Below are 57,671 nucleotides of genomic sequence, written 5' to 3'. Positions count from 1 at the left end.
TGTGGGAAATCTACATTAAGTGAAGTGATTTTAAAACTGACACCTCTCAATGGCGGAAAAATAAAATACCGAGGAGAAGATATTACAAAACTAGACTCTAAAAGTTTACGAGCGTTGCGGAAAGAAATCCAATTGATTTTTCAAGATCCATTTGCTTCTTTAAACCCTAGAATTTCTGTAGGAAATGCAATTATGGAACCCATGAAAGTTCACAATATTTATCCGACAAAAAAAGAAAGGGAACAAAAAGCTTTAGAACTTTTAAAAGAAGTTGGACTTGAAGAAGAGCATTTTTACCGTTATCCGCATGAGTTTAGTGGCGGGCAACGCCAACGTATTGGCATTGCAAGGACAATTGCAGTAAACCCCAAACTCATTATTTGTGACGAATCGGTTTCTGCCTTGGATATTTCTGTACAAGCTCAAGTGCTCAATTTACTCAACCGACTTAAAGTAAACTATGGTTTCACCTATATTTTTATTTCGCATGATTTGGCTGTCGTAAAATATATGGCAGATCAACTTCTGGTTATGCACCAAGGTGAAATTGTAGAACGAGGTGACGCTGACAAAATGTACGACAATCCAGAAAAAGCATATACACAAAAACTTATCGAAGCAATCCCGAAAGGAATATAATTTATGAAAGAAAAAATCACGCTAGAAAAAGTAATCTCAAACGCACCAGATCTAATTCTTTATGCCGCACCTATTTTAATTGCTTTAGCTTTAGCAGAATTTTACTTTAGTTGGAAAAACAAAAAAGAGCTTTACGAAAAGAAAGATTTTCTAGCATCGCTAACCATTGGATTAGTCTATATACTGCAAAGTTTATTTACAAAATCCTTAATGTTTGGATTGGTTTTATGGGCGTATAATTCAATTTCTTGGAGTATTCCTGTAAATTGGCTCACTTCTATTGCCTGTTTCTTTGTCTTGGATTTTTGCCGTTATTGGGCGCATCGTTTGGGTCACGAAACCAATCTGTTTTGGGCTACCCATGTGACACATCACAATTCAGAAAAATATAACCTCTCGACATCTTTTCGGCTTTCATGGACACAACAAATTAAGGTGGTTTTCTTTATCCCGGTAAGTTTGATGGGGTTTCACCCATTGGTTTTTTTAATATGCCACCAAATTGCAGTTTTATACCAGTTTTGGATACATACTGAATTGATAAGAACTTTACCCAAATGGATACGCTTCTTTTTTGTAACGCCTTCCCACCATCGTGTGCACCATGGAAAAAATGCACATTACCTTGATAAAAATTATGGTTCTACTTTTATAATTTGGGATCGCATTTTCGGCACTTTTCAGAAAGAAGATGAACAAGCCATTTACGGAATCATAGAACAGCCCAAACATTACAACCCTATAAAACTGGTTTTTCACGTATGGGCAGACATCTTTCGCAACATGAAAGAAGCCGACAATGTAAAAGAGGCTGTCGCTATTTTATTTGCTTCGCCTGATAACTTGGAAAAAAGTAAGAAGGAAATAGAATAGAATGATTTCCTTTACGCTTTAAGCAAATGGATTATAAAACCATTTCTGGAATATCGCCTTCAACAATTAATTCGCCTTCGGTCGCTTGCTGAATTTCTTCTACGCTTACGCCTGGAGCTCTTTCCAGTAATTTAAATTTGCCATCAACCACCTCAAGTACTGCCAAATTAGTAACGATTTTAGTGACGCATGCTACCCCAGTTAGCGGTAAACTGCATTTTTTAAGCAATTTTGACTCGCCTGCCTTATTAGTGTGCATCATGGCCACAATGATATTTTCCGCAGAAGCTACCAAATCCATTGCTCCGCCCATTCCTTTGACCATTTTTCCTGGGATCTTCCAGTTGGCAATATCTCCATTCTGAGCTACTTCCATCGCACCAAGAATGGTCAAATCGACATGTTGCCCTCTAATCATCCCAAAGCTGGTTGCTGAGTCAAAAAAACTAGCTCCTTTCATTGCGGTAATGGTTTGTTTTCCCGCGTTGATCAAATCGGCGTCTTCTTCACCTTCAAAAGGGAAAGGTCCCATTCCGAGAATTCCGTTTTCGCTCTGAAATTCTACTTGTATATCGTCACGTACAAAATTGGCCACCAAAGTAGGAATTCCAATCCCAAGATTGACATAATATCCGTCTTTTACTTCTTTGGCGATACGTTGTGCTATTCCGTTTTTATCTAAAGCCATAGTTTATTTTTTTGGTCGAACTGTTCTCTGCTCTATTCTTTTTTCATAATCTTTTCCCTGGAAGATGCGCTGCACAAAAATTCCGGGTATATGCACTTGATTGGGGTCTAATTCTCCTGCTGGAACCAACTCTTCAACTTCAGCTACAGTAATTTTTGCTGATCCGCACATACAAGGATTAAAATTACGTGCCGTTCCTTTAAAAATAAGGTTTCCTGCCTCGTCACCTTTCCAGGCTTTTACGAAAGAAAAATCAGCTTTAAAAGCTTTTTCCAATACATACATTTTACCATCAAATTCTCGTGTTTCTTTACCTTCGGCTACTTCGGTACCAAAACCAGCTGGCGTATAAATCGCTGGGTAGCCTTGTTGTGCCGCTTGGCATTTTGCCGCTAAAGTTCCTTGAGGTGTTAGTTCTACTTCCAGCTCACCGCTAAGCATTTGTCTTTCGAATTCTGCATTTTCACCCACATAAGACGAAATCATTTTTTTGATTTGTTTCTTATGCAATAATAGTCCCAATCCGAAATCATCGACACCGGCATTGTTAGAAATACAAGTAATATCTTTGATATTTTTCTTGACCAGTTCCGAAATGGCATTTTCGGGAATTCCGCAAAGTCCAAATCCGCCAAGCATAAAAGTCATTCCGTCTTCAACACCTTGCAGAGCTTCTGCTACATCATTTACTTTTTTATTAATCATTTTTAGTTGATTTTATAATTCTATTTCTTCTGAAATTTGACTGTCTTCTCCGCCTTCGCCTTCGGTAGCTTCATACTCCTCACAATTTACAATGATGCTGAGTTCTTCTGGTCTTTCAAAATTTTCTTTTGAAACATCTAAGTCACCATCGGCATAGACTTTTTTCATGTAAGTTCCCCAAATAGGCAAAGCCATCGTGGCTCCTTGACCGTAAGTGATCCCTGGAAAATGAACCGACCTATCTTCTGCACCAACCCAAACTCCAGTGGTCAAATTAGGTACAATTCCCATAAACCAACCGTCACTTTGATTTTGAGTGGTTCCGGTTTTTCCGGCAATTGCATTGGTAAAACCGTAAGGATGGCCCGTAACTAAATTTTTATAGTATCCTGGTGACCAAGTGGTTTTTAGACGTTGTCCTGAACCACTTTGAGTAACCCCTTCCATTAAACTAATGGTAACATAGGCTGTCTCCTCACTAATTACATCTTTGCTCTCTGGAACATTTTGATACAACAACGTTCCGTTTTTGTCTTCAATACGGGTAACAATCACTGGTTTTACATATACTCCTTTATTGGCAAAGGTACTGTATGCAGAAACCATGTCGTATACACTAATATCTACTGAACCCAAAGCAATGGCAGCAACAGGGTCTATATTTTCGGTGTCAACATGCAATTTTTCTAGTAAGTCTATTACCGGCTTTGGGCCTGTTTTATCAATTAATCTTGAAGTTACTGTATTGTATGAATTGGCCAAGGCGTGTTTTAAAGTCACCATTCCGCCGTATTGACCTCCAGAATTTTTAGGAGTCCAGTCATTGGTCACCCCATGTTTACCTGCAGGAATCGTATGCGGTGTATTTGATAATTTATAGCAAGGTGATAAATGCAACTGATCAATCGCGGTAGCATAAACAAAAGGCTTAAATGTCGAACCAACTTGACGTTTGGCCTGTTGTACATGTTCGTATTTAAAGTATTTAAAGTCAATTCCTCCAACCCAAGCTTTTATCTCACCTGTTTGTGGTACCATAGACATCATTCCAGTATTTAAAAAAGACTTGTAATAATAGATAGAATCTCTTGGTGTCATGATTGTATCTTTATAACGTTCTTTGTTTTCCCAAGTAAAAACAGACATCTCGGTTTTTTTATCAAAAGAAGCTAAAATCTTTTCTTCATCAATTCCTTTAGCCTTCATTTTTCGATACCTATCACTATTTTTAATAGCTCGGTTGATGATTCTATCGATCTCCTCTTGTGATATTTTTCTAAAAGGAGCCGTTTTATTTTTCTTATTTTGTTTATCAAAAGCGGCTTGCAGGTTTTTCATATGTGCTTCTACCGCTTCCTCAGCATATTGTTGCATTTTAGAATCGATAGTGGTGTAAACTTTTAAACCGTCACGGTAAATGTTATACTCTTCTCCGTCTTCTTTCGGGTTTTCTTTTGCCCAATCTTTTAAAAATCCTTGCAAATAAGCTCTAAAATAAGTGGCAATGCCCGATTGATGACTCTCAGGATGGTAATCTATCTTTAAGGGCAAGGCTTGAAGTGAATCTTTTTCTGCTTCAGTGATAAAATCTGCCTTTTCCATTTGCGTTAAGACAAGGTTTCTTCTGTTGGTAACTCCTTCTGGGTTTCTTCTAGGGTTATACAAAGATGAGTTCTTAAACATTCCAGCTAAAACAGCGGCTTCTTCTATTTTTAGTTCTTTTGGTTCTTTACCGAAATAAATTCTAGACGCCGATCTTACCCCTACCGCATTGTTATTAAAATCATAGATGTTGAAATACATCACCAGTATTTCATTCTTTGTGTATTGGCGTTCTAATCGTGTGGCAATGACCCATTCTTTCATTTTTTGAATCACCCTTTGTAGAATGTTTTTTGAACCCTCGCCATGAAATAATTGTTTTGCAAGTTGTTGAGAAAGTGTACTTGCGCCACCTTTTGTGCCCATAAAAGCAACGGCACGAATGGTTCCACGGGCATCTACTCCTGAATGCTTATAATACCTCACATCTTCTACCGCTACTAAAGCATCAACCAAATGTTGTGGTAAATCTTCAAATCTTACAGGAGTTCTATTTTCGTTGTAATATTTTCCTAAGGTCTCTCCGTCTGAAGAAATCACTTCTGTAGCGAGATTGGTTTCTGGGTTTTCCAACTCTTCAAAGGTTGGCATTTCGCCAAATGCGCCCCAACCAGCCAGCAAAAACATGAAGACGATAAGTAACAATCCGATTCCGAAAATCTTCCAAAACCAAAGAATATACTTCCTATTTGAAGTTTCTGATGTGTTTTTTTTGTTTTGTGTTTTAGCCATATTGTTATGGATTTACTTTTTCTATTCTAAAACCTATTTCTTGTATTCCGTTAAGGGTATTTAGCCCGTCTATAGCTCCGTTTTCGCGAACAGCTTGCTTAAGTTCTAGCACATAATCGCCCTCTTCTGTAAATTGAACGTTTTCTTTATACCACAGTTTATTCTCTATTACACCACCAAATTCTTTTCCTATAAAACTTCCGTCTGAATTTGCCATCTCATATTCTAAGGTATCGGTCACCACTTTTCCGTTGGGAAAATTGATGCTCGAAATAAGGTATATATTACTAAACTCATAATCGGTCGTATTTCTTATATTCAGAAAGAGATTATATTTAGAGATACTGTCAACTTCGTTAATTTTAAAACTAACAATCGAGTCTTTATGCCACTGTTTGTTGGGCATCACCTTATACTGATCTTGTACTTGGTTGTTGCTACAACTGCAAAATATAAGTCCCAAAATAGAAAAAATGAAGAGTTTTTGTTTCATTTCTTTCAAAAAATTAATTGTTTTTGGTTGGCTTTTGTGATTTTGACTGTGGTTTGTTATTTCTATGTTTTTTATTTCTACGCTTATTTTTTCTGCGCTTTTTACTTTTCGGTTGGTCAAATCGGGTTAAGCTATCTTGACCGACAACATCACTAAAATTGTTTTTATTGCTGGTGTTGATATCCTCAAAAACAAATTCTTCCAAACTCGCTACGGTATTGTTTTTTTCGGATTCTTTAATGATGTCTTTTACCTGCTCGGTGGTAAGCTGGTGCCAATTCATCCATTCGCCTTCATAAGCATACCACATCAACCCTTTAAAAATATCTATTTTCTGACAAACGGCTGTTCCTTTTTTGGTTTTTAGCTTTACATCTTGCTTCGGAAAATCTTTTAAGGCGTCTAAATAGGAATCTAACTCATAATTGAGACAACACTTGAGTTTACCACATTGTCCCGCTAGTTTTTGAGGATTGAGCGACAATTGCTGATACCTTGCTGCCGATGTAGAAACCGATCTAAAATCGGTAAGCCAAGTCGAGCAGCACAATTCTCTACCACAAGAACCAATTCCGCCTAAGCGAGCTGCCTCTTGCCTAAAACCAACTTGTTTCATCTCGATACGTACCTTAAACTCTTGTGCATATTCTTTGATGAGTTGTCTAAAATCTACTCGTTCTTCTGCGGTGTAATAAAAAGTAGCTTTCGAGCCATCGCCTTGATATTCGATATCACTTATTTTCATTTGCAATTGAAGTCTAATCGCAATTTGTCTGGCTCTTACTTTTACTTTTTCTTCTTTGTCTCTTACTTCTTGCCAAACGTCTATATCTCGTTGTGAAGCTTTGCGGTAAATTTTGTAGATCTCGTTAGATTTTTCACTAATTTTTTTCTTCTTTAGCTGAACTCTAACCAGTTCTCCTGTAAGGGTTATCACACCAACATCGTGACCAGGTGAAGCCTCGACAGCAACAATGTCTCCTATACTAAGTGATAAATTTTCTGTATTTCTGTAATAGTGTTTTCTTCCGTTTTTAAAACGGACTTCTACTATTTTATATTCTTCTTGCTCCTGCGGAAGCTCCATATTAGAGAGCCAATTAAAAACTGTAAGTTTATTACAACTATCTGTTCCGCAAGTGCCGTTATTTTTACATCCTTTCGGCTGACCGTCTTTGCCGGTCGAGCAACTTGCACACGCCATAATTTTATATATTGAAATATGTCAGTTTACTTTTAAAACTGCATATTGATGATAATTATTTTATTTTAGGGTAAATATACCAATATTTTAAACGCTACTTATAAAATTTCACTTAAAGTGGATTTTTTCGCAGAGCAAATCATGAGAATTATTGCTTTGAAGTGAGATTTATCAATCTGAAGTTATTTTAGGTTCTCATCCTGATTTGTAAATTATAAAAAATAGAATTCTACATAAAGCTTTGGCTGTCACCATGCACGTACGTAATGATGAAAAAGAAAAATTACATTAGTGACCAAAACTGCCACAATAAGAGTAAACTTGCAAGACAGATGAGAATTGAAACTATAATTTTATTTGAAGAATTTAAGCTTTTAACAAATAAAATTATTGAAACCAAAAGCAATAATATGTTCATCCATGCATTTGCTAAAAAAGCTGGAATAACGTCTGCGTAAGCATTTTTTGCAACAGTAAATGAATCACTGCTGTTAAAAGTTTTAATCCAAAAAAGCATGAGAGCTAACGGAATTGTAAATAGGATAATTCCTGAAATAAGCTTGTAATTTATTTTACTTAGACTCATCCTATTTAATTGTAAATCAATGTGTTGTTAAACATAAAAAAGAAAACCTCAATCACAAAAAAGTTATTGAGGCTTGTTTTTGCTTTCGCGAAAGCTTATGAACTAACTACACTCACGCCTTTTTTATAAGTGAGCACTTCCGACCTTCCTTTTTTAAAGATTTTGTTGCTGTTGTGTTTGCCTTTACGCAATGCTTTTTGTTCTTCGTAAGGTAAAGCATTCACTTCTTTACACTCATCAGAACAGCAATTATCCATTTTTTGAGCACATTTTTCACATTGTATAAACAGCAAATGGCAAGCTTCGTTCTCACAATTTACATGGGTATCACAAGCTTCGCCACATTGGTGACATTGTGCAATCACATCTTCAGAGATTCGTTCTGAACGGCGATGGTCAAACACAAAGTTTTTACCTATAAATCTATTTTCTATACCTTGGTTTTTTACTTGTCTGGCATATTCTATAATTCCGCCCTCAAGCTGATATACATTTTTAAAACCTTTGTGCTTGTAGTAAGCACTGGCTTTTTCACAACGAATTCCACCCGTACAATACATGACCAGGTTTTTATCTTCTTTATGTTCTTTTAAGTCTTGTTCAATAATATCTAGAGAATCTCTAAACGTATCTACATCTGGTGTCACCGCTCCTTTAAAATGACCTATTTCGCTTTCGTAATGGTTACGCATATCAACGATTACGGTATTTGGGTCTTCCGACAATTCATTAAAACGTTGTGCGTCTACGTGAACCCCTATATTTCTAACATCAAAAGTTTCGTCATTCAAACCATCGGCAACGATTTTTTCCCTTACTTTTACTTTTAACTTTAAGAAAGATTTGGTGTCGTGCTCGATAGCAATATTTAGGCGAACGCCTTCCAAGAAATAAATTCCGTCAAGGAAGCTTTTGAAGGTTTCGAAGTTTTTTGCTGGAATAGAAAGTTGTGCATTGATGCCTTCATGAGCAACATAAATACGCCCTAAAACACCCATTTCGTCCCAATGAACAAACAAATGATTTCTAAAAAGTTCTGGATTGCCAATCTTGGCGTACTGGTAAAAAGAGAGCGTAAGGCGATCTTCGCCAGCTTTTTCTAATAATTCTGCTCTCTCTTGTGCACTTAGTTTATTGTACAGTTGCATGCTATACTAATTTATTAAGTTATACAAAAGTTTGACCGCAAAGGTAATAAAAAAAATACTCCTAGTAAGTAGAAGTATTTTTTGGGCTAATTCGTTATTGATTAAATTTTTATCATTCCTAAAAATTTTTTAATAACGCTAACCACCATCAACCCCACAAATACTCACACAAGCTTGTGTGGTATATGTGTTGCTGACATCAAAAATCATATTTCTTTTGAGATATTTCATTCAAAATATGTTCACTTTGCTTTCTTAGTAGATGCAAAAAATAAAAAAGGTTGCGTCGAAGATTGAAATAGATAAAAACATATTGTATTTTTACCACTCTTCATATAAATATAGAAAGCTAGAAATAATGAGCAAAAACAACGAAAAAGAAGCCAAATTAAAAGCCTTAAAACTTACTTTAGATAAATTAGATAAAACTTACGGAAAAGGTGCAGTGATGAAAATGAGCGATCAAGCGACGCAAGATGTCGATGCCATTTCTACAGGCTCGCTTGGGTTAGATTTAGCTTTAGGTGTTGGCGGTTATCCGAGAGGTCGTGTCATTGAAATTTACGGGCCAGAATCTTCAGGTAAAACTACTTTAACCCTTCACGCTATTGCAGAAGCACAAAAAGAGGGTGGCATTGCAGCTTTTATTGATGCAGAACACGCTTTTGATCGTTTTTATGCTGAAAAACTAGGTGTTGACATTGAGAACCTTATCATTTCTCAACCCGATCATGGTGAACAAGCTTTAGAAATTGCCGATAATTTAATTCGTTCGGGTGCAATCGATATTATTGTAATTGACTCGGTTGCTGCATTAACCCCAAAAAGTGAAATTGAAGGTGAAATGGGAGACTCTAAAATGGGACTTCACGCACGTTTGATGTCACAAGCATTACGAAAACTTACCGCTTCTATAAGCAAGACCAACTGTACGGTTATTTTCATCAATCAATTGAGGGAGAAAATTGGTGTCATGTTCGGAAACCCAGAAACAACTACTGGAGGAAATGCTTTAAAGTTTTATGCTTCCGTAAGACTAGACATTCGTAGAGCAACACAAATAAAAGATAGCAATAGCGATGTGGTAGGTAATAAAACACGTGTAAAAGTGGTTAAAAATAAAGTGGCACCACCTTTCAAAACTGCAGAATTTGATATTATGTACGGTGAAGGAATTTCTAAAATTGGTGAAATCATAGATATTGGGGTTGCTTACGAAATCGTAAAAAAGAGCGGTTCTTGGTTTAGTTACGAAGATACCAAATTAGGACAAGGTCGGGATGCCGTAAAAACCTTACTACTTGATAATCCGGAACTGATGGAAGAAATCGAAACTAAAATTGTAGAGGCTATCAAAATTTCAAAAAGCTAAAAGTAAATTTACTTTGATTTTTAAGACCTCGTTTTTACAAAACGAGGTTTTTTATACGCAACCTTTTTGTGTTTTTTGTATCTTCTAAAGAAAAGGCTCAAATTATGAAAAAGGCATGGTTAATTGGATTTATTGCGGCAATGTTCTTTAGCTGTTCATTAGATGATGGTATAGATAATGAGTTTACCTATGAAATCGTTCCTACTGTGACCGTTGATATACCTGATACCTTATACCTCCATCAAAATGCTGAAATTTTGGTAACTTATCAAAGAAGTTCTACTTGTCAAGCTTTTGTCGGATTTGATTACAATAAAGATGAAAACAACCTCTATTTTGCAGTAATTAATAGTCGTGTGATAAGAGATGACTGTGAAAATATTGAAGAAATTAAAGAAGAAAGTTTTGACTTCACTCCAACACGTAGTGATTTTTACATCTTTAATTTTTACACTGGTACAAATGAAAATAATGAAAATCAATACATTACAAAACAGGTGCCTGTGATGATTGAATAAACCAAAAAAAACACTTGAGTCTTAAAAAGTTAATAGAAAAATGTAAAAAAAATGATCTTGTATCACAAGAGAAACTTTATCATTTATACAGCCAAAAACTGTTTTCTATTGCTTTAAAATATGCTCGTAATTATGAAGAAGCAGAAGACAACCTACAAGACGCATTTATTACAATATATAAAAAAATAAATCAGTACAAGCATAAAGGTTCTTTTGAAGGTTGGATGAAACGGATTGTCATTAACACATCGCTTCAAAAATATAGAAAGCAACATGTTTTTGAAATCATAAACGAAGAAATTGTAGAAGAAGAAAATATTGTGATAAATGAAAGTGATGTTAGTTTACAGTTTCTCTTAAAAATCATACAGCAATTGCCCGACAGGTATCGTATGGTTTTTACCCTCTATGTATTAGACGGTTTTTCACATCTAGAGATTTCAGAAATGATGAAAATCTCTATAGGAACTTCAAAGTCTAACTTAGCTAGAGCTAGAAAAATATTAAAACAGAGAATAGAAGAAAATCAAGAGCATAATAGTTCGCAATCGGTATAGAAAATGAAAGAAGAAAAGAACATAGACCGTTTATTTCAGGAGAAGTTTAAAGATTTTGAAATGACACCTTCTGGAAAAGTATGGAAAAACATCGAAGCAGAATTAAATCAAAAGAAAAAACGTCGTGTGATTCCTTTTTGGTATAAAATTGCTGGAGTTGCAGCACTCATCGCCTTATTGTTTATAGCGGGTAATATCCTTTTTAGTTCTAAAGAAGCCCAAGTGGTGAACCAAGAAAACGGCAAAAAGCTTATTGAAGAAAGGCAAAACAAAACAAATTCTGAAGTAAAAACTACTCAAAATTCGGTTTTGGAAGAGGAGCAAAACAATATCGTTTTTGAAGAAAACACCTCAGAAAAAGTTTCAACTTCAAATGAGCGTTCAACTATAGTTTCCGAAAAAGCGAATGCAAAAAATTCCGCTTTAAGCGAAAAAAATACCACAAACCAAAAATCTATAAAGAGCTTTACCCAAAGTGAAGATGTAAACCATAAGCTTGCTAACAATCAAAACAAAGAACAAATTTTCTCTGAAACCAAAAAAGAGAGAATAGCAAACCGCAATCTTAAAGAACCAATCGAAGGCAAAAATGAAATCACAGAAAATATTACTGCTGTTTCTTCAGAAAATAACGCCGAAAACGAGCTTGAAGAAGAAATTGTAGAAAGTGAAAATGCCTTAGCGCTTGTTGAAAAACAGAAAAACGAAGAGAAAGAAAACGACGAAAAAGACAAAAAAACAACCGAAAACACTTCAAAATTTGAAGTAAAACCTATGATCTCTTCTATTTATTATGGTAATTTGAGTAGTTCTGGAAATACCTTAGATCCCAATTTTAGTAACAATGCAGGTGATGGAAAAATGTCAATGTCTTATGGGGTGAATTTTGCCTATGTGATTTCAGAGAAACTTAAAGTTCGTACTGGGGTAAATAAAATTAACCTCCGTTACGAAACACACGATATTGCTTTTAGCTCCTCCGTAAATCCTGTTGCTTTGCGTAATGTAACGCCTATTAACACTTCTGAAAATCTTGATTTTATGGTTACTTCTTCATCTCAATTAGATAATAGACCTTTAAATCCTACTCAAAATGGGGTGTTGCAACAACAAATTGGTTTTATTGAAGTTCCTGTGGAATTACAATACAGTTTACTCGATAAAAAGTTTGGCATTAACGTAATTGGTGGGGCGAGTTCGTTATTTTTAAACAATAATCACGTGGCCATAGAATCTACCAACGGAACTACCGAAGTTGGCGAAGCCAACAACCTTAACAACGTAAGCTTTAGCACCAATATAGGTCTTGGTTTTGATTATGATCTTTCTAAGAAAATCAATCTTAATCTGGAACCTATTTTTAAATATCAGCTCAACACTTTTTCTGAAAGTACCAACGGTTTTAAACCCTACAATTTTGGGGTTTATACCGGATTAAATTTTAAGTTTTAGTTTGATTGTGGTTATTTGCAATGATGACCAAGTGAGCTGTCTCTTTTTTTGAAGAGGCAGTTTTTTTATGCCTTCGTTTGAAGCTCTTTGTACATTAAATCAAAACATGCTTGTTTTAGCGATTGCCTATCATTATGAGTTAGGTTTTTGGTTTCCTTTACAGGGAAAATAGTCGCTCGCATTTTTCCTGGATTTCCTTTAAAAAATTCATATGGAAAGCGTTTTTTATTGTCATAAAAAACCATGGGTACTACTGGAATTTGGTGTTCGATTGCCAAACGAAAAGCTCCGTCTTTAAACTGATCCAGCACCAAATTCATGTCTTCAGGGATTCCACCTTCAGGGAAAATACAAATACTCACACCTTGATTAAGCCTTCTTTGAGCGCGTTCAAAAACTTCATTTCTACTTTTTACACTACTTCTATCTACTAAAATGCAAGTGCGTTTATAGAAAAAACCAAAAATAGGAATCTTTACCAACTCTTTTTTACCCACAAACACAAACGGATTTCTCACCAAATGCAACATCAGCATAATATCGAGCATAGAGGTATGATTGGCAATAAACATATAACTTTTATGGTAATCTAGTTTTTCCAGTTTTTTGGCAACTACATAAAAGCCCATTCCGTAAATAATGATTCTTGCCCAAAAACGAGCCACAACAAAAAACTGTGGGTAAAACTTTTCACGCGAAGTGAGTACCAACAAGATTGGAAACATTACAATAATAGGAACTCCCATTACGATGTAAAACCAAATGCGCCAAAAAAATCTTGCCGTGTTTTTCAGAAATTTCATTAACCAAATTTAGCGAATGCCCATGCGAAATTGAATAAAAAATTTACCTTTACCAAAAATTTATTTATTCATGGCAAGAATACTCACAGGAATCCAAAGTACAGGAACTCCACATTTAGGAAATCTTTTGGGCGCAATTATTCCGGCGATAGAATTGGCAAACGACACTAAAAACGATTCGTTTTTGTTTATTGCCAATCTGCATACGCTTACCCAAATAAAAGACGCTTCTATTTTAAGAGAAAACACTTATTCTGTGGCGGCAACTTGGCTTGCTTTTGGGCTTGATATCAACCAATCTGTGTTTTACAGACAAAGTGATATCCCACAAGTAACAGAGCTTTCTTGGTATTTAAGCTGCTTTTTTCCTTATCAACGTCTTACCTTGGCGCACTCGTTTAAAGACAAAGCAGATCGTCTTGCGGATGTCAATTCTGGGTTGTTTACCTACCCAATGTTGATGGCTGCTGATATTTTGTTGTATGATGCAGAAATTATTCCTGTAGGGAAAGATCAATTACAACATATCGAGATGACCCGTGATGTCGCCAATCGTTTTCACGCTCAAATGGGCGAAACTTTTGTGGTTCCCGAAGCGAGAGTCCAGGAAGACACCAAATACATTCCGGGAACCGATGGCGAAAAAATGAGTAAATCCCGTGGCAATATTATTAACCTTTTCGAAACCGACAAAAAATTACGTAAGCAAGTGATGCGTATCGAAACCGATAGCACACCAATGGAAGAACCTAAAAATCCAGATACCTGCAACGTGTTTAACTTATATAAAGTAGTCGCTTCCGCGGAACAAATTGCAGAAATGAGAGCCAATTACAAAGGCGGGAATTATGGTTATGGTCATGCCAAACAAGCACTTTATGACGTGCTTATCGAAAAATATGGCACACAACGTGAAAAGTACCATTATTATATGAATAACCTTGCCGAAATAGATGCTGCGCTTGAAGTAGGTGCCCAAAAAGCCCAACAAGTCGCGGATAAGGTTTTGGAAAAGGTAAGGAAGAAATTAGGGTATTAACTCTTAAGATTGATATTATGCTTCAAAAGAAAGTTCAATTAACAATTATAACAGTTATAGCAATTATTCTTTTAAGCAACCTTTTTCCTTTAAGGTTATTTATAGAAGGAGTTATTATTCCTTATCCCTATGAAACTGAAAATTCTGAATTTGAGTATGTTGCTTGTCCAAGCAAGGGCTTAAGTATTGAATTTATGGAAAATAAATTCCTAAAATTCCTTGAAGAAAATCCGCAAACTAAAGACACTATTATTTACAGAAAATTTAAAAGAAATCCTCTTAAATTTTGGAATTGGAAGTTTTACCTAACAAGCAATCTTTATGATTACCCTTTAAAAAAATAGTCTTAAAAATTAAATCTAATGAGATTCCAAATCAAGTTTGGAATGAAGTATTATTTCACAACCCTAAACATTTTTCCTTGCATCGGGTTAACCAAACCTTTGAGTTCTAAATTCAATAAAACGGGTAGCATTTGATAGGTCGGAATTTGACAAGCGAGAGCCAATTCATCAAGGCTTGCCGTTTCCAAAGGCTTCAAAATGCTGTAAATATGTTCTTCTTCTTGGGTAAGTTCAACAAAAAGCTCGGGTTGTTTAGCAGGTTGTTCTTTAGCATCCCAATTGAGAATATAAACCAAATCTTCAACATTTTCGAGCAATCTCGCTTGATTGGTTTTGATAAGGTGGTTACAGCCCTTACTATATTTATCGTCAATTCTTCCAGGAAATGCAAAAACCTCCCGATTATACGAATTGGCAATATTGGCAGTGACCAACGAACCTCCTTTTTCTGCACTTTCTATCACAATGGTTGCTTCGCTCAAACCTGCAATGACTCGGTTTCGTTTCAGAAAATTTTTTCGATCAAAGTTACAGTCGCTCCAAAAGTCAGTAAAAAATCCGCCTTGAGCTAAAATGTCTTTTTCATACTTGCGATGCACTTTCGGATAAATGGTATCAAAACCATGAGCCAAACAGGCAATGGTTTGTAAGTTGTGTTTTACCGCAGCTTTGTGAGCACAAATATCGATGCCGTATGCAAAACCTGAAACGATAATTGGGTTGTAAGGCACTAAGCTTTCGATAAGGTTTTCGCAATTTTCGATACCGCTTTTGGTAGCATTTCTTGTCCCTACAATACTAATAATAGGTTGATTTTCGATAGAAATGTTTCCTTTAGAAAACAGTAAAATCGGTGCGTCTATACATTGTTTTAAAAAATACGGATAGGTTTTGTCTTCAAAATAATGCAGTTGAATGTTGTTCTTTTCAATAAAATCATACTCTTTTTCCGCGGCAGCTAAATAATTTTCTAAATGAAGTGCCTTTGCCTTTAAGGTTCCAAAACCTTCGAGTTGGGTAATTTCTTTGGCCGAAGTGTCAAAAATAGCTTTTGCCGAGCCAAAGTGACGTAACAACTTTTTGGCAGAAATATCACCAATATTTGGCACCGATTGCAGCGCAAGTAAACACAAAATTTCGTTGTCGGTCATCATCAAAAGGCTTTGCTTTAAAAATAAGAAAAGAAAATTTAATATTTTTTAAAATCGAGTTGAGTTTAGCCACAAAAAATAACTAAATTTGTATGTCTATGAACATTGAAAGCTACATAAAAGAACTATTATATCGTTACGAGTGTGTTGTTATTCCTGAGTTTGGAGGTTTTATTTCACAACGTGTTCCGGCAGAAATCAACCACTCGACCAACGAGTTTTATCCCCCAAAAAAGAATATTCTTTTTAATCATCACCTTACTTCCAATGATGGGGTTTTGATAAGTTATATCGCTAAAGCGGAAAAAATTTCATACGCAGAAGCACAAGAAAAAGTAAGCACTTTTGCTTATCAACTTTCAGAAAGTATTAAAAAACACCAAGAAGTTTCGTTAGAAAATTTTGGGAAGTTTTACGAGCAAAACGACAAAGTATTGTTTTTACCACAAACCCAAGAAAACTATTTGACCGATTCTTTTGGTTTGTCAACATTTGGTGTAGTTTCTATCGCTCGTGAAGCGGAAAAAACAGTAAAGGCGGAACCCACAGAAGCATCTGATTTAGAAGAAAAAACACCTGTTATTGCTTTACCACAAAATGAAGAAAAAGCTAAAAAGTCAACTTCAAAACCTTATCTAAAATATGCTGCGGTTGGTTTACTTGCTCTCGGAATTGCCGGTTTTGTAGGTACAAGAAAATATTTAGAAGACATTCAATCACACAACCTTGTTGAGCAGCAAAAAGCCAATAAATTGGTCGAACAAGAAATCCAAGAAGCGACCTTTGTGATTCAAAACCCTTTGCCAAAAGTAGTTTTCGAAATCGAAAAACAAGTTGGTAAATACCACGTGGTTGCTGGTGCTTTTCGCGAAAAAGAAAACGCAGTAAAAAAAGTGAACCAGCTTAAAGATCAAGGTTTTAGTCCAAGAGAAATAGGTGTCAACAATTATGGTTTACACCAAGTGATTTACCAAAGTTTTGAAACCCGTGCTGAAGCTATAAGAAAACTTTATGAGATCAAAAAAACCTCAAATCCAGAGGCTTGGCTTTTAGTAAAAGAACTTTAAAACTTCGTTAACAAACGAAATCTTATCTTTGCCAAAAAAATAAGATGGAACCAAAATTTCCAAAAGACTCTAAAACGATACTTACCGATTTGGTTTTGCCGAGTGAAACCAATCCTTTAAATAATTTATTTGGTGGCGAATTACTTGCCAGAATGGACAGAGCAGCGAGTATTGCTGCACGTCGTCACAGCAGAAGAATTGTCGTTACTGCTTCTGTCAATCACGTAGCCTTCAAGAAATCGATTCCTTTGGGAAGCGTTGTTACGGTAGAAGCAAATCTATCTCGCGCATTTAACTCATCTATGGAAGTAATTATAGACGTTTGGGTAGAAGATCGCGAAAGCGGAATGCGCAGCAAAGCCAACGATGCCATTTATACGTTTGTTGCTGTAGACGAAAGAGGAATGCCTGTTCCTGTGCCAGAATTGATTCCTGAAACTGAGCAAGAAAAAGAAAGGTATAATGCGGCTTTACGCCGAAAACAACTCAGTTTGGTGTTAGCGGGTAAAATGAAACCGACAGAGGCGACCGAGCTAAAAGCACTTTTCACTTAATTGCCTGCTTTCAAAAGCAAAAATTTCTAAAGAAAAACTTAAGGAAACCTTTCTTAATCATAAAGAAACGTCAAAGTTACTTTTTAACTTCCTTAAACGCCCTTTTATTTCTAATTTAATGGGTTAGAAATCAATATTTTGATTTTCCCTGTTCAATAAAAGATAAAAAAAGATAAAAATCACTTTAGGAAGATGCTTACTATTTCAAGGTTTTCAAAAAAAGCTATTGAAAAGATTCTTTCCTCGCTTGAGGAAAAATCTGAAGTAAACGCCATGCTTCCCGGCAATGGTTGGATGCATGTTCAAGATAACCTCCCTTACCTCATTGTTTACAGACAAGTTAACAAAGATACCGGCATTCAAAAAATAATCAACAGCGGAGGTGCGTACCTCATTATTGGAAGCGAAAATTTTAAAGGATACCAAAAACTTATAAAAGCACTTTCACACAGCCGTGCCGCAAAATTTGGATCGTTCATGCTTTTTGAAATGTACTTGGGAGAAGCCAATAGTAGAACGTTCTATATCAAAGGTCCCGCAGATAAAATTACTTCCACCCTAGAAACTCTTAAGGAAGAACTCATAAAATCTAAAGGTTTGTCGCAAGGTATCAACCTTTCTGCGGAAATACAAGATGTAAACGAAAGACAAGCAGTGGGTGCTGGCCCACTTATTTCCATAGAGGATGCCAAAAAGACTGGAGCATTATGGGTAGGTTTGGAAATTCCTCCCGTTTTTAGGGATAAAAACAAGCATCTCTATCCTATTTTCTTTAGACAATTTAGAGATTACCTCATCAATGCTGCGCAGAAGGCGGTTTTCGATTTTATAAGAGTTCAAACCAAAGACCCTATATTAACTTATCACGCACTTGGGCGAAAGAGTTTAAAGCAAAAAGTCTTTGAAATTGACAACCAACTCGCAAAAATCGAAAAATCCTTTCAGTTTTTATGGTTAGTTGCTCCAGTAAACATCCAACACATCAAACAAACGTTTTTTGAAAGCAATTACGAGAAAGTAATCGATTACCATTATCGCCTACTTCCAATAGATCCAGATATTTTAAAAAGAAAACTTTACAACCTGAAAATAGAAGACATCAACGACCCTACAATGTCCTATATTTTTCACGAAAAACGCGAGGAATTAGATCATCAGATAAGTATGCTTAACGAACGCGGGACCAAGAACTTTTTCTACAATAGCATCCGTCTATACAAAGGAGTTGATAGCGATTTGTGCGAACAGGCAAATTTAATTTTACAAGAAGTTTCCGAACCTGCAGAGCCCTCAAGAGAAGAAATTTGTGACGCGAATCATTTTAGCAGTTTGGCTCATCAAGAATTTGACTTTTTTCGGCAGCAAGATCAAAATTTTACTTCCAAAGTGCATTTAAGAGACGATGTAAATATCATGATGGTTTCCCAAGGGGAATTATACATTCCTGCAGATTATAAAATGAGTATCACTGAAGCCCATGCACTTATCCAACATGAGATAGGAACCCATGTGCTTACCTACTATAATGGTATAAAACAGCCTTTACAGCAATTAAGTGTAGGCTTAGCCGATTATGATACCTTACAAGAAGGTTTAGCCGTAATGTCTGAATATTTAATAGGCGGACTCTCACCACATCGATTACGGACCTTGGCAGGACGTGTAATTGCTGGAAAAGCTCTCATCGATGGGGGAAACTTTCAGGAAATTTTTAGGTTATTGGTTCAGGAAAAAGGCTTTCCTCCAGAAACGGCTTTTAATATCACTTCCCGGATTTTTCAAGGCGGTGGTTTTATAAAAGATATCATCTACTTAAAAGGCTTGGTATTACTCCGAAAACACTTGCAAGAAGGTGGTGAGTATGAACCACTATTGGCAGGAAAGTTTAGCTTAAAGCACTTGGAGGTAATACGCGAACTAACTGACAGACAAGTATTACAGGTTCCAAAATTACGCCCCAGTTATTTAACCAACCCAAAAGCAAAAGAAAGATTACAATTAATCAGAGATGGTTTGCCCATCTCAAAAATGATAAACACATGAGAATATGTTTTGTATTAAATAATGTGCGAGAGGAAAACTACAACACTTCGGTAGTTTTGATGCATACCGCCCATAAAAGAGGGCATACCGTTTTTATGATGGATGTAGGTGATTTTAATTTCACGCACGACGAACCACTTAGTATTCATGCCATACAAACCCCAAAATCCATTAAGACCAAATCTGCCAAAAAATTTATTGAGGACGTAAAAAAAGCCAATCTCAAAAAGAAAAAGATTTCTGCCAAAAACATAGACGTTCTTTTCATTAGAAATAATCCTACCGAAGAAATAGAACGCCAATGGGCAGAACATGCGGGAGTTGCTTTTGGTAAAATGATGCAACAAGAGGGTGTGCTGGTGCTTAACGATGCCTATGCACTTTCCCACGCTTTTATAGATAAACTGTATTTTGAAGAGCTTCCGTCAAGCATAAAACCAGACTCTATCATTACCCGAAAGAAAGAAGATATTTTGGATTTCTTTAAAAAACAAAATAAAAAGATGGTACTTAAACCTTTGGAAGGTTCTGGAGGTAAAGATGTATACCTCATCGATGAAAACGAAAAAAACCTCAACCAAATTATTGAAACCTTACTCAATCAAGGCTATGTAATCGCCCAAGAATTTTTGCCAGACGTCAAAGATGGTGACGTACGGATTATCTTGATGAATGGGCAAGTGATAGAACGTGACGGCAAATACTCGATGATAAGAAGAAAAATGGGGAAAGGCGAATTCCGAAGCAATTTCAAGCAAGGTGCCACGGCAAAAGCTGTCGAAATGAACAAGGATTTTCAAAAAATCATCGAGGTAGTAGCACCCAAACTCATCAATGACGGTTTATTTTTTGTAGGATTGGACGTCGTAAAAGATAAACTCATAGAAATAAATGTATTAAGTCCAGGTGGTTTAGATTATTTTAATGAAATTGATTATCCCGATTTTGGCGATGAGGTCATTGATGCCATCGAAAGAAAAATAGCTTACAAAGAAATGCATGGTAACCACCTTTCCAACAAGTTTTTGGCAACCATGGCATAAACCCATAAAAATATGATGCAAGAGAAAATTTCAAGAATTATAGGGGAATATAGTACAGGAGAAAAAGGCCCTATGCTTTTTGTAACGGCGGGAATCCACGGCAACGAACCCAGTGGAGTTCTCGCTTTGCAAGAGGTCTTTAAGCAACTACATAAAACAAAGCCCGCTATAAAAGGAACTATTTTAGGCGTGGCAGGAAATAAGGAAGCCTTGCATAGAAACCAACGTTATATCGATGAAGACCTCAACCGCACTTGGACAGAAGAAAACCTGGAAAAAGCAAATATAGAAAGCCACGAAGAACAAGAAATGTATGAAATCATCGAGGTGTTGGAAAAATATAACAAACAAGGTTTCAAAAAACGGTATTTTATCGATTGCCATACCACTTCTTCAGATAGTTTGCCATATATGTCGGTGCAGGATGTAAACGACAACAACGATTTTGCACACCAGTTTCCCACTTATATTGTCAAGGGTTTTAGTGATATTATTACTGGGGATATCGATCATTACCTAAGCCGAACAGGAATGACCGGGTTTGTTTTCGAAGCGGGTCAACACACCAGTAAAGCTTCCGCGCAAAACCACGAGGGTATGATCTGGCTTGCCCTTCACAAAGTTTGTGGCCTTGACCTGCACACCATAGAAACTTTTCCTGATTGCGTAGAAGCTTTCGCTGAAAAAAATGCCCCAGAACAAAAAACATTCGAAATCGAATACCGACATGGTTTAACAAACAATGATGCTTTTAAAATGCAACCCGGCTTTCAGAACTTTCAGGAAATAAAAAAAGGAGAACTACTCGCTATGCAGAACGGTGAAGAAGTTCGGAGCCGATGGAACGCCCGAATTTTTATGCCTTTATACCAAGCACAAGGCAACGACGGTTTTTTTGTGATAAAAGAAGTTAAATATTAGCTATTTGCTTTTGGTTTCCGAAATTTGTGGTTTAAAAGTTTTAGCTCTTGGCAGTCATTCCAAAAGTATCGTTTAAAGAAATCAATCAACTCGCTATTCCGGCGATCATTGCAGGAATTGCCGAACCTTTGATTTCTCTTACCGATATAGCTATTATCGGAAATGTGACCGAAAATCCTGTAGAAGCGCTTGCAGCCGCAGGAATTGCAGGTTCTTTTCTTTCGGCACTTATCTGGATTTTAGCACAAACCAAAACGGCCATTTCTTCGATGGTTTCCCAGCATTTGGGAGCCAACAGAATTCACGCCGTTAAAACTTTAATTCCTCAAGCTTTTGCGTTTAACCTTTTGTTGAGCTTACTCATTTTTGGAATTACTACTTTTTTCGCGCAAGCCATTTTCACAGCTTACAATGCCAACGGATTGATTCTTACCTATACCAAAGATTATTATTTTATAAGGGCTATGGGTTTACCTTTTACCTTGCTTACCTTCTCGATGTTTGGTGTTTTTAGAGGTTTGCAAAATACGCTTTGGGCCATGCAATGCAGTTTGATTGGTGCCGTGGTAAACGTGGTTTTAGATTTTGCTTTGGTTTACGGAATCGAAGGCTTTATCGAACCGCTACATTTAAAAGGAGCTGCGATTGCGAGTGTGATGGCACAGTTGGTCATGTTAAGCATCGCCACTTATTTTTACATCAAACGGACACCTTTCGGGTTTAAAATCCGTAAGAAAATCAATCCAAAGCTAAAGCCGATGTTGTTGATGGCCGCCAATTTTTTCTTACGCACAGCAGCACTCAATTTTGCCATATATTTGGCGAATGCTTACGCCACCGATTATGGTAAAAACTATATCGCCGCACAAAGTATTCTGATGAATATTTGGTTGTTTTTTTCTTTCTTTATTGATGGTTATGCCAATGCTGGAAACGCGATCAGCGGAAAGTTGCTCGGACAAAAAGCCTATCAAAAATTGTGGTTATTGAGTAAAGACATTTCGAAATATGCGATCATCATTGCTTTTATTTTGATGGCGATTTGTTTTACCTTTTACGAGCAAATAGGGTTGATTTTCAACAAAGAAACTCAAGTGCTCGCTGTTTTTTCTTCAGTGTTCTGGATAGTTTTGCTGATGCAACCCATCAACGCCATTGCTTTTATGTTTGATGGAATTTTTAAAGGTTTAGGCGAAGCCAAATATTTACGAAATGTATTGATGGTTGCTACGTTTTTGGGGTTTTGGCCTACGCTTTTACTGTTTGATAAATTAGGGTTACAACTGCATGCTATTTGGATTGCCTTTACCGTTTGGATGTTGATAAGGAGCTTGGCGTTAGTGATTAAATTCCGGCGGAAATATTTGAATAAATAAACTTATTTTCTTCTAAAATAAGCCTCCATGTAATTTTGAGTCGTTAAATATTCATTCTTCATCTTCTCTAAATATTCGATCACACGTTCTTGATTTTCATAATCGGCAGACAAACAATCTTGCATATTATCATCACTTACCATCAATAGGATATACCAAGTGCCTTCACGAGAGCTGTAAAACCTGCTCAAATCGGTATCAACCTCACTATTGTGCGTTGCGGTATCTATTAAAATAGGAATTAGATTTAGCTTTTTGGTTAATTGGTCGGTTTCATAAAAAGAAAGATAGTATTTTTTACCTTCAATAATCACTGGAACATTGGTTTCTACCTCATCGTGACCTAAATCGTATTTGGTATTGACATAATTATAAAACTCATTCGCATCTTTGGGGTCTTCAAATACAAATCCGTTAAAAATAGGTAAGCCTTTTTTAAACTTCTTGGCTTTGATAATTTCGTAATTTTCTATTTTCGGAGTTTTTTTTAGCGGAATACAACTAACCAACAAGAAGACAAAAAATAAGTATGCATATTTGGTCATAAAATCATTTATTTGGTTTTTCAACGTCAATTATTATTCCACTTTAAGTGAAATTATAAAAAACAATAATAGTTTGAAAATAGGTTAAACACTTGCTAAAATACTCTCTTTTCTTCCTAAAATTTGTTAGTTTTATAAAAACCTAAAACTTATGTTGTTACAAACCCACATCCCAAATCCAGAAGAAACAGGAACAGAACAACAGTTTGGCTGGTATACCTTGGGTGAATTTCTGATGACCAATTGGTTTTATGTCACCGCAGTAATTTTGATTGGTGCCATTGTCTTGATGTATTCAAAATACAAAAAACAGGAACGCCAAAAGAGAATTGACGAACAGAATGCTAACGAGTCTTCAACCAACCGGTAATGCTCAAACGTTGGTCGTTTGTTACTTCTTTTACTTCGTGTTCTAAAACCTGACTTTCAAAAATCACGACTCTTTTAGGCATCGGGTAAATCACTTCTTCAGAACCATCGGGTTTATAAATAACCAATTCGCCTCCGTTGGTTTTTAGCCAATTTTCGTCGTTGAGGTAACAGACAAAAGAAAGTTTTCTACGCTTGTCGTTCTGGAACGTGTCGAGGTGACGTTTGTAAAACGTGCCTTCTGGATAAACCGCATAATGGAACTCTTTATGCAAAATTCCCATAAAACAAGTTTTGTTCAGGTAATCGACCAAGGCATTGATTTTATTAAAAAAAGTTTGTTCGGCAAGATTGGCTTCCGTTTCGTTGATCCACAAAATAAAATCACCCCGAATGGTTTTGGCAACGACTTCATTGGTTCTGCTTCCTATTGCAGATTTTTTAAACCGATCTTCTTCATATTTCTCCAACAAACATTCGCGCATTATTTTAACCTCGATATCCAGAAAAAAATCATCAACAATACTGTAGCCTTGGGTGGCAATATCGGTGATAATGTTTTCAAACTGTTCATTTTCCTGATAATGTAACTGCTCAAATAATTCTTGCTCTGCCATATTTTAAAGATAATGAAGTAAAAATAACTTTTATATCAATGCTTTTCATTTTAATTTCGCTTAAAGCGGAATTTTTTAAGCCATAAAAAAACTTACCTTTGTTAAAATAATTATCAATGGAAGAATTCTTACAATTTCTTAGCGGCTACGGACTTTATATGATTCTCGGAATTGTATTGGTTGTCGTTGTATTGTATCAAAAACTAAAAAAATAATGGCCACGATTAGAATTACCAAACAGTTTAATTTTGAAACGGGTCACGCGCTCTACGGTTACGACGGGAAGTGTAAAAATGTGCATGGTCATAGTTATAAATTGGATGTAACGGTTATTGGCCAACCCATCGAAGACCAAAAAAATGTAAAATACGGGATGGTAATCGATTTTTCTGACTTAAAGAAAATTGTAAAGGAAGAGATTGTCGATAGGTTTGATCACGCAACCGTGCTCAATAAAAACACACCACATTTGGAGTTGGCTCACGAATTGCAAAAACGTGACCACAACATTATTTTGGTAGATTACCAACCGACCAGCGAAATGATGATTATCGATTTTGCCCATAAAATTAAGGCACGTTTGCCCGAAAATATTCAGTTGCACAGTTTAAAGCTACAAGAGACCGAAACCAGTTACGCCCAATGGTTTGCAACCGATAATCTTTAAAACTTACCTGTCAGTTTGAGTGATTTCGCTTTAGCGAAATTGTATCGAGAACTGATTTTGTTACTCAAAATCTTATGCTCGATACATTCTGATAAATCAGAACACTCGAATAGACAGATTTTGAAACATAACTTTACTATCTTTGGTTTTAGAATAGAAATCTTAAAAATGCACATCAACATTCCCGAAGGAAAAAAAATATACTTCTCAAGCGACAATCATTTGGGTGCTCCAACCTATGAAGAAAGTCGCCCTCGGGAAACAAAATTTATCCAATGGTTAGACGAAATCAAAAAAGACGCCGCTGCTATTTTTCTGTTGGGTGATTTGTTCGATTTTTGGTTTGAATACAAACACGTGGTACCAAAGGGTTTTGTACGAACTTTAGGTAAACTTGCCGAAATTTCAGACAGCGGAATCCCGATTTACTTTTTTGTAGGAAACCACGATTTATGGATGAAAGACTACTTTAAAGAAGAACTTAACATCACGGTTTACCACGAACCACAAGTGTTTCAATTAGCCAAAAAACAGTTTTTTATCGGTCACGGTGATGGTTTGGGCCCGGGCGACAAAGGCTACAAACGCATGAAAAAAGTATTTACCAATCCTTTTTCCAAATGGTTGTTCCGTTGGTTGCATCCCGATTTAGGTGTGGCTTTGGCAAAACACCTTTCGGTAAAAAATAAACTCATTTCGGGCGACGACGATGCTAAGTTTTTAGGCGAAGAAAACGAATGGTTGGTACAATATTCCAAAAGGAAATTGGCAGAAAAGCATTACGACTACTTTATTTTTGGGCACCGCCATTTACCGTTGGAAATCGAACTCGAAAACAAGGCTAAATACATCAATCTGGGTGATTGGATTTCTTACTATACCTATGCGGTTTTTGATGGAGAAAACTTGGAGTTGAAGGAGTTTTAGAATATTAAAAACGTCATTCTGAACTTGTTTCAGAATCACATATAATCAGAATGAGAACCTGAAACAAGTTCAGGTTGACGATAAAAAAGAAATATCTTTCTTATCGAATATCCCTTAACCTTAACTGTAAACTTACATTGCCGTTCCATTCGTTTTCGTCTAACGAATAAGCAATCGCAAACTTTTGCTGATTTTCTATCAAGCTTAGTTTTTCTCCCAAACCAAAACCAATGGCATCAAAAACGTTTTGATTGTTTTCTTGTTGGAGTTGGCATTTTAGGTGAGTTTCTTCCGTACCTACTTTTCTGGCAAATCCTGTGTCTTTTAGATTTTCGGTCATAAAAACGGGGTGCATATTTCCCGGTCCAAAAGGAGCAAACTGTTTTAAAATCCGGTAAAACTTAGGCGTGATTTCATCAAAATCAAGCTCAGCATCAATGGTGATCTCTGGTATCTTTTGGTGTTCGAGAATAGTGTTTTTTACCACTTCTTCGAACTTTTCCCGAAAAGGCACATAGTTTTCGCTTAAAATCGTCAAACCCGCAGCGTATTTATGTCCACCAAACTGCTCGATATATTCGCTACAAGCTTCTAAAGCTTCATAAACGTCAAAACCTTTGACCGATCTTGCCGATGCCGCCATTTTCTCCCCACTTTTGGTAAACACCAAAGTCGGTTTGTAATAGGTCTCTATCAACCTTGAAGCTACAATACCTATCACACCTTTATGCCAATTTTCTTGGTAAACCACCGTCGAAAAATTTTCTTCTTCTTTGTTTTCTGTAATCTGGACCAAAGCTTCTTGCGTGATATTGGCGTCTAAATCTCTGCGGTCTTGGTTGTAGGTTTCTATCTCCTGAGCGTAGATTTTTGCTTGTTCAAGATTCGTTTCGGTCAATAATTCTACGGCGTGCAAACCGTGTTTGATTCTTCCCGCGGCATTGATTCGTGGTGCGATTTTAAAAACTACATCGGTAATCGTAAATTCTTTTTGTTTAAAATTTTCCAATAAAGCTTGCAAGCCTGTTCGTGGCTTTTCATTAATCATCTTTAAGCCATAATGAGCTAAAATTCTGTTTTCACCTGTTATCGGAACAATGTCGGCCGCAATTGCTGTAGCCACCAAATCCAGATAAGGATATAATTCGGTAATCGATTTTTCTTGGGTCTGATGAAGGGCTTGTATGAGTTTAAACCCGACGCCACAACCACATAATTCTTTGTATGGATATTTACAGTCTTCCCGTTTAGGGTCTAAAACCGCAACCGCATCTGGAATTTCTTTTCCCGGTCGATGGTGATCACATATAATAAAATCAATCCCTTTTTCTTTCGCGTAAGCTACTTTATCAATGGCTTTAATCCCACAATCAAGGGCTATAACCAAACTAATGTTGTTGTCATGCGCATAATCAATTCCCTGATAAGAAACACCGTAACCTTCTTCATACCGATCAGGAATATAAGTGGTCACATTTGGCGTGATCGTAAGCAGGTAAGCATACATCAAAGCGACACTTGTGGTGCCATCGACATCGTAATCGCCATAGACCAAAATGTATTCTTCATTTTTGATGGCTTGCAAAATACGATCGACAGCAGATTGCATATCTCGCATCAAAAAGGGATTATGCAAATCGGTAATCTGTGGTCTGAAAAAGTTTTTGGCTTCTTCATAGGTTGTGATGTCACGTTGTATCAACAACTTTGCAATCGTTGACGAAACACCTAGTTCTTTTGCTAAAGCTTCGATTTGTTTTTCTTCCGGTTGTGGTTTGATGCTCCAACGCATAGGTTTTCTTACAAAGATAATTTTTTATTACTTTTTTGTAACATACTTTTTTTTGAGCAGTCTATTATAATGAGAGTAAACCTCTTACAAATTTATTAATCAAAAAAAAACGTCATGAAAAAAACAATTTTAACCGTATGTTTAGTATTCGTTGCTACACTTACATTCGCAAACAATTATGAAAATTTAGAAGACCACAACCCTAAAACGGAGGATCTAATTCTTAAAAATGTAGATTTGAGTTCTTTTTGTAAAGCCGTGATCAAGGGTGATGTTGAAATGGTAAAACAATTGTTACAGCTTGGAGAAGATGTAAATCAGAAATCGATGGGAAAAACACCTGCTATGTATGCTGCTCGATACAATAAAGCGGAAATTTTAGAAATACTTATTAAAGAAGGTGCAGATTTGTCACTTAAATCTGATAAAGAAAGATTTACGGCAAAAAAGTTTGCAGAACTTTCTAATGCAAAAGAAGCTTTAGCAATTATTGTACAGCACAAGAAAAAGTAAAATTTTTAATCTTCTTAGGGCAAGCGGTTTGTTTCTGGTAAAATAAACCGCTTATTTTTTTCCTTCAACCACCACAACTATTTCACCTTTTGGGGGAGTCTTTTCAAAATGGTGGGTTACCTCTTCAAGGCTTCCGCGGATGGTCTCTTCGTGCATTTTACTAATTTCACGACTTACCGAGGCTTTTCTGTCATTTCCAAAATATTCGCCAAAATCCTTTAATGTTTTTAGAATTTTATGTGGTGACTCGTAAAAAACCATGGTTCTAGCTTCTTCTGCCAAAATTTTCAAGCGGGTTTGTCTGCCTTTTTTGACAGGTAAAAAACCTTCAAATACAAATTTATCGTTAGGTAAACCACTGTTGACCAAGGCAGGAACAAAGGCTGTGGCTCCAGGAAGACAGTCGACTTCTATATGGTTTTCGATACAATTTCTGGTCAACAAAAACCCAGGATCTGAAATCGCTGGTGTTCCCGCATCGGAAATCAAAGCAGCACTTTCGCCATTTTGCAAACGCTTCACAATCATTTCGACTGTTTTGTGTTCGTTGTGCATATGATGACTGTGCATTGATGTCTCAATTTCAAAGTGTTTGAGCAGTTTACCGCTCGTTCGCGTGTCTTCGGCTAAAATAAAATCCACTTCCTTCAACACTTTTATGGCGCGAAAAGTCATATCTTCAAGATTGCCAATTGGCGTAGGAACCACATATAATTTTCCCATCAATCAAACTTATTTTCGATAACTTCCAAAAATCGATTTTCGTATTCTTCCTTGTTATACCATCCATTATAATCTGGCTTTACATTAGTTTCGATAAAGCTTTTTGCTTCCTCAGTACTTGCAATGGTGTTGAGTTGCGAAATCACCCGATTGTAATCTTCGGTATTACCGTCGAACAGATGTTTGATAAATGCCAACCGATCGTTCAACCCAATCTGAATGCCTTTTTTCAACCGATCGTTTAAAGAGGATTTCCCAGAAAACTTCTCGTTGTGTTTTACTTGTTTGTCGTTTTCACTGTTGTTTTCCTCTTTTTGTGTTTCCTTCTTTTCCGTTTTAGAGGAGTTCTCTTCTTGTTTCTTACTTTCTTTCGTCTCTACCTTTGGCGTTTCTTTTTTAGCCGAAGCTTTTTCTTCAAACTGAGGTAAATCGTCGTAGTGAATTCCCCCTATTCCTAAAAAATCTTCTTGGGCCTTTTTATCCTCTTTCGGAATAATTTCATCAAACACCTCATCTACCTGTTGGCTTTCTGGGGGCATTTGCGCCACAATATCTTTTATTTTTTCGGTATTTGGTTCCGTGATTTCTTCAGTACTGTGCTGCGTTCCATCTGGTCTTGCATCATCACTTTTTGGATTTGAAGACAAAGATTCTTCTACAGCAGCTTTGCCAATGGTTGGTTGCGCACCGCCAAAATGTTTTTCGGCATAAGAAAGCACCGACATTTTTTCGTACAACACCCCGCAAACATTTTTGAGTTCGTGGATATCTGTCTTATTTTTGAGTTGTAAAATCTTGTGTGCCAAACTCATAAGTTCAGCCTCTAATTCCTTTTTCATAACTTTACTATTTTACCTAATTACAACGCTATAATTTTATTAATTTTACCTAAATTCGGGTTTTTCCTGTTTAGTTCTGAAAATTACAAAATGTTTCTCGAAAATACAGTAAATCATAAAGAGCAATTTGGTTGGATTGAGGTAATTTGCGGAAGTATGTTTTCCGGAAAGACCGAAGAGCTTATCCGTAGACTCAAAAGAGCTCAATTTGCACGACAAAAAGTAGAGATTTTTAAACCGTCTATCGATACGCGCTATAACGAAGAAATGGTTATTTCGCACGATGCAAACGAAATAAGATCTACTCCTGTTCCCGCGGCAGCAAACATCAGATTATTGGCCGACGATTGTGATGTGGTTGGTATTGATGAAGCCCAGTTTTTTGATGACGAAATTGTTTCGGTTTGCAACGATTTAGCCAACAAAGGCATTCGAGTGATTGTCGCAGGATTGGATATGGATTTTAAAGGAAATCCTTTTGGACCGATGCCCAATTTGATGGCAACTGCCGAATATGTAACCAAAGTGCATGCGGTTTGCACCCGAACAGGAAATCTCGCACAATACAGTTACCGTAAAGCAGCTAGCGACGAATTAGTCTTGTTGGGCGAAACCGAAGAATACGAACCATTGAGCAGGGCCGCTTATTACAAAGTAATGTTGCGTGATAAGGTAAATAAAATGAATGTAAAAGACGCCGAAGAAGTCTCTAAAAAGTCTGACTCATGACACGGGAAACGGTTTTAGAAATAGACTTAAAAGCTTTAGAGCACAACTTCAATTACTTGAAATCTAAGCTTCACCCACAAGTCAAATTTATGCCGGTAGTCAAAGCTTTTGCCTACGGAAGTGATTCGGTGGCAGTTTCTAAAAAGCTGGAAGAACTAGGAGCAGATTATTTGGCGGTCGCTTACACCAAAGAAGGTATTCGTTTGAGAGAAAACGGCATCACAAAACCTATTTTGGTATTGCATCCGCAATCCACCAATTTCGAAGAAATTGCCAAATACAACTTGACCCCAAGTTTATACAGCGAATTTGTTATACGGGCTTTTCTAGAAGATGCCCAAAGGTTAAACTTAAAAAATTACCCGATACATTTAAAATTCAACACTGGGTTAAACCGATTGGGATTGACACTAACAGAAATCGATTTGGTTGCTGATTTATTACAAAATCAAACCTATCTAAAAATAGAAGGTGCTTTTTCTCACCTCGCCGCCAGCGAAGATGTAGAAGAAAAACCTTTTACACAGCACCAAATCGAGCATTTTCAAAAAGTAAAAAAATCACTAGAAGCGAAATTCCAAAATCACAAAATACTTTTTCACCTCTGCAATACCAGCGGAATTTTGAATTATCCCGAAGCTCATTTTGATCTCGTACGTTCGGGAATTGGGCTTTATGGCTTTGGAAATTCCGTAAAAGAAGACCAAAACCTCATTCCAATATCGACCTTAAAAACCATTATTTCTCAGATTCACCACCTTAAAAAAGGAGAAAGTTTAGGTTATAACCGTCAATTTACAGCTCAAAAAGACACCAAAACAGCCACTTTACCCATTGGTCACGCAGACGGCATCAATAGAATTTATGGCAAAGGAAAATGTAGTGTTTTGATTAATGGGAAAGAAGCCTTGATTGTGGGAAATGTATGTATGGATATGATCATGGTAGATATCACCGGTATCGATTGCCAAGAAGGTGACGAAGTAATCCTATTCGGAAAGAACCGCAGTGCCGAAAATTTTGCTAAATCTGCCGGAACAATTTCCTATGAACTGGTAACTTCGGTATCTCAACGCGTAAACAGAAAAATTATTAATTCCTAAAAAAGTTTTTACTACTTTAGTAACTTACTAATCAATAATTTTATAGAAATGGGATTTTTTAGTGATTTTAAAAAGTTTTTGCTTAAAGGTGATATTGTGGCTTTAGCAACAGCTGTTGTAATTGGCGCAGCCTTCAAAACTATTGTCGATTCAGTTGTAAAAGATGTTATTACACCTATTATCGGAATGTTGACAGGAGGCGTAGATTTTACCAAAAAGTTTATTGCACTAGATGGTAACTCTTATGAAAGCCTTGCTGCAGCACAAGAAGCCAAAGCTGCGGTAATTACGTATGGTAACCTTATTCAGGCAATCATCAACTTTATTATTGTTGGTTTGTTTATCTATTTATTCTTAAAGGCTTACGAAAAGTCGAAGAAAAAAGAAGAGCCAGCTCCAGAAGCTCCAAAAGGGCCAACGCAAGAAGAATTGCTTATCCAAATTAGAGATGAGCTGAAAAAGCAAAACTCATAAAACCAAGTGATAAAGCTTCGATATTTTCGAGGCTTTTTTATTAAAAATAAATATCTTTACGGCTGTTAAAATCCCAAATTGAAAAAGAATGAAATTAGCCGTTGTTGGTGCCACCGGAATGGTTGGCGAAGTGATGCGAGAAGTTTTAGAAGAAAGAAATCTTCCGATTTCTGAGTTTATACCCGTAGCGTCAGAAAAATCTGTAGGAAAAGAGATTTCCTTTAAAGGGAAAAACTACAAAATTGTAAGCCTACAAGATGCCGTAAACGCCAAACCCGATGTGGCTTTATTTTCCGCTGGCGGCGAAACTTCACTTGAATGGGCTCCAAAATTTGCTGAAGCAGGGACATTTGTCATCGACAATTCTTCAGCTTGGCGTATGGATACCGATAAAAAGCTCATCATCCCAGAAATCAACGGTGATTTACTTACCGAAAATGATAAAATTATTGCCAATCCTAACTGTTCTACGATACAGCTTTTAATGACAGTAAAACCCTTACACGATAAGTTTAAAGCCAAAAGAGTAATTGTTTCTACCTACCAATCGATTACAGGTACCGGTGTAAAAGCCGTTCAACAATTGGAAAATGAAGCCAACAACCAAAAAGGGGAAATGGCGTACCCGTATCAAATACACCAAAACGCTTTACCACATTGTGACGTGTTTTTAGACAATGATTACACCAAAGAAGAGATGAAGCTCACCAACGAAACCAAAAAAATATTGGGTGACGATAGCGTTTTGGTTTCCGCGACAGCGGTAAGAATTCCTGTGGTTGGCGGTCACAGTGAGTCGGTCAACATCGAGTTTGAAAACGATTTTACCATCGAAGAAATCAAACAAACCTTAAACGATTTTAACGGAATTACCCTACAAGACAACCCCATTACCAATACGTACCCAATGCCATTGTATGCGAAAGGTAAAAACGATGTTTTTGTAGGTAGAATAAGAAAAGATCACACGCACCCGAAAGCCATCAATTTATGGATTGTCGCCGATAACCTGAGAAAAGGCGCTGCAACCAACACAGTACAAATTGCCGAAAAACTGATTGAAAAGAATATTATCACACCACAAAAAGCGTTTGTATAAAAAGACTATATTTGCAATCATGCCTGCTAAGTTTTTAAAAAATACCATTTTAGGAATTTTATTGGTTGCTTTTTTGGCAATCAAAGGCATTGGTTTGCATAGTTTTTTACACGATGATGACAACCCGCAACAAGAATGCGAATGGTGTATCATCGCAACGACAGATCAAACCAAACCACTTATCAACGACAGTTCGGCGACCATAGAAATCACCTATTTCGAGTTCGAGCAAACCCCAAAAGTCCAAAATTTATATGCTAGGGTGTTTATTCCTAAAGGCCTTTCGGGAAAACATTATAACAAACCTCCTCCTTTTTTGTTGTAGTCCTAAAGTACATTTTACCCATTTTCTCTTTATAATACTTACTTATAGCAAAAACACATGCTCGTTTTGAGTAACTTTTGCTATCATAATTTGTGGTCAATAAATATACTTAAAAGGACACTATATCATTTGAAGTTTTTTGTGTAAAGTACTCGAAAAGTGCTTTATAAATATTTTACCAAATCCCCAATTATGAGATTTTTAATAAAATGTTTTATAACATTTCTCATTTTATATTCGTCAACTACCTATAGTCAAACTTTTTCTGTTTCAGGAATTGTAACCGACTCTATCGGTAAACCTATTGCAGAAGCACATATCCATATTGAAGAAAAGTATGCAGTAAGTGAACCTGATGGTCGTTTTAGCATTCGGGCTATAGAAAAAGGGAGTTATTACCTCGCAGCGTCTTATATTGGTTATATTACGTTTGACACCATCATAAATGTATCGCAAAATATACATTTACCTATAAAACTCATTCCGGAGACCTCATCTCTTCAAGAAGTTGTCATTTCTGCCTCTGCGATAGAGAAAAGTACCGCTAGCAAAGAAGTTGTAGAACAAACCTATATCCAAAAAGAGTTTGCGGGTTCTTTGGCGAAGAGTTTAGAAAAATTACCTGGCGTAAACGCAATGGAAATTGGTGCAGGAAATTCAAAGCCCATTATTAGAGGATTAGGCCTCAATCGTGTGGCTGTAGCAGAAAACGGCATCAAGCAAGAAGGGCAGCAATGGGGAGCCGATCACGGTTTAGAATTAGATGCCTTGGCAGTAGAAAACCTCGAAGTATTAAAAGGTGTTGGAGCTATAGAGTATGGTAGCGATGCCATTGGTGGAGTCATCAAAGTAGACAACACCAAAGCACCAGAATACGAAGGTTTTTCAGGAAGTTTAACTGCTTTAGGGAAATCTGTTAATAACACTATTGGTAGTTCCTTAAATCTCAATTACAAAACGCCCAAATTCTTTTACAAAGTAAAGTTAACTGGCTTAGAGTATGGTGACTACAGTTTACCCGCAGATACGATTAACTATCTTAACTTCAACATTCCTATTTATAACGAAAAGCTTAAAAATACGGCTGGTAAAGAACTCGATTGGTATACACAGTTTGGTTATACTGGTGAGAAGTTCAAATCATTGGTCAGTGTGAGTCAAGTTTATCAAAAATCTGGGTTTTTCCCTGGAGCTCATGGTATTCCTTCTATCGACCGTGTTCGTCCTGACGGTAGTGAGCGAAATATCGAATTTCCTTACCAAAGAGCTACCCATTTTAAGCTTATTAATAACAACAGCATTTATTTTAACCAAGCAAGTTTAGATATTTTACTGGGTTATCAACGCAATTTAAGACAAGAGTGGAGTTTGTTTCATACCCATTATGCGGGTCAGACACCACCTATACAAAACCCTAATTTAGAATTAGGTTTTCAGTTAGACACTTACGATGCGCAATTCAAATTCAACAAAAGTTTTTCTACTGAACATAAAAGCAGTATTGGTCTTCAACTCAAATCGCAAGAAAATACCATCGATGGTTTTAATTTTTTACTCCCAAAATACAACAGTCGAAACATTGCTGGCTTTATTACCCACGAATATAGACCTTCACAAAAAGCACTTTACAGCTTAGGAATGAGGTACGACCACAACCATATTGATATCTCTCGTTATTACGACCCTATTTTATACAATTATTTAATTGGCAATGGCCAAACCCAAGAACAGGCTAACGCTTACGCTGAAAGAAGTCCTGAGGCAGAAAAAAGTTTTGACAGTTTTAATTTTATGGCAGGTATGCTTTATGAGTTTTCTCCTAAATGGCAGCTTAACGCCAACGCCGGAACCAATTTTAGAATTCCTACGGCCATAGAGCTTGGTGCCAATGGTATTCATCACGGTTCGTTTAGGCATGAGCAAGGAGATATCAACCTCAATCCTGAAAAAGGCTTTGTAGCTGATGTGAAAGTTACTTTTGAAGACAAGGACTTTTCAGTCTCTGCCAATCCGTATGCCTACTATTTTACCAATTATATTTTCTTAAAACCTACAGGTGTTTTTTCGCTACTTCCCCATGCAGGGCAATTGTTTGAATACACCGAGTCTGAAGCCTTACTCTCAGGATTAGAAATTGAAGTACAAAAAGTCTTTTTCGAAAAACTAAGAACCTTAATGATAGGCGAAGTATTACATAACAAACAAATCACTGGCGATGCTTCCAGAAATTATCCACTGCCTTTTACGCCTGCCAATAATCTGTTTTTAGAAACAGGTTACAGACTTTTTAAGGAAAGTGAACGCCTTGAAGCAGTTGAAATTTATATTAATTCCCGCTTAGCTATGGATCAAAACCAAATCGCTCAAGGCGAAATAACAACTCCGGGCTACGCTCTTTTTGGAATGGGTATAAGTGGTGAATTACATTTTAAAAAATTTAAAAGTAATATCAATTTACAAGTTACCAATTTGTTGAATACACAATACTTTAACCACACCAGCTTTTATCGAAGATTACATATCCCAGAAATGGGCAGAAATATTCAGTTAAATATCACCATCCCATTTGGAAACCAAGCGTGAGAATAGATAAAAAACATATAAGTTTTGTAGTCGCTGTTGCTTTTATAAGTGTGCAGTTAACTACGGCTATACATTATGTTTGGACCACTCATCACCATGTTATTGGCATAGCAAAGTATAAAGTTGAAATCCAACCCGACACATCGATCGCCGATCATCATTGTGAATATTTTCATATTAAGTTTTATGAATCTTTTCTTCCTAAAGAAATGTATTCATCTCTTTTTATTGATTTAATATGGGTTTATCAACATTCAAATTATCATAAACCTTTTCAACCAAGGCAAATAAAAGCTTTTGATAATCGGGGTCCACCTCAATTTCCTATAACCTAAACAATCATAAAGCAAGTTAACTTATAAAAAAGTACTTGCAACCTTTTTAAAAAATTATAAATATATAAATTGAACAAAATGAAAAATTATAAAATATATACCTTCATCACCATTTTAAGCCTCTTTTTTTATGCTTGTAGTAGTGATGACGATAGCGGATTAGACAATCAAGCACCATCCATAGAAATTCATGAGCCTACCACAGATCAAGTTTTTGAGTTGGGTAGTGAATTACACCTAGACATAGAATTAGAAGACAATGTAGAACTTGCTTCTTATAAAGTGGAAGTTCATAATAATTTTGACGGACACACGCATGACAGATCCTCAAATGTGACAAATGCTTCAGAGCCATGGTCATATTCCCAAACTTTTGAAATTGAGGCGGGCAAAACTTCTTATTCTGTTCTTGAGATGATAGCTATTCCTGCTGATGTACTTGAAGGCGAATACCATTTGGAAATTTTTGCCATCGATACTGCTGGGAACCAAAGTGAAGCGGTTGCAGAGTTTATTTTAGGGGAAGTTCATAGCGGTGAAGAGCATATCACCATTCAAAACATCATGATTGATAATGTCGCTGCTGGAGGAACCTTACACCCGCACGCCGATGTAGAAGCAGAGCATGGTATTCAGTCTATCTCTATAAACATTCACGGAGAAGATGTAACCCCAACAGGTGGTCAAGTAGAATGGGATTTTGACGAGACGTATACCACTTATAGTGGAACTTCAGTAGAATTTCACGAAAGTATTCCTGTTCCTGCCAATGCGGCTCCTGGAGAATACCATGTAACTATTGTTGTCGTTGATCTAGATGGTAACTCCCACGCAGAGGGAGCACATTTTGATATTCTATAATCAAACGCAGAAAAAACAAAGAGGCTAAAACCACAGTTTAGAATACAAGAAGTTTAGCCTCTTGTTTTTATCAACAACCCTCTACTAAAACTATTATTCTTATTTACAATGCTTTTGTATATTTGAATATGCTCATAACTAAAAAATTTATACTTGTGAAAAAATTAGTTGTATTATTTTCTGTCTTAGCAATAGTTGCTTGCCAGGAAAAAGAAGAAAAAACAGAAGAAAAAGAGATGGCAGTAACCTATCCTGAAACCAAAAAAGTAGATACGATAGATACTTATTTTGGTACCAAAGTAAAAGACCCTTATCGTTGGTTAGAAGATGATCGCAGCGCCGAAACCGAGGCTTGGGTTAAGGCACAAAACGAGGTTACTTTTGGATATTTAGACCAGATTCCTTACCGTGATTCTATCAAAAACAGGTTAGAAGAAATTTGGAATTACGAAAAAATAGGAGCGCCTTACCACGAAGGTGATTATACTTATTTCAGTAAAAATGAAGGTATACAAGACCAATCGGTGATTTACCGTTATAAAAAAGGAGGTAATGAAGCCGATGCAGAGGTTTTTTTAGATCCGAATAAATTTAGCGATGATGGTACGACTTCATTAGGCGGAATGAGTTTTTCTAAAAACGGAAAAATTTTAGCCTATTCTATCTCAGAAGGCGGAAGCGATTGGCGAAAAGTAATTGTTCTAGATGCAGAAACCAAAGAAATTATAGAAGACACACTCGTTGATATAAAATTTAGCGGAATGTCTTGGAAAGGCAAAGAAGGCTTTTATTACTCAAGTTATGACAAGCCAAAAGGCAGTGAACTTTCTGCTAAAACCGATCAGCATAAGCTTTATTATCATAAACTAGGCACCAAACAAAACGAAGATCAGCTTGTTTTTGGAGGAACTGACGCCGAAAAGCATCGCTACGTAAGCGGAAATGTAACCGAAGACAACCAATATTTACTTATAAGTGCAAGAACCTCAACCTCTGGCAACAAACTTTTCTTAAAAGAATTGTCAAAACCAAATGCACCGCTTAAAACAATAATTGGTCATACCGAAACCGATACGTATTTATTAGAAAACAAAGGTTCAAAACTTTATTTGGTCACCAACAAAAACGCACCAAACAAAAAAATAGTAACGGTAGATGCCAATAATCCTTCCGAAGAAAACTGGAAAGATTTTATTGCTGAAACAGAGAACGTTTTAAGCCCATCAACGGGTGGTGGTTACATCTTTGCTGAGTATATGAAAGATGCGGTTTCTACCATAAAACAATATGACCTTGACGGAAATTTGGTGCGTGATGTCGAATTGCCTGGCGTTGGAAGTATTGGCGGTTTTGGTGCTAAAAAAGAAGAAAAAGAGTTGTACTATTCGTTTACCAATTATGTAACTCCGGGTAATATTTATAAATACGATATCGAAAGCGGAAAATCTACCCTTTTTAGAAAGTCAAAAATAGATTTTGATACGAGCCAATACGAAAGCAAGCAAGTGTTTTACACTTCTAAAGATGGTACGAAAGTTCCGCTGATCATTACCCACAAAAAAGGGATCGAACTCAACGGAAAAAACCCAACCATACTTTACGGTTACGGCGGTTTTAACATCAGTCTCACTCCTAGTTTTAGCGTGGCCAACACTGTTTGGATGGAAATGGGCGGTGTATACGCAGTTGCCAATTTACGTGGTGGCGGCGAATACGGTAAAACTTGGCACGATGCCGGTACCAAAATGCAAAAACAAAACGTCTTTGATGATTTTATCGCTGCTGCGGAATATTTGATCGATCAAAAATATACCTCAAGTGATTATTTAGCAATTCGTGGTGGTTCAAACGGTGGTCTTTTAGTGGGAGCAACCATGACACAGCGACCCGAATTGGTACAAGTGGCTTTACCTGCAGTTGGAGTTTTAGACATGTTGCGTTACCATACGTTTACCGCTGGAGCAGGTTGGGCTTACGATTATGGAACTGCTGAAGATAACCAAGAAATGTTTAACTACTTAAAAAGCTATTCTCCAGTTCACAACGTCAAAGAAGGAACAGAATATCCAGCAACTTTAGTAACGACAGGCGATCACGACGATCGAGTAGTTCCTGCACATAGTTTTAAATTTGCTGCAGAACTGCAAGATAAACAAGCTGGAAATAACCCTACTTTGATTCGTATTGAAACCAATGCCGGTCACGGTGCAGGTACACCCGTAAGTAAAACCATCGAGCAATACGCCGATATTTATGGCTTTACTTTATGGAATATGGGCATCAAAAATATGCCGAAGAGTTAATACCATTCACTATTATAATTTAAAAAGCCTCGAAATTTGAGGCTTTTTTTATTTCTGATAGATAAAAAACAGCTCCTCAAAATTAGAAAGGGCAACGATGGTATCATAAACATAATTTGACACTTTTACTTGCCCCTTGAGATTGATTAAATCTAGGGTATCGGTCGTTTGGTGGTATTGTGGGTGTCCTCCCGTATGTAAACCTAACACCGAGATTTTCTTTTTGTAAAATGAAACATGGTCTGAGCCGCCCACCGAACCAACATGAACGACTGGATTCAAGTTGCTTCTTTTTCCTAAAGATTTCATCAGTTCTACTCCGTAAGGAAAAGTGCCTGCACCGCCCATAAAAATTTGTTGCTGTTCGTTGAGTCTACCCACCATATCTAAATTAATCATCATTTTAATTCGCTCCAGTGGGAAGAGTGGATTTTCTACAAAAAATTTGCTCCCCAACAAACCTTGTTCTTCGGCTCCAAAAGCAATCAAAATCATACTCCGCTTAAGTTTTTCCTTGTTCAAGGAGAGCTTCTCTCCTATTTCCAACAATGAAGCCGTTCCGCTCGCGTTATCGTCAGCACCGTAATAAATACTATCTCCAGATTTCCCGAGATGGTCGTAATGAGCTCCTAAAACAATAAACTCATCTTTTAAAATAGGATCATTTCCTTTGATAAGTCCAATCACATTAAAGGTTTTTACTGTACTACTGTCTTTTCGCATCATGGCTTCAAACTCTTGCTGGAGTACTGTAATTCCGTTTGCAGTAAAATCGTTGAAGATATATACTACCACCGAATCGTTGGCTTTTGTTCCAGGATATCGACCCGCTAATTTTTCGGAAGTTAGAAAATGAATATGGCCATAGATTTCTTTTTCGGTGATTTCTTCTTGGGAAAAAAGATGGAAAGCAAACAAGAAAAATAATATGCTTAAAAGTGATGGTTTCATCAAACAAAGTTTTCCCAAATATACAAATCATCGCTTAGATTATTCTATTTTTGAACTTATGCTACATGTCAAAAACTTACATTTCTCTTATTACGATCAACCTACCTTACAAAATATTTCGTTTCGTGTTGAAAAAGGCGAACACGTTTGTGTGATTGGTGAAAGCGGCTGTGGGAAAAGCACACTGTTAAAAGCAGTTTACGGTTTGATTGACATCGCTCAAGGCGAAATCTTTTGGAACAACGATAAAATTTTAGGGCCAGCATTTCAACTGATTCCGGGACATCAAAAGCTCAAATATTTAGCCCAAGAAGCCGAATTGATGCCTTACACTTCGGTGGAAGAAAACATCAAAAAATATCTGAGTCGTCAGTATCCTGAAAAAAGCCAACAGCGTTGTGATGAGCTTTTAGAGGTCATCGATATGGTGGGTTTTAATCACAGAAAGGTTAAAAACCTCAGCGGCGGACAAAAACAACGTGTTGCTATTGCACAAGCGCTAGCAAAAGAACCACAACTCTTGCTCTTAGACGAGCCTTTTAATTTCATCGATAATTTTAGGAAAAACAAACTGCGGCGGAACCTTTTTAACTACATGAAAAAAGAAAGTATTGCTTGTCTTTTTGCCACTCACGATAGTGAAGATATGTTTGCTTATGCCGACACGGCTTTGGTGTTAAAGGACGGAAAACTTCTTGCCAACAACACCCCAAAAAATCTATACGAAGCACGAGAAGATTTTTACATTTCTTCCCTTTTTGAAGAAGTGAACACCATCTCACAACAGTTATGGAAACCCAATTCTAACCAAAACCTTTTAGCCTACGTTTCGGATTTCGCTTTCGCGGAAAATGGAAAAATCAAAGCTAAAGTACTTCAGAATTATCCTGGTAAAAAAGAGTCTCTGATTGAAAGTATCACTAAAGAAACAGAGCAAAAAATTCTGTTTTGGCACGATCATAAATTTCGTGTCAACGAAATGATTCGAATAGATTTTAAAGATCAAGGCTTGCTGACAAGATTGTTAAATGCCTCTTCTTCCCAGTCATAAAATGTTATCTCCCCTAATGTTTCGCACAACGAAATGTATCGAGAGGTATATTTTATTCCTATCACTTTATTAGTTATGTCTAGTTCTAGATACAATCCCGAGTGCTCGGGATTACTCGAACTGACATACGCAAGGGTTGGGTCATCATCAAAAGAACATCTAGGATGTACGCGTTAATATTTATACGGCCCGTAATACACCATTTGGCGAACGATCCAATTTTTACGACTTTGTATATAACTACTCGCTGGATTAGCTTTATACCGCAACGGGTTGGGTAATACTGCGGCAATGGCTGCAGCTTCGTGCTTATTCAGGTTCTTCGCCGATTTTTTAAACCAATATTGGGATGCTGCTTCTGCACCGTAAATCCCTTTGCCCATTTCGATACTGTTGAGGTACACTTCCATAATACGTTCTTTACTCCATAAAGTCTCGATCAAAAAGGTAAAATACACTTCAAGCCCTTTTCTAAGCCAAGTCCTACCTGGCCATAAAAACACATTTTTAGCGGTTTGCTGACTAATGGTACTGGCTCCGCGTAAGCGTTTACCTTTTTTATTATTCTGAATAGCTTTTTCGATCGCTTCGTAATCAAACCCATTGTGTTTTTGGAAGTTTTGGTCTTCGCTACAAATCACGGCTAAATGTAGGTAAGGTGAAATTTCTTCAATCGGCTTCCAATCATGTGACCACAATTCTCGCTCTTCTGATGGTTGCTCAAAATAACGAATGACCATCAAAGATGTCGCAGGGACGGGAACCCATTTATAGAGCAACACCCATAAAATGGTAAATACAAAAAAATAAAGTATCCCTTTTAATATGAATTTGAAAAACCTTTTCATCCGTTTCTGTTGGTTAAATCTGCTAATTGTTGTCCTACAAAAGTACCAATGGCAATTCCCATTCCGCCCAATCTGACGCCACAATATACGTTATTTGAAACTTGTTTTAAAATGGGTTTCTTGGTTTTGCCCACGCCCATAATTCCGCTCCAACGATGTTCTATTTCTGCTTTTTGGTGGGGTAAAATCACTTCGCTCAACAATTTGTCTAACTGATTTTGAATTTGTTCGGTTGTCGAAAATTCCGTTGTCGTTTCGCCTTGCACGTTAAGGTTTCTACCACCGCCCAATAAAATTCGGTTGTCTATATTTCTAAAATAATAATAGCCTTGCTCGAGATGAAAAGTACCTTTGAACTGTAAATTCTCTATAGGTTTTGTAATTAAAACCTGCGCTCTTGCCGGATTTACTTTTTCGATGCCGAGTTGTTGGCCAAAACCGTTGGTCGCAATGCATACTTTTTGCGTTTGAAAGCTAAAACTGTCTAAGATTACTTCTACTCCGTTTTGAGTGTCTTCAAGAGCTTTCACATGGCAATGATTGAGGATCAGAATATCATTTTGAACCGCCTTTCGTAAAAGACAATGCATCATTTTGCCGGTATCAATTTGCGCTTCGAAAGCATTGTAAATGAATTTCGGAAGCACCTTACCAAAACTAAATTTATTCTCACTTTCACGGAATACCTTTTCGCTGAAAATAGGTTGCAACAAACGATTGATTTCTTCTACCCTAGAAAAGCATTCTTCGTAAAGTGCCGTATGGTTTTCGGTAAAAACTTCATAACCCCCATAATTTTTATACCCAATGTTTTTATCTCCTAAGTTATTTCTGAGCTGCTGTAACCCTTGATAACGTTTTGCCACTAAATGGGCAACTTCTCCTTCCGATTGGGTTTTAAGGTCATCTAATAGTTCTGAAACACTGCCAAAACAAGCAAAACCCGCATTTTTAGTACTCGCACCTTCAGGTAAAACCCCTTTTTCTAAAACCAATATCTTCGCCTTTGGGAAATTTTCGCGTAAGCGTAAAGCACAGTTTAAGCCCGTAATTCCGCTACCAATAATGGTAAAATCTACCTGTGTGAAATAGGTTTTGAGTTCCCAATATGATAATGATTTGTTCAAATAAAAAGAGATAAAAAAACCCTCGAAAAATCGAGGGTCAATAAAATTATGCTTGGTCTTTATACTTTTCGTCCATCACAAAGTCTTCCATAAATTTGGTGGTATAATTACCCGCTATATAATCGGGATGATCCATCAATTGTCTATGGAAAGGTATGGTCGTTGCAATTCCTTCGATGACAAACTCGTCTAAAGCACGTTTCATTTTATTGATCGCTTCTTCGCGTGTTTGCGCGGTCGTAATCAACTTGGCAATCATCGAATCGTAGTTTGGTGGAATTGAATAACCACTATACACATGTGTATCGATTCGTACACCGTGACCTCCTGGCGCATGTAAGTTGGTAATTTTACCTGGGGAAGGTCTAAACCCATTATACGGATCTTCTGCATTGATACGGCATTCGATTGAGTGTAGGTTAGGGAAATAATTCTTTCCTGAAATAGGCACTCCTGCAGCAACTAATATTTGCTCTCGAATTAAATCGTAATCGATTACCTGCTCTGTTATTGGATGTTCTACCTGAATACGGGTGTTCATTTCCATAAAGTAGAAATTACGGTGTTTGTCTACCAAAAATTCTACGGTTCCTGCTCCTTCGTACTTGATGTATTCTGCCGCTTTTACCGCTGCTTCACCCATTTTCTCACGTAATTCATCGGTCATAAAAGGCGAAGGGGTTTCTTCGGTCAGCTTTTGATGACGACGTTGTACCGAACAGTCTCTTTCAGAAAGATGACATGCTTTTCCAGTGCTATCACCTACAATCTGTATCTCGATATGGCGAGGCTCTTCGATCAGTTTTTCCATATACATTCCGTTGTTTCCAAAGGCAGCACCAGCTTCTTGACGAGCAGAGTTCCAAGCGTCTTCAAGATTTTCTTCTTTCCAAACCGCACGCATTCCTTTTCCGCCACCTCCAGCTGTAGCTTTTAGCATAACCGGGAAGCCCATTTTTTTAGCTGTTTTTAAACACTCGTCATAATCTTCGAGTAAACCATCTGACCCCGGAATACAAGGTACGCCAGCTGCCATCATCGTTTCTCTAGCTGAGGCTTTATCCCCCATTTTTTCAATCATTTCCGCGGAAGCTCCAATAAATTTAATCTCGTGCTCTTCACAGATTTTTGAAAATTTAGCGTTTTCAGATAAAAATCCGTAACCGGGATGAATCGCATCGGCATTAGTGATTTCTGCTGCCGAAATGATGTTAGGTATTTTAAGGTAAGATTCACTACTTGGTGCAGGACCAATACAAACAGCTTCGTCGGCAAAACGCACATGCAAGCTGTCTTGATCTGCTTTGGAGTAAACCGCTACGGTTTTGATGCCCATTTCTTTGCATGTTCTGATGACACGTAGGGCAATTTCTCCTCGATTGGCAATTAATATTTTTTTAAACATCTCGTGAAATTTTAAATGTTGAATTCTAAATTTTAATCCGCTTTAAGCGAAATCTCTTTTAAAGCTGTCGATTTAAAATTTCTTATGCTGGCTCTACTAAAAATAAAGGCTGATCGAACTCTACAGGAGAAGCGTCATCTACCAATACTTTTACGATTTTTCCTGAAATCTCGCTTTCGATTTCGTTGAAAAGCTTCATAGCCTCGATTACACATACAGTATCACCAACACTAATGCTATCTCCTACCTCTGCAAACACGGGTTTGTCTGGAGATGGTTTTCTATAGAAAGTACCAATAATTGGAGACTTGATGGTCACAAGGTTGCTATCTTCTGCTTTTTTCTCAGGTTGAGCCGCTGGAGTTTCTGCGGCAGGAGCTGCTGGTTGAGCTGCTACTGGAGCCTGTGGCATATTGCCCATTGGAATCTGCTGAACAATCGTGGTTTCTTTATCGCTACCTGTTCCTGTTTTAATGGTGATTTTGATATCATCCATTTCTAATTTAACTTCGCTTGCTCCTGATTTTGCAACAAATTTGATTAGATTTTGTATTTCCTTTATGTCCATAAATAAAAGTTTTTAAGTCTGATTGTTTGTTGTTATGAATTGTATGCCCATTTGAGGTAAATAGAACCCCAAGTGAATCCTCCACCAAATGAGGCAAATATGATGTTATCTCCTTTTTTAAGTTGTTTTTCGTAATCGCTAAGTAATAAAGGTAATGTTGCTGAGGTGGTATTTCCGTAGCGTTGGATGTTCATCAAGACTTTTTCTTCCTCTAAGCCCATTCTTTTTGCGGTGGCGTCGATGATTCTTTTGTTGGCTTGATGTGCTACCAACCAATTTACCGAATCCTTATCTAGATCATTACGTTTCATGATTTTCTCACTCACATCTGCCATATTCGAAACGGCAAACTTAAATACGGTTTTTCCGTCTTGTTGTACGTAGTGTAATTTTTGGGCAACCGTCACTTCGCTTGGTGGCATGATCGAACCTCCCGCGTCAATTTTTAAGAACTCTCTTCCAATACCATCACTTCGTAAATACTCATCCTGTAAACCGTAACCTTCGGTGTTGGGTTCGAAAAGTACTGCTCCGCCGCCATCTCCAAAGATGATGCAAGTGGCTCTGTCTTCGTAATCGATAATCGATGACATTTTATCGGCACCGACCAACAATACTTTTTTATACCTTCCTGATTCAATATACCTTGCCGCTGTAGACATTCCGTAAAGGAAACTAGAGCATGCTGCTTGTAAATCGTAAGAAAATGCATTGACGGCACCAATTTGTGAAGCCAAATAAACACCCGAAGAAGCTACTGGCATATCTGGTGTAGCGGTGGCAAAAATAACCATGTCTATTTCGGCAGGGTTTACATTTGCTTTTTCGATAAGGTTTTGTGCGGCTTTGATCCCGAGGTAAGAAGAACCTTTGTTTTCTTCTTTTAAAATTCTACGTTCTTTGATACCCGTTCTGGTAGTAATCCATTCGTCGTTGGTATCTACCATGCTTTCTAACATTTTGTTGGTTAAGACATGGTCTGGAACATATGAACCCACAGCAGTAATTGCTGCTTTTATATTACTCATAAATATTTTATTTCAAAAAAAGTAAAAAATCTATATTTAAAGAACAAAATCGACGTTTTATTCTAAAAATATATGCAAAGTAAAACGTTTTTAGCACTTTATCAACTAATTATCGTTAACATTTGCAAATTTTGAAATTTTAGAAACTAAACCTTGGTCTAAAAAAGAAAACCCTCACTTTTTTGGTGAGAGTTTCAATTCTAAATGAACCTTTTTTACGCTTCTACTTCTTCAGTATTGTCGATAAGTACTTGACCTCTGTAGTAAAGTTTTCCTTCGTGCCAGTGCGCTCTGTGGTATAAGTGAGCTTCACCTGTTGTTGCATCTACACCAATTTGTGGTGACTTTGCTTTGTAATGTGTTCTTCTTTTATCTCTTCTTGTCTTAGATATTTTTCTCTTAGGATGTGCCATTGCTAAGTATTATTTATCGTTATATAAGTTTTTTAATTTATCCCAACGAGGATCTGTTTCCTCTTCGTTGTCTTTTTCTTCTTTTATTTTTGGTTGTAACTCTTCTAATCTATCGAGTATGTCTGATTCTAAGGTACCGTCTTCTACCCCTGGGTGAATTCGCTTAAAAGGAATTGCCAATACAATCGCCTCGTAAATGTAATGTTGTACTTCGAGTTGGTATTCTCCGTGTGGGATAATCAACAACTCTTCGTTTTCGTCATTATAGGCTTCACCAAACTTCACTACCAACGAAAGATTGTTTTCTATCGCTTCGTCATAAGGCTCATTGGTCACATCACAATTGAGATTGACCGTGCCTTTGATATGAAAATTTAACTCCAACATCGTAGATTTTTTTTCGAATTCCAAATCTACTTTAACGTCAACTTTATTGAAATCGTCGTACTCAAAAAACGCAAAGAACTTATTATCAACTTGATACTCAAAATGATGTTTCCCCAGCTTTAATCCTACAAAAGGGATTTTAAATTCATTCAAATTCTTCATTTCATCATCAGTTTCGAGCGTGCAAATATATAAAATTTAATGTATTAACTCTAAAATTATCAACAAAAAATGTTTATAATTTTCTAGACTGCTTTTTCAGTGGGTTTTTGGTCAGTTTTTTATACTCTTTTCGGTTTTTATAGATGGCTATCGCAGTATACACCGCTTCTCTAAACGACGTAAAATCGGCTTCGTTTTTTCCTGCAATTTCATAAGCGGTTCCGTGATCGGGTGAAGTACGCACTTTGCTCAAACCTGCTGTAAAGTTGACGCCTTTTCCAAAAGCAAGGGTTTTAAAAGGGATCAAGCCTTGGTCGTGATAAGCCGCGATAATGGCGTCAAAATTCTGATAGTTTTTACTTCCAAAAAAGCTATCGGCCGCATAAGGTCCAAATACATATTGTCCTTTTTCGGTCAGTTTTTTGATGGTAGGCTTTAACACCTCATCGTCTTCTTTGCCAATGACCCCGTTATCACCACTATGCGGATTGATGCCCAACATGGCGATTTTTGGTTTGCGTATTTTAAAATCTGCTTTCAGCGAATGGGTAATCATGGCGATCTTATCCTCGATGAGTCGAGGCGTGATTTTTCCGGCTACGTCTTTTACGGCAACGTGATCGGTCAATAACCCAATGCGTAAGTCTTTGCTTACCATAAACATCAAGCTTTTTCCGTCACCGAGCTCTTGCGCGAGGTAATCGGTATGCCCCGGAAATTTAAACTCGTCGGATTGGATTACATTTTTATTGATGGGAGCCGTTACCAAGGTATCAATTTGGTTTTCTTTTAAGGCTTTGACCGCCGACTGTAAAGACAGCAAGGTATATTTTCCTATACTTTTATCTTCTTCTCCGAAATTGATCTTGACATTTTCTTTCCAGACATTGATGACATTAATTTTCCCATCGATGATTTTGTCGAGACTATTGACCCCTTGAAAATTCAAACTCAAATTATAGTGCTTTTTAAAGAAAGAGAGCAATTTGTTATTGGCAAAAATCACGGGCGTACAAAAATCCAACATTCTACTATCTTCAAAAGTTTTGAGAACAATTTCGCTGCCTATACCGTTTAAATCGCCTATACTAATCCCTACTCGAATGTTTTGAGCCTTTTTCATAAAATAATCTCTATTTTTGCAGGGTAAAGGTAATAAATAATCAGGAAGATGTTTACAGGAATCATCGAAACCCTGGGAAAGGTAAAAAACATAGAAAAAGAAGGTGGAAACCTCCATTTATATGTGTCTTGTAACTTTACCCATGAACTCAAAATCGACCAAAGTGTGGCGCATAACGGTGTTTGTTTGACCGTCGTGGATATCGAAAACGATACCTACCAAGTCACGGCTATTGAAGAAACGCTACAAAAAACCAACCTGGGTAACCTACAAAAAGACGACGTGGTCAATCTCGAAAGGGGCATGCAATTGGGTGCTCGGCTTGACGGGCATATTGTACAAGGCCACGTAGACCAAACCGCCGTTTGTAAACAGATAGAACAACAAGACGGAAGCACGATTTTTAGCTTTACTTATGACGAAAGCCTGCACAACATCACCATCGAAAAAGGTTCGATTACCGTGAATGGGGTGAGTCTTACCGTGGTGAACAGCCAAAAAAATGAATTTAGCGTAGCGATTATCCCTTATACCTTAGAAAATACTACGTTTAAGTATTTAAAAGAAAATGATGTCGTCAACCTTGAGTTTGATGTAATTGGGAAGTATGTAAAGCGGTTGGTAGAGGTAAACAAAAGCTAATATAGCAATAATACCAAGTAGTGTTGGTAATCATGCACCCGACTAAGTCGAGCGCTAGCGGGGAAGTATGTAAAGCGGTTGGTCGAGATAAACAAAAGCTAATATAGCAATACTACCTATAAAAAATTAAATTTCAATAGCATCAGTAATTGGACAAACCTATTGGACGACAAAGGTTTTTGGAGTTTAGAAAACTATACTCCGACTATAAACACAAAACCAAATACATCATCCCCCGCTAGCGCTCGTTTATAACGAGTGCCCACTATCAAATTCCCAAGAAACCTGCGTCATCAATTTTTAAAACCGTATGATCTTCTATAAAGTTTCTTGCACTAGAATACTTCCAGTCTTCTGGTTGTAAAACAAAACCGCTTTTTACAGGGTTGTTGTGAATATAGTTTATTTTTTGCAAAATAACCTTTTCACTCCATAACTCTATAGGTTTATTATGATGTTGCCAAAACTGATAGTTTTTAATATTCCCTTGTCTTCTTCCCGCTTTTTCAAACATCCATAGCATCCATTCCTTTCTGCTTTCTTGAGCATTATTATTAATCGCTTCAATTACTTTTTTGGCGGTATGTTTTTTAAAATCACGCAGAAGTTCCATAGGTTGGTTGGTAGAAGAGCGAAAGATAAAATGAATATGACTCGGCATAATACAATAGGCATAAAGCTCCATTCCTTTATTCGAACGACAATAGATAATACTCGATGTGATCATATCGAAATATTCCTGCCTGGTAAAAACATCTATCCAATAAACGGTTGCAAAACTCACAAAATATAACCCTGACTCGTTGTGAAACTTATATTTCCTACTCATAGCCTCACTAAAATAAAAAAAATTTTTTTGTTAAGTCTGTGGTTTTTTTGTTAGTGGCATTTAAACTTTCTGATCGATAAGTTTCTATCTATTGCTTTTTGCTGTACAGTTTTATCGATATGTACAGCACTCGTGATAAACGAGTTTAGTTAGCACTCGACTAAGTCGAGCGCTAGCGGGGCAATTCTAGGGGGTGAAAGTGGCAACGAAACAGGTAAATATAGGTATAGACCTTGTGAAATTGAGTGGTTTGAACATTTAATTGACCAATTTGAAGGAACTCCTACAGCAATATTTGTAAAGCAGTTGGGCACTCATTTAGCCAATCAATACTACTTTTTGGATGACAAAGGAGGAAATTGGAATGAATGGGGAGCATTTCCAAGACTACAAAGAAGGGAGCACCCAATTGATATAACCAAATATTTTAAAAACAGTGACAAAGTGACAATTATGTAGAAAACTATTTTTTTTGATGAAAATGAAAAGGTGCAGAAATGCGCCTTTTTATTATGTCTACATAGGATCTAAAAATTGCACCAAACACAAATTTAACAGGAAAAAAAGACCACTACAATCATTTTAAGTGGTTTAATTGGCAAGCGCTAATGGAATATAAGTATAATCTTAATTATAAAAGATTGATAACTTAAATATAAACTACTCTAAATATCTTTTTCAGAAAAATGAAGCAAAGTTTTGTTCTTGATTTCTAAACTTGTTATGCTATTTGAAAGCAATTTGTCAACTATAGCATCTGAAAAGAAAAGTTCGGTAATTCCTTGAATTGAAATAATATGTTTTTTTATATATCTACTATTTAAAACTACTTTATCAAAAGAGTTAAAAGGCTCTTTATCCTGTAACTCAATGTAATCATTAAGATTCTTTATCTCGAAGTATTCTTTATCAGAAGAATCAGCATCAAACGTCCGATATATTAATGATTCCGAAAAAATAATTGCAGATTTATTTATCCACGGAACATAAAGTAAGTAATAATCCTCGTCAACTCCTTTTATCTCGACTTTCAACAAACGATATTTTTCTTTAGATACATTTTCTTCTTTCAAACAGTCTACAACTTTTTGGCTAACCAAGTAATGAAAACCAAAAAAACGAGGTGTATAGCCCATTAGGTCTGTTACTTTGGCTTTTGGCAATAACTCGCCTTCCAAAGTGATGTCTAAATTGAAAATCTCGTCTCTGTGCTCTAAAAATTCTTCAACGTTCACTTGTGTAAGTAGATTGTTGTATTTGTTTCCTAAATCTTTCTCATCTAATTCCACTTGGTATATTCCGTTATTTACACCAATTATTTTAGGATTAGCTGAATTAGTAACTCTTTTAAATATTATATTTATACCCTTTGACTTTGTATAATCACACTTCTATTTTTATAACCATATTTTACTAAACTGAAAATTATTAATAAATTTTTTACAATTTATTTATATTTTTATCAAGGATTCCAATAAGATTCAAAAGTTTCAGGTTTAACTTTTTGAAATTTGTATTTTTCAAATAAAAAATCTTCATAAGTCATATTTGTATCCGATAAAAAACCATAACATTTAGAATTGGGCATAGAAATTACTGGTTCTAAATCTTTATTCAAACCAATCTCACGATTAATATAACCTTCTTCAGCGAATTCAAGAATCCAAACATTACAAGAGTTAATTAACTCATTGCATCTGTTTAAAAACAATCTTCTATAGAGTTTAAATAGTAAACCTTCTTTACTAATGCTATTCTCTATATAAACTTTTAAGTATTTCATTATAATTTTATATGTTTAAATTATGCAACTTGTCATCAAAGACTTTAAAATTAGGGTTGTTGGTTATTTCTTTATTAATTTTTTTTACTTGGGTTATTAATTCATAATAAAAATAACTTACTCCTTTTTGAAATGATACAATACTCATTATTAAAATTTCATTTGAAAAAGAAGTTGAGATTTCAACTGAATTTTCTTTTCTAATAAAATATAAAACCCCATCTGATTCAGTAAATTCAAATTCTTCCCTTGAGAATTCTTCGCTTAATAAGTCTTCGCAGATAAGAAGTAATGTATAAGCAAAATCTAATAAAGGTATCCAGCCCCAATCTAAATTAATTTTAGAATTATTATATTTTAATAAAACACTCCCCTGAAATGAATAATATCTCAAAGTAGTATCATTAACTTCAAGAGATTTTTTTTCTCTTTCAGAATTTGATATAGTATAATTTATTTTAAACATAATTTAATATTTAAAATGGAAATGCAGTTATAACTTCACCTTTTGGACTAATTACTACACGTAAGTTTGTGGCTGAATTTCCATTTATGTTAGTTCCAATTACTCTCCCGAAATTATATTCTGCTATAACCCCAGGTCTGCCCCTTGTATTAAGTCTAAAAGCCCCTTCAGTGGTGGTAGTGTTGATAAGATTTAACAATTGTTTTAAAGAAGTTCCTTTAGAAAATTTTCCAGCTCCTTCTGCTATACTATTGTAGGCGTGTCTATCTAAAATATGTAGTAAAGCATTTTGGGTTAACTTGGCAGGGCCAGCTTTTAAAGCTACTTTTAATGGACCACTAGGTATTAAGGGTAATGAACCTATTAATAAATAAGGAGAGTTTTCTATACTATAGTTTCCAGCTCCTTCATAATCCTCCATCATTATATGCGTTAAAAGCATGGCTTCTGTTCCATACGGATGCAATTCTTCCATTACTTGAATACCCTCTTGAGCTGCTTGAGAAACTTTTTCAACTCTTTTAGATTGACTTGCTAGTCTATTAGAGGCTTGTAAGGACTCTTCATTAGTAACACCACCTGAAGCAGCTAAGGTATTGGCGTCTTCTACCATCTGTTGTCCATTAATACCTAGAAAGTCCCCAGTAAAGATACTTTTTAATCGATCCCAAAAAGTACAATCTGGAGGGCAACCACAACCATTTCCAGAACTCTCAGCTTCCATTCCTGTTGGGTCAATCAAATTAACAGGATTATTATGAACATATACGAAAGGTGACCAATTTGGATACTTCTCCGCCAACGGGTCAACACTTAACCAAATACTCCATTTGGGGTTGTAGTATCTTGCGCCGTAGTAATAATTCCCTGTCTCCTCATCAAACTCCTTTCCGTTAAACTTAAACGGGGTATTGTTGGAGTTTTGGTGTTCGTCCACCAAAAGCTCTCCGAAGGGTAAATATTCCATATGTTGGGTCACGTCTCCCGCTAAGTTAGTAATATAGCTCGAACTTCCCAAATGGTCGGGGTGAAAATAAAAACGCTCTACGTTGGTCAAATCATGGTCGGAAATGTCATCTATATGTGCAGGATAACTAGGGGTGCCCCCGTGTGAAGGAATACTAGCCGGCACATCTGTTCCTGTGGCAGAAGGTAAACTTTTAGAAAGACCAAACTTCTGGTAGGCTTTGGTAACGATAAGGCTAGCATCTCCCATCAGAAAGAGATCCGCATATTCGGTAATGAGCATCGACTGAGTTTGGTCATATACGTCAATATACAACAAACCATGCCATCTGTTATAGCCAAGCATTTCTTGACTGGTTCCCAAACGACTCCCTACACGTTCACTACCTATATAATAATAGTTGGTATACTTTAGCAAAGGATTTGGACCTTCTTCAGGGTTTTCAGCAGGCGGTAAAACCTTGGCGACTACCAGACCACTCGGGTAAATCATGATATTTCTTCGGTCTGCCAGCTGACGGTCTTCTGCATTGGAGTAAGCATCTATACGATCCTCATTGTACTTGATGATACGTTCCCCATTGGCATCATACACATATACCGCTACAGGATGCATATGTTCGTTTTCCGGGTCAAGATCTACGGCCGTCAATCTATTTTCCTCATCCCATAGGTGTTCCCGTAATACAATCTCCTCTTCATCTCTTACCAGTTCTTGTTTGATGATGGTTTGGTTACCGTTATGGTCGTATTCTATGGTTTTGTGTTTTATGTTGGGGTCACCATCGTTTGTATTGGGATCATAACCACCATCGGGCATTTCTACAATTCTTCTAGGAGCATGAGGCTGTACATAACCATAATTATCTCCCGCTACATAGGCTCCTTGTGCATATTCTTGATAACTTAGCCCATAAGAGTTTGGTTTGTTGAGAGAAGCAGTATTAGGGTCAAGATAATAATAGGATGGTACCCCGTCATAATAATGTTGTTGTGTCTTGCTGATGATGTTATGGCTTTTGTCATATTCCATCTGTAAGGTGTATTCCTGGGCAAGAAAGTCATTACTTCCCAGGTTTCCGTCATTAGGACCTACATACAATCCATAGGCCGCCATCAATCTATTGTAATTATCATAGGTATAATGATGCTCCCCTGGACCTCCCAATTGTCCTAAACCAGGTAAGGTATTGCCTGGGTTTGAAGTAGTGATGTCGGTAATATTGGAAAGAACATCATAAGTATATAGTTTTTTGATGTTTTGGTTTCCGCCTGAGAAAGTATGCTCTACCTCATCTAATCTTCTACGGATATCATAATCATAATTGGTAAACGTACCATTGGCGTATTCAATCCGTTCGCGTTCGCCAAATTGATTATAATAGATATTGCTAACAATTTCTACAGTATTATGCAAACCACTATTCTTAACATCAGAGGTTACTTTATATAATTTTCCAGCGTCATTATAATAATATTTAACTTCTTCATCATCAGGGTATTGTATCTCGTGTACTCTACTCCAACTGTCATATGTCCATCGAGTCCGAAACCATACACCTCTTCTTCCGGCCACATTTACTACTCTGGAAACTTCAATAACATTCCCCAATTTGTCGTATTGGAAATACTGTAATCCCGACGCATCTTTTTGAACAACTACTCTTCCGATAGAGTTTTCTGCGTAATTGACGCCAGAAGTTCCATCGTCTCCATAGACATACCTTACGTTGTTTTCTGGATTATTGGGGTAATTAATGCCCAATAACCTATTATAGGTATAGTCATAGGTAATCTTACCGGGGTTTTCACCTGCCAGCAAATTGGAAGATTCCCGTTCAATCAAGTTTCCAGCAGTATCATACTTTAACTTGGTAACTCCCTGGTCTGGGTGTTGTATTTCGGTTCTTCTACCAGCCATATCATAGATACTATTGGTGACATAGCCCATAGTATTGGTGACTTTAACAAGTTCGTTTATTGCATTATAGTCAAAAGTGGTCGTAATCTCATCATTTTGTACTGTTTTTCTTTTTCTACCACGGTTGTCTATATAAGTACTGTTGGTTTGTCCAGCCTCGTTGATCAGGGTTTGTTTGAGCATGCCGTTCTCTACTTCATATAGCAGGGTTGCAGCAGTTGTTTCTCCAGGCTGGGTAATTGCAGTCTTGCGGTCTTTTTCATCATATTTCATTTCTAAAGGAGGATATATAGATGGCGGAATGCTATTATCATATTCCAAGTCTGTCCCCGTGGGATTGATGATATTATTAGGTGATTGTATAGTAGGAAGATAACTTTCTATCACCCTACCAAAGGCATCTACTTTGTTTTTACCACTTACTTGCCAACCCAAAGTATTATTGGTAGAATATTGGTGTGTTTTTTTAACTTGAATACCCTTGCCTAATCCATCTACAATACTGATGGTAAGCAATTCATTTTGTAAATTAAAATTACTACTCCAAGGATAATTATAGTCCAATTTTTTCTCTAAATGTCTTGTCACCGCATAATGTTCGTTATTATTAGAGACAGCCAATGAATAGGGTATATTGGCCTCAAAACTTCCTTTAGCATTAAAAAGATAAGAAGAGGTATTGGTTCCTATTGTTCCCTCCAGAGGATCCTCTCCTTTGTATTCCATACGAATGATCCAATTATCTTCACCAAATGAATGATTCCCTTGTATAGGTTCTGAAATTTCAATGACTCTCCCTCGATCATCTATACGTGTTCTGATTTTATTGTTATTAACTTCTTTCGTGAGCACTGGAACCCCAAAGAGATAATTGTATTCCATTTCCGAGAACTCTCCAAATGAATTCTCCACTTTGATGGGATAGGTTTTTACTTCAGTATCATAGGTTATATCTTTTGTAAAAGATGGAGAAGAAGGATTGCCATAATCTTCTTTACTGTCTTGTGCAATAACCTTAGTTAAATTGCCCAAAATGTCATATTCAAAATTGATAGTATTCTCATCATTACCATTAAGCTTTGTACGTACCTCAATTATTTTTCCTTGGTTATACTCAGCACTACGCTCTCTCATTAGAGTGCCAGTGCCACTAACCCCTTTTAAGACACGGACCATGCTAGGATAGCCAGGACAATATTCATCATTATTAATATCTATTCCCGTGTTATTAATCATTGGGTGGTAATTGATTTCTGTGGTGTATATATCATCTCCTCCCTCGCCATAATTTGTATATACCTCTAAATTTCCAAATTCACTATACTTTAGGAATTCTTCAATAGATTCAATATATTGTGAGTTTTCGTAATTTCTGTTTATGGTTTTGACAGGCACTACAAATAAGCGGGATTTATCAATCAACGTTTCAGGATTATTGGTGGTGGCAAGAGTAGATTCAATATAGAAAGTACTGAGGTTGGCATTTAAATCTACTTGTGGAGCATCAGGATTCAAAAGGTTGTACTTCGTTTCTTTAGAGCTTAATATATTACCTGTGCCATCAAATGTTTTTACAGATTTTGGAGCTCCTTTTAAATAGTAGTTGTCGTTGTGGTATTCGGTTTCTGAATAACGGTAGGTAGGATTGCCCGATTGCGTTACATCCTTTTGTGCAACGGTTACTTTTTCAAAACCAAAGAACGATCTTTCCCTACGGTCATACTTAGGGTTTTCGTAAGAAACCTCAGTTAAGGTGTTGTTAGGGCCAAAAGCACTATCACCATTAAACCCATCATTGGTTTCAACTTTATTCAAGACCCATTTGCTTTGGGGCATATCATAGGTATTGCCTATTCGCTGATAATCTACTTCCCAAGACCCTCCCAAAGGGGTATGTACCTTTTTAAGAAGGTGTGTTTTGTCTGTCGTGTTTAATTTTGCCCCTATACCAGAGGAAGTTTCGCTTAACAAATCAGGTAAACCATCACCATTTATATCCCTAAAAGTTGATCTTGTTTTGCTCATTCCCAGAGACCCACCTGCATTTGGGGTACCGATAAATTTCAAATTAAAGCCAAAAATAGAAAAGGCAACTCCAAACGTAAATGTAAAATAAGCATTTCCTCCTAAAGAAAAATCCTCGATCGGGCTCCCAGAGCCAAATGAATGGGGCATGATATCAAAACTACTGCCATTGTTGAGGTGATAACTATAGGTATCATTGTCTTTATCCCAAAAAACCAAATCTATCAATCCATCTCCATTCACATCAAGGAAGAATACATTT

Annotated in this window: 56 protein-coding genes (1 of these 56 running past the window's edge); 28 read left to right on the top strand and 28 right to left on the bottom strand. The window is 36.7% G+C overall.

Annotation, left to right across the window (positions count from 1 at the left end; all coding sequences use genetic code 11):
* Together DNG35_RS08920 and DNG35_RS08915 are read left to right on the top strand one after the other, a co-directional pair.
* Positions 1–639: the 3' portion of an ABC transporter ATP-binding protein gene (locus DNG35_RS08920; RefSeq protein WP_111128168.1), read on the top strand. It extends 1,053 nt beyond the left edge of the window; only the last 639 of its 1,692 coding nucleotides appear in the window; its start codon lies off the left edge, out of view; it ends in the stop codon at positions 637–639.
* Positions 640–642: 3 nt separating this feature from the next.
* Positions 643–1,512, top strand: a complete 870-nt coding sequence (locus tag DNG35_RS08915; RefSeq protein ID WP_111128165.1) for a sterol desaturase family protein — start codon at positions 643–645, stop codon at positions 1,510–1,512.
* A 31-nt stretch (positions 1,513–1,543) separates the two neighbouring features.
* Here DNG35_RS08915 and DNG35_RS08910 read toward each other — a convergent pair whose 3' ends face one another.
* The 7 genes from DNG35_RS08910 to DNG35_RS08880 form a co-directional block, all read right to left on the bottom strand.
* A complete protein-coding gene (locus DNG35_RS08910; protein ID WP_111128163.1) occupies positions 1,544–2,200 on the bottom strand; it encodes a CoA transferase subunit B in 657 nt (218 codons plus the stop codon).
* Between the two features lie 3 nt (positions 2,201–2,203).
* Entirely contained in the window at positions 2,204–2,905 is a 702-nt protein-coding gene (locus DNG35_RS08905; protein ID WP_111128160.1) for a CoA transferase subunit A, read from the bottom strand.
* Positions 2,906–2,917: 12 nt separating this feature from the next.
* On the bottom strand, positions 2,918–5,239 hold the full coding sequence (locus tag DNG35_RS08900; protein WP_111128157.1) for a penicillin-binding protein 1A: 2,322 nt from the start codon (positions 5,237–5,239) through the stop codon (positions 2,918–2,920).
* Between the two features lie 4 nt (positions 5,240–5,243).
* Positions 5,244–5,732 carry a gliding motility lipoprotein GldH gene (locus DNG35_RS08895; protein ID WP_111128155.1) on the bottom strand — a complete coding sequence of 163 codons (489 nt, stop codon included), beginning with the start codon at positions 5,730–5,732 and terminating at the stop codon, positions 5,244–5,246.
* 13 nt (positions 5,733–5,745) lie between these two features.
* Positions 5,746–6,936, bottom strand: a complete 1,191-nt coding sequence (locus DNG35_RS08890; protein WP_111128152.1) for a regulatory iron-sulfur-containing complex subunit RicT — start codon at positions 6,934–6,936, stop codon at positions 5,746–5,748.
* A gap of 283 nt (positions 6,937–7,219) precedes the next feature.
* Positions 7,220–7,522 (bottom strand): hypothetical protein, encoded by a 303-nt coding sequence (locus DNG35_RS12155; RefSeq protein WP_146228853.1) that lies wholly within the window; start codon positions 7,520–7,522, stop codon positions 7,220–7,222.
* Between the two features lie 95 nt (positions 7,523–7,617).
* Positions 7,618–8,670: a rhodanese-related sulfurtransferase gene (locus tag DNG35_RS08880; protein ID WP_111128144.1), complete on the bottom strand. Its 1,053-nt coding sequence runs from the start codon at positions 8,668–8,670 to the stop codon at positions 7,618–7,620.
* Between the two features lie 358 nt (positions 8,671–9,028).
* Between DNG35_RS08880 and recA the strand changes: the two genes are divergently transcribed.
* The 4 genes from recA to DNG35_RS08860 all read left to right on the top strand — a co-directional run bounded on the left by recA (position 9,029) and on the right by DNG35_RS08860 (position 12,569).
* Positions 9,029–10,042, top strand: a complete 1,014-nt coding sequence (gene recA, locus DNG35_RS08875; protein WP_111128277.1) for a recombinase RecA — start codon at positions 9,029–9,031, stop codon at positions 10,040–10,042.
* 104 nt (positions 10,043–10,146) lie between these two features.
* Entirely contained in the window at positions 10,147–10,560 is a 414-nt protein-coding gene (locus tag DNG35_RS08870) for a hypothetical protein (RefSeq protein WP_146228852.1), read from the top strand.
* A 14-nt stretch (positions 10,561–10,574) separates the two neighbouring features.
* The gene (locus DNG35_RS08865; RefSeq protein ID WP_111128139.1) at positions 10,575–11,117 is read left to right on the top strand and encodes an RNA polymerase sigma factor; all 543 of its coding nucleotides are present in this window, start codon (positions 10,575–10,577) and stop codon (positions 11,115–11,117) included.
* Between the two features lie 3 nt (positions 11,118–11,120).
* On the top strand, positions 11,121–12,569 hold the full coding sequence (locus tag DNG35_RS08860; RefSeq protein ID WP_111128136.1) for a hypothetical protein: 1,449 nt from the start codon (positions 11,121–11,123) through the stop codon (positions 12,567–12,569).
* Positions 12,570–12,634: 65 nt separating this feature from the next.
* On the opposite strand, the gene DNG35_RS08855 is transcribed toward DNG35_RS08860, so the two are convergent.
* A complete protein-coding gene (locus tag DNG35_RS08855; RefSeq protein ID WP_111128133.1) occupies positions 12,635–13,372 on the bottom strand; it encodes a 1-acyl-sn-glycerol-3-phosphate acyltransferase in 738 nt (245 codons plus the stop codon).
* Positions 13,373–13,442: 70 nt separating this feature from the next.
* Between DNG35_RS08855 and trpS the strand changes: the two genes are divergently transcribed.
* Positions 13,443–14,411 (top strand): tryptophan--tRNA ligase, encoded by a 969-nt coding sequence (gene trpS, locus DNG35_RS08850; protein ID WP_111128130.1) that lies wholly within the window; start codon positions 13,443–13,445, stop codon positions 14,409–14,411.
* A 17-nt stretch (positions 14,412–14,428) separates the two neighbouring features.
* Positions 14,429–14,755, top strand: a complete 327-nt coding sequence (locus tag DNG35_RS08845; RefSeq protein WP_111128127.1) for a hypothetical protein — start codon at positions 14,429–14,431, stop codon at positions 14,753–14,755.
* A gap of 50 nt (positions 14,756–14,805) precedes the next feature.
* On the opposite strand, the gene dprA is transcribed toward DNG35_RS08845, so the two are convergent.
* Complete coding sequence (gene dprA / locus DNG35_RS08840) at positions 14,806–15,906, bottom strand: DNA-processing protein DprA (protein ID WP_111128123.1); 1,101 nt, start codon at positions 15,904–15,906, stop codon at positions 14,806–14,808.
* Positions 15,907–16,004: 98 nt separating this feature from the next.
* On the opposite strand from dprA, the gene DNG35_RS08835 reads away from it, so the two are divergent.
* The 6 genes from DNG35_RS08835 (at position 16,005) to DNG35_RS08810 (ending at position 22,910) form a co-directional block, all read left to right on the top strand.
* Positions 16,005–16,973 carry an HU family DNA-binding protein gene (locus DNG35_RS08835; protein WP_111128119.1) on the top strand — a complete coding sequence of 323 codons (969 nt, stop codon included), beginning with the start codon at positions 16,005–16,007 and terminating at the stop codon, positions 16,971–16,973.
* A gap of 44 nt (positions 16,974–17,017) precedes the next feature.
* Positions 17,018–17,527: an acyl-CoA thioesterase gene (locus tag DNG35_RS08830; protein WP_111128114.1), complete on the top strand. Its 510-nt coding sequence runs from the start codon at positions 17,018–17,020 to the stop codon at positions 17,525–17,527.
* A 192-nt stretch (positions 17,528–17,719) separates the two neighbouring features.
* A complete protein-coding gene (locus DNG35_RS08825) occupies positions 17,720–19,570 on the top strand; it encodes a flavohemoglobin expression-modulating QEGLA motif protein (RefSeq protein ID WP_111128110.1) in 1,851 nt (616 codons plus the stop codon).
* The gene (locus DNG35_RS08820) at positions 19,567–20,613 is read left to right on the top strand and encodes a glutathione synthetase (protein ID WP_111128106.1); all 1,047 of its coding nucleotides are present in this window, start codon (positions 19,567–19,569) and stop codon (positions 20,611–20,613) included. The genes DNG35_RS08825 and DNG35_RS08820 overlap by 4 nt, the downstream gene beginning before the upstream one ends.
* 12 nt (positions 20,614–20,625) lie before the next feature.
* The gene (locus DNG35_RS08815) at positions 20,626–21,534 is read left to right on the top strand and encodes a succinylglutamate desuccinylase/aspartoacylase family protein (RefSeq protein ID WP_111128103.1); all 909 of its coding nucleotides are present in this window, start codon (positions 20,626–20,628) and stop codon (positions 21,532–21,534) included.
* 56 nt (positions 21,535–21,590) lie between these two features.
* Positions 21,591–22,910 carry an MATE family efflux transporter gene (locus DNG35_RS08810; RefSeq protein WP_111128275.1) on the top strand — a complete coding sequence of 440 codons (1,320 nt, stop codon included), beginning with the start codon at positions 21,591–21,593 and terminating at the stop codon, positions 22,908–22,910.
* A gap of 2 nt (positions 22,911–22,912) precedes the next feature.
* Here DNG35_RS08810 and DNG35_RS08805 read toward each other — a convergent pair whose 3' ends face one another.
* A complete protein-coding gene (locus DNG35_RS08805) occupies positions 22,913–23,455 on the bottom strand; it encodes a hypothetical protein (RefSeq protein ID WP_146228851.1) in 543 nt (180 codons plus the stop codon).
* A 151-nt stretch (positions 23,456–23,606) separates the two neighbouring features.
* Between DNG35_RS08805 and DNG35_RS08800 the strand changes: the two genes are divergently transcribed.
* Positions 23,607–23,825, top strand: coding sequence for a hypothetical protein (locus DNG35_RS08800; protein WP_111128097.1), 219 nt, complete (start codon positions 23,607–23,609; stop codon positions 23,823–23,825).
* Here DNG35_RS08800 and DNG35_RS08795 read toward each other — a convergent pair.
* Complete coding sequence (locus DNG35_RS08795) at positions 23,800–24,441, bottom strand: 2OG-Fe(II) oxygenase (protein WP_111128095.1); 642 nt, start codon at positions 24,439–24,441, stop codon at positions 23,800–23,802. The genes DNG35_RS08800 and DNG35_RS08795 overlap by 26 nt on opposite strands.
* A gap of 214 nt (positions 24,442–24,655) precedes the next feature.
* Here DNG35_RS08795 and DNG35_RS08790 point away from each other — a divergent pair, with 214 nt between their 5' ends.
* Positions 24,656–25,108: a 6-carboxytetrahydropterin synthase gene (locus tag DNG35_RS08790; protein ID WP_111128092.1), complete on the top strand. Its 453-nt coding sequence runs from the start codon at positions 24,656–24,658 to the stop codon at positions 25,106–25,108.
* Positions 25,109–25,282: 174 nt separating this feature from the next.
* Complete coding sequence (locus tag DNG35_RS08785; protein ID WP_111128273.1) at positions 25,283–26,035, top strand: UDP-2,3-diacylglucosamine diphosphatase; 753 nt, start codon at positions 25,283–25,285, stop codon at positions 26,033–26,035.
* A 100-nt stretch (positions 26,036–26,135) separates the two neighbouring features.
* Here DNG35_RS08785 and recJ read toward each other — a convergent pair whose 3' ends face one another.
* Positions 26,136–27,827, bottom strand: a complete 1,692-nt coding sequence (gene recJ / locus DNG35_RS08780) for a single-stranded-DNA-specific exonuclease RecJ (RefSeq protein ID WP_111128089.1) — start codon at positions 27,825–27,827, stop codon at positions 26,136–26,138.
* Positions 27,828–27,941: 114 nt separating this feature from the next.
* Here recJ and DNG35_RS08775 point away from each other — a divergent pair, with 114 nt between their 5' ends.
* Positions 27,942–28,340, top strand: a complete 399-nt coding sequence (locus tag DNG35_RS08775) for an ankyrin repeat domain-containing protein (protein ID WP_111128087.1) — start codon at positions 27,942–27,944, stop codon at positions 28,338–28,340.
* A gap of 51 nt (positions 28,341–28,391) precedes the next feature.
* Here the strand turns inward: DNG35_RS08775 and rsmI are convergent, their stop codons facing one another.
* Both rsmI and DNG35_RS08765 read right to left on the bottom strand, forming a co-directional pair.
* Positions 28,392–29,063 (bottom strand): 16S rRNA (cytidine(1402)-2'-O)-methyltransferase, encoded by a 672-nt coding sequence (gene rsmI, locus DNG35_RS08770; RefSeq protein WP_111128085.1) that lies wholly within the window; start codon positions 29,061–29,063, stop codon positions 28,392–28,394.
* Positions 29,063–29,902: a hypothetical protein gene (locus DNG35_RS08765; RefSeq protein ID WP_111128082.1), complete on the bottom strand. Its 840-nt coding sequence runs from the start codon at positions 29,900–29,902 to the stop codon at positions 29,063–29,065. Before DNG35_RS08765 ends, rsmI begins: the two co-directional genes overlap by 1 nt.
* A gap of 90 nt (positions 29,903–29,992) precedes the next feature.
* Here DNG35_RS08765 and DNG35_RS08760 point away from each other — a divergent pair, with 90 nt between their 5' ends.
* The 8 genes from DNG35_RS08760 (at position 29,993) to DNG35_RS08720 (ending at position 39,714) form a co-directional block, all read left to right on the top strand.
* The gene (locus tag DNG35_RS08760; RefSeq protein WP_111128080.1) at positions 29,993–30,631 is read left to right on the top strand and encodes a thymidine kinase; all 639 of its coding nucleotides are present in this window, start codon (positions 29,993–29,995) and stop codon (positions 30,629–30,631) included.
* Positions 30,628–31,734 carry an alanine racemase gene (alr, locus tag DNG35_RS08755; RefSeq protein WP_111128077.1) on the top strand — a complete coding sequence of 369 codons (1,107 nt, stop codon included), beginning with the start codon at positions 30,628–30,630 and terminating at the stop codon, positions 31,732–31,734. Before DNG35_RS08760 ends, alr begins: the two co-directional genes overlap by 4 nt.
* 48 nt (positions 31,735–31,782) lie before the next feature.
* Complete coding sequence (gene mscL, locus DNG35_RS08750) at positions 31,783–32,208, top strand: large conductance mechanosensitive channel protein MscL (RefSeq protein WP_111128075.1); 426 nt, start codon at positions 31,783–31,785, stop codon at positions 32,206–32,208.
* 88 nt (positions 32,209–32,296) lie between these two features.
* Entirely contained in the window at positions 32,297–33,307 is a 1,011-nt protein-coding gene (locus tag DNG35_RS08745) for an aspartate-semialdehyde dehydrogenase (protein ID WP_111128072.1), read from the top strand.
* On the top strand, positions 33,267–33,632 hold the full coding sequence (locus DNG35_RS08740; RefSeq protein ID WP_146228850.1) for a hypothetical protein: 366 nt from the start codon (positions 33,267–33,269) through the stop codon (positions 33,630–33,632). Before DNG35_RS08745 ends, DNG35_RS08740 begins: the two co-directional genes overlap by 41 nt.
* 192 nt (positions 33,633–33,824) lie before the next feature.
* Positions 33,825–36,215: a TonB-dependent receptor domain-containing protein gene (locus tag DNG35_RS08735; RefSeq protein WP_111128067.1), complete on the top strand. Its 2,391-nt coding sequence runs from the start codon at positions 33,825–33,827 to the stop codon at positions 36,213–36,215.
* A 413-nt stretch (positions 36,216–36,628) separates the two neighbouring features.
* Positions 36,629–37,411 carry a DUF4625 domain-containing protein gene (locus DNG35_RS08725; RefSeq protein ID WP_111128062.1) on the top strand — a complete coding sequence of 261 codons (783 nt, stop codon included), beginning with the start codon at positions 36,629–36,631 and terminating at the stop codon, positions 37,409–37,411.
* Between the two features lie 128 nt (positions 37,412–37,539).
* Positions 37,540–39,714: a prolyl oligopeptidase family protein gene (locus tag DNG35_RS08720; protein WP_111128060.1), complete on the top strand. Its 2,175-nt coding sequence runs from the start codon at positions 37,540–37,542 to the stop codon at positions 39,712–39,714.
* Between the two features lie 48 nt (positions 39,715–39,762).
* Here the strand turns inward: DNG35_RS08720 and DNG35_RS08715 are convergent, their stop codons facing one another.
* Positions 39,763–40,665 (bottom strand): M28 family metallopeptidase, encoded by a 903-nt coding sequence (locus DNG35_RS08715; protein WP_111128270.1) that lies wholly within the window; start codon positions 40,663–40,665, stop codon positions 39,763–39,765.
* Here DNG35_RS08715 and DNG35_RS08710 point away from each other — a divergent pair.
* Positions 40,643–41,716 carry an ABC transporter ATP-binding protein gene (locus DNG35_RS08710; protein ID WP_111128056.1) on the top strand — a complete coding sequence of 358 codons (1,074 nt, stop codon included), beginning with the start codon at positions 40,643–40,645 and terminating at the stop codon, positions 41,714–41,716. The genes DNG35_RS08715 and DNG35_RS08710 overlap by 23 nt on opposite strands.
* Before the next feature lie 173 nt (positions 41,717–41,889).
* Here DNG35_RS08710 and mtgA read toward each other — a convergent pair whose 3' ends face one another.
* From mtgA to pdxA, 8 genes are all read right to left on the bottom strand, one after another.
* Positions 41,890–42,564 carry a monofunctional biosynthetic peptidoglycan transglycosylase gene (gene mtgA / locus DNG35_RS08705; protein WP_111128053.1) on the bottom strand — a complete coding sequence of 225 codons (675 nt, stop codon included), beginning with the start codon at positions 42,562–42,564 and terminating at the stop codon, positions 41,890–41,892.
* Positions 42,561–43,691, bottom strand: coding sequence for an FAD-binding oxidoreductase (locus DNG35_RS08700; RefSeq protein WP_111128051.1), 1,131 nt, complete (start codon positions 43,689–43,691; stop codon positions 42,561–42,563). The genes mtgA and DNG35_RS08700 overlap by 4 nt, the downstream gene beginning before the upstream one ends.
* Positions 43,692–43,737: 46 nt before the next feature.
* Complete coding sequence (accC, locus tag DNG35_RS08695; RefSeq protein ID WP_111128048.1) at positions 43,738–45,096, bottom strand: acetyl-CoA carboxylase biotin carboxylase subunit; 1,359 nt, start codon at positions 45,094–45,096, stop codon at positions 43,738–43,740.
* A gap of 82 nt (positions 45,097–45,178) precedes the next feature.
* Positions 45,179–45,664 carry an acetyl-CoA carboxylase biotin carboxyl carrier protein gene (gene accB, locus DNG35_RS08690; RefSeq protein ID WP_111128046.1) on the bottom strand — a complete coding sequence of 162 codons (486 nt, stop codon included), beginning with the start codon at positions 45,662–45,664 and terminating at the stop codon, positions 45,179–45,181.
* Between the two features lie 32 nt (positions 45,665–45,696).
* On the bottom strand, positions 45,697–46,692 hold the full coding sequence (locus tag DNG35_RS08685; protein WP_111128042.1) for a beta-ketoacyl-ACP synthase III: 996 nt from the start codon (positions 46,690–46,692) through the stop codon (positions 45,697–45,699).
* 215 nt (positions 46,693–46,907) lie between these two features.
* A complete protein-coding gene (rpmF, locus tag DNG35_RS08680; RefSeq protein ID WP_111128038.1) occupies positions 46,908–47,105 on the bottom strand; it encodes a 50S ribosomal protein L32 in 198 nt (65 codons plus the stop codon).
* A 9-nt stretch (positions 47,106–47,114) separates the two neighbouring features.
* Positions 47,115–47,654, bottom strand: coding sequence for a DUF177 domain-containing protein (locus DNG35_RS08675; protein WP_111128034.1), 540 nt, complete (start codon positions 47,652–47,654; stop codon positions 47,115–47,117).
* 73 nt (positions 47,655–47,727) lie between these two features.
* Positions 47,728–48,777, bottom strand: coding sequence for a 4-hydroxythreonine-4-phosphate dehydrogenase PdxA (gene pdxA, locus DNG35_RS08670; RefSeq protein ID WP_111128031.1), 1,050 nt, complete (start codon positions 48,775–48,777; stop codon positions 47,728–47,730).
* A 48-nt stretch (positions 48,778–48,825) separates the two neighbouring features.
* Between pdxA and DNG35_RS08665 the strand changes: the two genes are divergently transcribed.
* Entirely contained in the window at positions 48,826–49,419 is a 594-nt protein-coding gene (locus tag DNG35_RS08665) for a riboflavin synthase (protein ID WP_111128027.1), read from the top strand.
* A gap of 268 nt (positions 49,420–49,687) precedes the next feature.
* On the opposite strand, the gene DNG35_RS08660 is transcribed toward DNG35_RS08665, so the two are convergent.
* The 5 genes from DNG35_RS08660 to DNG35_RS12310 form a co-directional block, all read right to left on the bottom strand.
* Entirely contained in the window at positions 49,688–50,248 is a 561-nt protein-coding gene (locus DNG35_RS08660; RefSeq protein WP_111128024.1) for a transposase, read from the bottom strand.
* Between the two features lie 665 nt (positions 50,249–50,913).
* Entirely contained in the window at positions 50,914–51,537 is a 624-nt protein-coding gene (locus DNG35_RS08655) for a hypothetical protein (protein ID WP_111128021.1), read from the bottom strand.
* Between the two features lie 173 nt (positions 51,538–51,710).
* Positions 51,711–52,031 (bottom strand): hypothetical protein, encoded by a 321-nt coding sequence (locus DNG35_RS08650; protein ID WP_111128018.1) that lies wholly within the window; start codon positions 52,029–52,031, stop codon positions 51,711–51,713.
* Positions 52,032–52,038: 7 nt separating this feature from the next.
* Positions 52,039–52,497, bottom strand: a complete 459-nt coding sequence (locus DNG35_RS08645) for a hypothetical protein (RefSeq protein ID WP_111128015.1) — start codon at positions 52,495–52,497, stop codon at positions 52,039–52,041.
* Between the two features lie 10 nt (positions 52,498–52,507).
* Entirely contained in the window at positions 52,508–57,559 is a 5,052-nt protein-coding gene (locus DNG35_RS12310) for an RHS repeat-associated core domain-containing protein (RefSeq protein ID WP_304598490.1), read from the bottom strand.
* Positions 57,560–57,671: the final 112 nt, after the last annotated feature.

The organism is Mesonia sp. K7 (assembly GCF_003233725.1).
Lineage (GTDB): Bacteria > Bacteroidota > Bacteroidia > Flavobacteriales > Flavobacteriaceae > Mesonia.
This window is presented reverse-complemented; position numbering and strand designations above follow the sequence as displayed.

What these genes read in the sequence shown, in the direction of transcription:
- DNG35_RS08665 (WP_111128027.1), top strand. Translation starts at nt 48,826, where the DNA reads ATGTTTACAGGAATCATCGAAACCCTGGGAAAGGTAAAAAACATAGAA.
- DNG35_RS08870 (WP_146228852.1), top strand. Translation starts at nt 10,147, where the DNA reads ATGAAAAAGGCATGGTTAATTGGATTTATTGCGGCAATGTTCTTTAGC.
- DNG35_RS08825 (WP_111128110.1), top strand. Translation starts at nt 17,720, where the DNA reads ATGCTTACTATTTCAAGGTTTTCAAAAAAAGCTATTGAAAAGATTCTT.
- recJ (WP_111128089.1), bottom strand. Translation starts at nt 27,827, where the DNA reads ATGCGTTGGAGCATCAAACCACAACCGGAAGAAAAACAAATCGAAGCT.
- DNG35_RS08735 (WP_111128067.1), top strand. Translation starts at nt 33,825, where the DNA reads ATGAGATTTTTAATAAAATGTTTTATAACATTTCTCATTTTATATTCG.
- DNG35_RS08715 (WP_111128270.1), bottom strand. Translation starts at nt 40,665, where the DNA reads ATGAAACCATCACTTTTAAGCATATTATTTTTCTTGTTTGCTTTCCAT.
- DNG35_RS08900 (WP_111128157.1), bottom strand. Translation starts at nt 5,239, where the DNA reads ATGGCTAAAACACAAAACAAAAAAAACACATCAGAAACTTCAAATAGG.
- DNG35_RS08720 (WP_111128060.1), top strand. Translation starts at nt 37,540, where the DNA reads ATGCTCATAACTAAAAAATTTATACTTGTGAAAAAATTAGTTGTATTA.
- accB (WP_111128046.1), bottom strand. Translation starts at nt 45,664, where the DNA reads ATGGACATAAAGGAAATACAAAATCTAATCAAATTTGTTGCAAAATCA.
- DNG35_RS08915 (WP_111128165.1), top strand. Translation starts at nt 643, where the DNA reads ATGAAAGAAAAAATCACGCTAGAAAAAGTAATCTCAAACGCACCAGAT.
- accC (WP_111128048.1), bottom strand. Translation starts at nt 45,096, where the DNA reads ATGTTTAAAAAAATATTAATTGCCAATCGAGGAGAAATTGCCCTACGT.
- DNG35_RS08880 (WP_111128144.1), bottom strand. Translation starts at nt 8,670, where the DNA reads ATGCAACTGTACAATAAACTAAGTGCACAAGAGAGAGCAGAATTATTA.
- DNG35_RS08800 (WP_111128097.1), top strand. Translation starts at nt 23,607, where the DNA reads ATGTTGTTACAAACCCACATCCCAAATCCAGAAGAAACAGGAACAGAA.
- DNG35_RS08895 (WP_111128155.1), bottom strand. Translation starts at nt 5,732, where the DNA reads ATGAAACAAAAACTCTTCATTTTTTCTATTTTGGGACTTATATTTTGC.
- mscL (WP_111128075.1), top strand. Translation starts at nt 31,783, where the DNA reads ATGGGATTTTTTAGTGATTTTAAAAAGTTTTTGCTTAAAGGTGATATT.
- DNG35_RS08910 (WP_111128163.1), bottom strand. Translation starts at nt 2,200, where the DNA reads ATGGCTTTAGATAAAAACGGAATAGCACAACGTATCGCCAAAGAAGTA.
- DNG35_RS08830 (WP_111128114.1), top strand. Translation starts at nt 17,018, where the DNA reads ATGGAACCAAAATTTCCAAAAGACTCTAAAACGATACTTACCGATTTG.
- DNG35_RS08725 (WP_111128062.1), top strand. Translation starts at nt 36,629, where the DNA reads ATGAAAAATTATAAAATATATACCTTCATCACCATTTTAAGCCTCTTT.
- DNG35_RS12155 (WP_146228853.1), bottom strand. Translation starts at nt 7,522, where the DNA reads ATGAGTCTAAGTAAAATAAATTACAAGCTTATTTCAGGAATTATCCTA.
- mtgA (WP_111128053.1), bottom strand. Translation starts at nt 42,564, where the DNA reads ATGAAAAGGTTTTTCAAATTCATATTAAAAGGGATACTTTATTTTTTT.
- DNG35_RS08795 (WP_111128095.1), bottom strand. Translation starts at nt 24,441, where the DNA reads ATGGCAGAGCAAGAATTATTTGAGCAGTTACATTATCAGGAAAATGAA.
- DNG35_RS08710 (WP_111128056.1), top strand. Translation starts at nt 40,643, where the DNA reads ATGCTTAAAAGTGATGGTTTCATCAAACAAAGTTTTCCCAAATATACA.
- rsmI (WP_111128085.1), bottom strand. Translation starts at nt 29,063, where the DNA reads ATGGGAAAATTATATGTGGTTCCTACGCCAATTGGCAATCTTGAAGAT.
- DNG35_RS08745 (WP_111128072.1), top strand. Translation starts at nt 32,297, where the DNA reads ATGAAATTAGCCGTTGTTGGTGCCACCGGAATGGTTGGCGAAGTGATG.
- recA (WP_111128277.1), top strand. Translation starts at nt 9,029, where the DNA reads ATGAGCAAAAACAACGAAAAAGAAGCCAAATTAAAAGCCTTAAAACTT.
- DNG35_RS08650 (WP_111128018.1), bottom strand. Translation starts at nt 52,031, where the DNA reads ATGAAATACTTAAAAGTTTATATAGAGAATAGCATTAGTAAAGAAGGT.
- DNG35_RS08905 (WP_111128160.1), bottom strand. Translation starts at nt 2,905, where the DNA reads ATGATTAATAAAAAAGTAAATGATGTAGCAGAAGCTCTGCAAGGTGTT.
- DNG35_RS08805 (WP_146228851.1), bottom strand. Translation starts at nt 23,455, where the DNA reads ATGACCAAATATGCATACTTATTTTTTGTCTTCTTGTTGGTTAGTTGT.
- DNG35_RS08890 (WP_111128152.1), bottom strand. Translation starts at nt 6,936, where the DNA reads ATGGCGTGTGCAAGTTGCTCGACCGGCAAAGACGGTCAGCCGAAAGGA.
- DNG35_RS12310 (WP_304598490.1), bottom strand. Translation starts at nt 57,559, where the DNA reads ATGCCCCATTCATTTGGCTCTGGGAGCCCGATCGAGGATTTTTCTTTA.
- DNG35_RS08685 (WP_111128042.1), bottom strand. Translation starts at nt 46,692, where the DNA reads ATGAGTAATATAAAAGCAGCAATTACTGCTGTGGGTTCATATGTTCCA.
- DNG35_RS08775 (WP_111128087.1), top strand. Translation starts at nt 27,942, where the DNA reads ATGAAAAAAACAATTTTAACCGTATGTTTAGTATTCGTTGCTACACTT.
- DNG35_RS08835 (WP_111128119.1), top strand. Translation starts at nt 16,005, where the DNA reads ATGAACATTGAAAGCTACATAAAAGAACTATTATATCGTTACGAGTGT.
- dprA (WP_111128123.1), bottom strand. Translation starts at nt 15,906, where the DNA reads ATGACCGACAACGAAATTTTGTGTTTACTTGCGCTGCAATCGGTGCCA.
- DNG35_RS08790 (WP_111128092.1), top strand. Translation starts at nt 24,656, where the DNA reads ATGGCCACGATTAGAATTACCAAACAGTTTAATTTTGAAACGGGTCAC.
- DNG35_RS08765 (WP_111128082.1), bottom strand. Translation starts at nt 29,902, where the DNA reads ATGAAAAAGGAATTAGAGGCTGAACTTATGAGTTTGGCACACAAGATT.
- DNG35_RS08675 (WP_111128034.1), bottom strand. Translation starts at nt 47,654, where the DNA reads ATGAAGAATTTGAATGAATTTAAAATCCCTTTTGTAGGATTAAAGCTG.
- DNG35_RS08820 (WP_111128106.1), top strand. Translation starts at nt 19,567, where the DNA reads ATGAGAATATGTTTTGTATTAAATAATGTGCGAGAGGAAAACTACAAC.
- alr (WP_111128077.1), top strand. Translation starts at nt 30,628, where the DNA reads ATGACACGGGAAACGGTTTTAGAAATAGACTTAAAAGCTTTAGAGCAC.
- DNG35_RS08660 (WP_111128024.1), bottom strand. Translation starts at nt 50,248, where the DNA reads ATGAGTAGGAAATATAAGTTTCACAACGAGTCAGGGTTATATTTTGTG.
- DNG35_RS08845 (WP_111128127.1), top strand. Translation starts at nt 14,429, where the DNA reads ATGCTTCAAAAGAAAGTTCAATTAACAATTATAACAGTTATAGCAATT.
- DNG35_RS08855 (WP_111128133.1), bottom strand. Translation starts at nt 13,372, where the DNA reads ATGAAATTTCTGAAAAACACGGCAAGATTTTTTTGGCGCATTTGGTTT.
- DNG35_RS08645 (WP_111128015.1), bottom strand. Translation starts at nt 52,497, where the DNA reads ATGTTTAAAATAAATTATACTATATCAAATTCTGAAAGAGAAAAAAAA.
- DNG35_RS08860 (WP_111128136.1), top strand. Translation starts at nt 11,121, where the DNA reads ATGAAAGAAGAAAAGAACATAGACCGTTTATTTCAGGAGAAGTTTAAA.
- trpS (WP_111128130.1), top strand. Translation starts at nt 13,443, where the DNA reads ATGGCAAGAATACTCACAGGAATCCAAAGTACAGGAACTCCACATTTA.
- DNG35_RS08760 (WP_111128080.1), top strand. Translation starts at nt 29,993, where the DNA reads ATGTTTCTCGAAAATACAGTAAATCATAAAGAGCAATTTGGTTGGATT.
- pdxA (WP_111128031.1), bottom strand. Translation starts at nt 48,777, where the DNA reads ATGAAAAAGGCTCAAAACATTCGAGTAGGGATTAGTATAGGCGATTTA.
- DNG35_RS08815 (WP_111128103.1), top strand. Translation starts at nt 20,626, where the DNA reads ATGATGCAAGAGAAAATTTCAAGAATTATAGGGGAATATAGTACAGGA.
- rpmF (WP_111128038.1), bottom strand. Translation starts at nt 47,105, where the DNA reads ATGGCACATCCTAAGAGAAAAATATCTAAGACAAGAAGAGATAAAAGA.